At 70.1% G+C, this 54434-nt stretch carries 54 protein-coding genes (1 of these 54 cut by a window edge); 30 read left to right on the top strand and 24 right to left on the bottom strand.

The genetic code is table 11. From position 1 onward, the window contains the following. Positions 1 to 162 carry the end of a DUF2889 domain-containing protein gene (locus ACFQZY_RS00695; RefSeq protein WP_377411447.1) on the top strand. 459 nt of this gene lie to the left of the window's left edge, so only the last 162 of its 621 coding nucleotides appear in the window; its start codon lies beyond the left edge, outside the window; its stop codon occupies positions 160 to 162. Between the two features lie 10 nt (positions 163 to 172). On the opposite strand, the gene ACFQZY_RS00690 is transcribed toward ACFQZY_RS00695, so the two are convergent. Further along, positions 173 to 1516, bottom strand: coding sequence for a WD40/YVTN/BNR-like repeat-containing protein (locus ACFQZY_RS00690; RefSeq protein ID WP_377411445.1), 1344 nt, complete (start codon positions 1514 to 1516; stop codon positions 173 to 175). Positions 1517 to 1812: 296 nt separating this feature from the next. Here ACFQZY_RS00690 and ACFQZY_RS00685 point away from each other — a divergent pair, with 296 nt between their 5' ends. Then, the gene (locus ACFQZY_RS00685) at positions 1813 to 2409 is read left to right on the top strand and encodes a hypothetical protein (protein WP_377411443.1); all 597 of its coding nucleotides are present in this window, start codon (positions 1813 to 1815) and stop codon (positions 2407 to 2409) included. Next, positions 2409 to 3974 (top strand): alkaline phosphatase D family protein, encoded by a 1566-nt coding sequence (locus ACFQZY_RS00680; protein WP_377411441.1) that lies wholly within the window; start codon positions 2409 to 2411, stop codon positions 3972 to 3974. The genes ACFQZY_RS00685 and ACFQZY_RS00680 overlap by 1 nt, the downstream gene beginning before the upstream one ends. A gap of 71 nt (positions 3975 to 4045) precedes the next feature. Here the strand turns inward: ACFQZY_RS00680 and serB are convergent, their stop codons facing one another. From serB to mfd, 3 genes are read right to left on the bottom strand one after another with little or no spacing between them, the layout of a single operon-like run. Further along, entirely contained in the window at positions 4046 to 4768 is a 723-nt protein-coding gene (gene serB, locus ACFQZY_RS00675) for a phosphoserine phosphatase SerB (RefSeq protein ID WP_377411439.1), read from the bottom strand. Positions 4769 to 4798: 30 nt separating this feature from the next. Continuing rightward, complete coding sequence (locus ACFQZY_RS00670) at positions 4799 to 5419, bottom strand: hypothetical protein (protein ID WP_377411437.1); 621 nt, start codon at positions 5417 to 5419, stop codon at positions 4799 to 4801. 19 nt (positions 5420 to 5438) lie between these two features. Continuing rightward, on the bottom strand, positions 5439 to 8882 hold the full coding sequence (mfd, locus tag ACFQZY_RS00665; protein WP_377411435.1) for a transcription-repair coupling factor: 3444 nt from the start codon (positions 8880 to 8882) through the stop codon (positions 5439 to 5441). A 78-nt stretch (positions 8883 to 8960) separates the two neighbouring features. Between mfd and ispD the strand changes: the two genes are divergently transcribed. The 4 genes from ispD to rlmD are packed head-to-tail and all read left to right on the top strand — an operon-like array spanning position 8961 to position 12364. After that, complete coding sequence (gene ispD / locus ACFQZY_RS00660; protein ID WP_377411433.1) at positions 8961 to 9662, top strand: 2-C-methyl-D-erythritol 4-phosphate cytidylyltransferase; 702 nt, start codon at positions 8961 to 8963, stop codon at positions 9660 to 9662. After that, positions 9659 to 10138, top strand: coding sequence for a 2-C-methyl-D-erythritol 2,4-cyclodiphosphate synthase (gene ispF / locus ACFQZY_RS00655; RefSeq protein WP_377411431.1), 480 nt, complete (start codon positions 9659 to 9661; stop codon positions 10136 to 10138). The genes ispD and ispF overlap by 4 nt, the downstream gene beginning before the upstream one ends. Positions 10139 to 10146: 8 nt before the next feature. After that, entirely contained in the window at positions 10147 to 10932 is a 786-nt protein-coding gene (locus ACFQZY_RS00650) for a 3'-5' exonuclease (RefSeq protein ID WP_377411429.1), read from the top strand. 13 nt (positions 10933 to 10945) lie between these two features. After that, positions 10946 to 12364 carry a 23S rRNA (uracil(1939)-C(5))-methyltransferase RlmD gene (gene rlmD, locus ACFQZY_RS00645; RefSeq protein WP_377411427.1) on the top strand — a complete coding sequence of 473 codons (1419 nt, stop codon included), beginning with the start codon at positions 10946 to 10948 and terminating at the stop codon, positions 12362 to 12364. Between the two features lie 562 nt (positions 12365 to 12926). Here rlmD and ACFQZY_RS00640 read toward each other — a convergent pair. Further along, entirely contained in the window at positions 12927 to 13616 is a 690-nt protein-coding gene (locus ACFQZY_RS00640; RefSeq protein WP_377411425.1) for a Bax inhibitor-1 family protein, read from the bottom strand. 104 nt (positions 13617 to 13720) lie between these two features. Here ACFQZY_RS00640 and ACFQZY_RS00635 point away from each other — a divergent pair, with 104 nt between their 5' ends. After that, entirely contained in the window at positions 13721 to 14128 is a 408-nt protein-coding gene (locus ACFQZY_RS00635; RefSeq protein ID WP_377411424.1) for a heme-binding protein, read from the top strand. Between the two features lie 89 nt (positions 14129 to 14217). On the opposite strand, the gene hemP is transcribed toward ACFQZY_RS00635, so the two are convergent. The 12 genes from hemP to ACFQZY_RS00575 form a co-directional block, all read right to left on the bottom strand. Further along, the gene (gene hemP / locus ACFQZY_RS00630; RefSeq protein WP_377411422.1) at positions 14218 to 14418 is read right to left on the bottom strand and encodes a hemin uptake protein HemP; all 201 of its coding nucleotides are present in this window, start codon (positions 14416 to 14418) and stop codon (positions 14218 to 14220) included. Next, a complete protein-coding gene (locus ACFQZY_RS00625) occupies positions 14415 to 14831 on the bottom strand; it encodes an ExbD/TolR family protein (protein ID WP_377411420.1) in 417 nt (138 codons plus the stop codon). Before ACFQZY_RS00625 ends, hemP begins: the two co-directional genes overlap by 4 nt. A gap of 1 nt (position 14832) precedes the next feature. Beyond that, positions 14833 to 15549 (bottom strand): MotA/TolQ/ExbB proton channel family protein, encoded by a 717-nt coding sequence (locus ACFQZY_RS00620; protein ID WP_377411418.1) that lies wholly within the window; start codon positions 15547 to 15549, stop codon positions 14833 to 14835. An 8-nt stretch (positions 15550 to 15557) separates the two neighbouring features. Beyond that, on the bottom strand, positions 15558 to 16250 hold the full coding sequence (locus tag ACFQZY_RS00615; RefSeq protein ID WP_377411416.1) for an energy transducer TonB: 693 nt from the start codon (positions 16248 to 16250) through the stop codon (positions 15558 to 15560). A gap of 72 nt (positions 16251 to 16322) precedes the next feature. Beyond that, positions 16323 to 16568, bottom strand: coding sequence for a bacterioferritin-associated ferredoxin (locus ACFQZY_RS00610; protein ID WP_377411414.1), 246 nt, complete (start codon positions 16566 to 16568; stop codon positions 16323 to 16325). A gap of 66 nt (positions 16569 to 16634) precedes the next feature. Then, complete coding sequence (locus tag ACFQZY_RS00605; protein WP_377411412.1) at positions 16635 to 17702, bottom strand: alpha-hydroxy acid oxidase; 1068 nt, start codon at positions 17700 to 17702, stop codon at positions 16635 to 16637. Positions 17703 to 17729: 27 nt separating this feature from the next. After that, positions 17730 to 18422: a Fe2+-dependent dioxygenase gene (locus ACFQZY_RS00600; protein ID WP_377411410.1), complete on the bottom strand. Its 693-nt coding sequence runs from the start codon at positions 18420 to 18422 to the stop codon at positions 17730 to 17732. Between the two features lie 5 nt (positions 18423 to 18427). Then, positions 18428 to 20626, bottom strand: coding sequence for a TonB-dependent receptor (locus ACFQZY_RS00595; RefSeq protein WP_377411408.1), 2199 nt, complete (start codon positions 20624 to 20626; stop codon positions 18428 to 18430). Positions 20627 to 20764: 138 nt separating this feature from the next. Beyond that, the gene (gene bfr, locus ACFQZY_RS00590) at positions 20765 to 21241 is read right to left on the bottom strand and encodes a bacterioferritin (protein ID WP_377411406.1); all 477 of its coding nucleotides are present in this window, start codon (positions 21239 to 21241) and stop codon (positions 20765 to 20767) included. A 91-nt stretch (positions 21242 to 21332) separates the two neighbouring features. Next, on the bottom strand, positions 21333 to 22889 hold the full coding sequence (gene ahpF / locus ACFQZY_RS00585; protein ID WP_377411403.1) for an alkyl hydroperoxide reductase subunit F: 1557 nt from the start codon (positions 22887 to 22889) through the stop codon (positions 21333 to 21335). Positions 22890 to 23044: 155 nt separating this feature from the next. Then, a complete protein-coding gene (ahpC, locus tag ACFQZY_RS00580) occupies positions 23045 to 23608 on the bottom strand; it encodes an alkyl hydroperoxide reductase subunit C (RefSeq protein ID WP_377411401.1) in 564 nt (187 codons plus the stop codon). Between the two features lie 129 nt (positions 23609 to 23737). Further along, the gene (locus ACFQZY_RS00575) at positions 23738 to 24559 is read right to left on the bottom strand and encodes a pyruvate, water dikinase regulatory protein (protein WP_377411399.1); all 822 of its coding nucleotides are present in this window, start codon (positions 24557 to 24559) and stop codon (positions 23738 to 23740) included. A 178-nt stretch (positions 24560 to 24737) separates the two neighbouring features. On the opposite strand from ACFQZY_RS00575, the gene ppsA reads away from it, so the two are divergent. From ppsA to dnaB, 7 genes are all read left to right on the top strand, one after another. Further along, positions 24738 to 27131, top strand: a complete 2394-nt coding sequence (ppsA, locus tag ACFQZY_RS00570; RefSeq protein WP_377411397.1) for a phosphoenolpyruvate synthase — start codon at positions 24738 to 24740, stop codon at positions 27129 to 27131. Positions 27132 to 27133: 2 nt separating this feature from the next. Beyond that, a complete protein-coding gene (locus ACFQZY_RS00565) occupies positions 27134 to 29203 on the top strand; it encodes a VC_2705 family sodium/solute symporter (RefSeq protein WP_377411395.1) in 2070 nt (689 codons plus the stop codon). Positions 29204 to 29417: 214 nt separating this feature from the next. After that, positions 29418 to 29786, top strand: a complete 369-nt coding sequence (rpsF, locus tag ACFQZY_RS00560; protein ID WP_377411393.1) for a 30S ribosomal protein S6 — start codon at positions 29418 to 29420, stop codon at positions 29784 to 29786. Positions 29787 to 29802: 16 nt separating this feature from the next. Continuing rightward, positions 29803 to 30093, top strand: coding sequence for a primosomal replication protein N (gene priB, locus ACFQZY_RS00555; protein ID WP_377411391.1), 291 nt, complete (start codon positions 29803 to 29805; stop codon positions 30091 to 30093). A gap of 18 nt (positions 30094 to 30111) precedes the next feature. Then, positions 30112 to 30393 (top strand): 30S ribosomal protein S18, encoded by a 282-nt coding sequence (gene rpsR / locus ACFQZY_RS00550; protein ID WP_048438842.1) that lies wholly within the window; start codon positions 30112 to 30114, stop codon positions 30391 to 30393. Between the two features lie 12 nt (positions 30394 to 30405). Further along, positions 30406 to 30858 carry a 50S ribosomal protein L9 gene (rplI, locus tag ACFQZY_RS00545; RefSeq protein ID WP_377411389.1) on the top strand — a complete coding sequence of 151 codons (453 nt, stop codon included), beginning with the start codon at positions 30406 to 30408 and terminating at the stop codon, positions 30856 to 30858. Positions 30859 to 31015: 157 nt separating this feature from the next. Beyond that, positions 31016 to 32425, top strand: a complete 1410-nt coding sequence (dnaB, locus tag ACFQZY_RS00540; RefSeq protein ID WP_377411387.1) for a replicative DNA helicase — start codon at positions 31016 to 31018, stop codon at positions 32423 to 32425. Between the two features lie 57 nt (positions 32426 to 32482). Here the strand turns inward: dnaB and ACFQZY_RS00535 are convergent, their stop codons facing one another. The 3 genes from ACFQZY_RS00535 to ACFQZY_RS00525 all read right to left on the bottom strand — a co-directional run bounded on the left by ACFQZY_RS00535 (position 32483) and on the right by ACFQZY_RS00525 (position 35330). Continuing rightward, entirely contained in the window at positions 32483 to 34183 is a 1701-nt protein-coding gene (locus ACFQZY_RS00535; RefSeq protein WP_377411385.1) for a PhoH family protein, read from the bottom strand. Between the two features lie 181 nt (positions 34184 to 34364). Further along, a complete protein-coding gene (locus tag ACFQZY_RS00530) occupies positions 34365 to 34841 on the bottom strand; it encodes a peroxiredoxin (protein ID WP_377411383.1) in 477 nt (158 codons plus the stop codon). Positions 34842 to 34952: 111 nt separating this feature from the next. Further along, positions 34953 to 35330: an Mth938-like domain-containing protein gene (locus tag ACFQZY_RS00525; RefSeq protein ID WP_377411381.1), complete on the bottom strand. Its 378-nt coding sequence runs from the start codon at positions 35328 to 35330 to the stop codon at positions 34953 to 34955. Between the two features lie 61 nt (positions 35331 to 35391). Between ACFQZY_RS00525 and ACFQZY_RS00520 the strand changes: the two genes are divergently transcribed. From ACFQZY_RS00520 to moaE, 7 genes are read left to right on the top strand one after another with little or no spacing between them, the layout of a single operon-like run. Continuing rightward, the gene (locus ACFQZY_RS00520) at positions 35392 to 36621 is read left to right on the top strand and encodes a pyridoxal phosphate-dependent aminotransferase (protein ID WP_377411379.1); all 1230 of its coding nucleotides are present in this window, start codon (positions 35392 to 35394) and stop codon (positions 36619 to 36621) included. A gap of 60 nt (positions 36622 to 36681) precedes the next feature. Next, positions 36682 to 37992: a homoserine dehydrogenase gene (locus ACFQZY_RS00515; protein ID WP_377411377.1), complete on the top strand. Its 1311-nt coding sequence runs from the start codon at positions 36682 to 36684 to the stop codon at positions 37990 to 37992. After that, positions 37992 to 39401 (top strand): threonine synthase, encoded by a 1410-nt coding sequence (gene thrC, locus ACFQZY_RS00510; RefSeq protein WP_377411375.1) that lies wholly within the window; start codon positions 37992 to 37994, stop codon positions 39399 to 39401. Before ACFQZY_RS00515 ends, thrC begins: the two co-directional genes overlap by 1 nt. 13 nt (positions 39402 to 39414) lie before the next feature. Further along, entirely contained in the window at positions 39415 to 39948 is a 534-nt protein-coding gene (gene mobB, locus ACFQZY_RS00505) for a molybdopterin-guanine dinucleotide biosynthesis protein B (protein ID WP_377411373.1), read from the top strand. Beyond that, the gene (glp, locus tag ACFQZY_RS00500; protein WP_377411371.1) at positions 39945 to 41174 is read left to right on the top strand and encodes a gephyrin-like molybdotransferase Glp; all 1230 of its coding nucleotides are present in this window, start codon (positions 39945 to 39947) and stop codon (positions 41172 to 41174) included. The genes mobB and glp overlap by 4 nt, the downstream gene beginning before the upstream one ends. Continuing rightward, positions 41171 to 41422 carry a MoaD/ThiS family protein gene (locus ACFQZY_RS00495; RefSeq protein WP_377411369.1) on the top strand — a complete coding sequence of 84 codons (252 nt, stop codon included), beginning with the start codon at positions 41171 to 41173 and terminating at the stop codon, positions 41420 to 41422. The genes glp and ACFQZY_RS00495 overlap by 4 nt, the downstream gene beginning before the upstream one ends. Positions 41423 to 41424: 2 nt before the next feature. After that, entirely contained in the window at positions 41425 to 41898 is a 474-nt protein-coding gene (gene moaE, locus ACFQZY_RS00490; RefSeq protein ID WP_377411367.1) for a molybdopterin synthase catalytic subunit MoaE, read from the top strand. A 57-nt stretch (positions 41899 to 41955) separates the two neighbouring features. On the opposite strand, the gene ACFQZY_RS00485 is transcribed toward moaE, so the two are convergent. Both ACFQZY_RS00485 and ACFQZY_RS00480 read right to left on the bottom strand, forming a co-directional pair. Next, entirely contained in the window at positions 41956 to 42930 is a 975-nt protein-coding gene (locus ACFQZY_RS00485) for a Bug family tripartite tricarboxylate transporter substrate binding protein (protein WP_377411365.1), read from the bottom strand. A 50-nt stretch (positions 42931 to 42980) separates the two neighbouring features. Further along, entirely contained in the window at positions 42981 to 43931 is a 951-nt protein-coding gene (locus ACFQZY_RS00480; RefSeq protein ID WP_377411363.1) for a LysR family transcriptional regulator, read from the bottom strand. A 109-nt stretch (positions 43932 to 44040) separates the two neighbouring features. Here ACFQZY_RS00480 and ACFQZY_RS00475 point away from each other — a divergent pair, with 109 nt between their 5' ends. The 4 genes from ACFQZY_RS00475 to clpB all read left to right on the top strand — a co-directional run bounded on the left by ACFQZY_RS00475 (position 44041) and on the right by clpB (position 50102). After that, a complete protein-coding gene (locus ACFQZY_RS00475) occupies positions 44041 to 45117 on the top strand; it encodes an amidohydrolase family protein (RefSeq protein WP_377411361.1) in 1077 nt (358 codons plus the stop codon). A gap of 35 nt (positions 45118 to 45152) precedes the next feature. Further along, positions 45153 to 46139, top strand: a complete 987-nt coding sequence (locus ACFQZY_RS00470) for a Bug family tripartite tricarboxylate transporter substrate binding protein (protein WP_377411359.1) — start codon at positions 45153 to 45155, stop codon at positions 46137 to 46139. A 13-nt stretch (positions 46140 to 46152) separates the two neighbouring features. Further along, entirely contained in the window at positions 46153 to 47406 is a 1254-nt protein-coding gene (locus ACFQZY_RS00465; RefSeq protein ID WP_377411358.1) for a flavin-dependent oxidoreductase, read from the top strand. Between the two features lie 98 nt (positions 47407 to 47504). After that, entirely contained in the window at positions 47505 to 50102 is a 2598-nt protein-coding gene (clpB, locus tag ACFQZY_RS00460) for an ATP-dependent chaperone ClpB (protein ID WP_377411356.1), read from the top strand. Positions 50103 to 50157: 55 nt separating this feature from the next. Here the strand turns inward: clpB and ACFQZY_RS00455 are convergent, their stop codons facing one another. Together ACFQZY_RS00455 and ACFQZY_RS00450 are read right to left on the bottom strand one after the other, a co-directional pair. Then, positions 50158 to 50442 (bottom strand): hypothetical protein, encoded by a 285-nt coding sequence (locus tag ACFQZY_RS00455; RefSeq protein WP_377411353.1) that lies wholly within the window; start codon positions 50440 to 50442, stop codon positions 50158 to 50160. A 7-nt stretch (positions 50443 to 50449) separates the two neighbouring features. Continuing rightward, complete coding sequence (locus tag ACFQZY_RS00450) at positions 50450 to 51310, bottom strand: MBL fold metallo-hydrolase (RefSeq protein ID WP_377411351.1); 861 nt, start codon at positions 51308 to 51310, stop codon at positions 50450 to 50452. 83 nt (positions 51311 to 51393) lie between these two features. Between ACFQZY_RS00450 and ACFQZY_RS00445 the strand changes: the two genes are divergently transcribed. The 4 genes from ACFQZY_RS00445 to ACFQZY_RS00430 form a co-directional block, all read left to right on the top strand. Further along, entirely contained in the window at positions 51394 to 51825 is a 432-nt protein-coding gene (locus ACFQZY_RS00445; RefSeq protein ID WP_377411349.1) for a YeeE/YedE family protein, read from the top strand. Between the two features lie 12 nt (positions 51826 to 51837). Then, the gene (locus tag ACFQZY_RS00440; RefSeq protein WP_377411346.1) at positions 51838 to 52275 is read left to right on the top strand and encodes a DUF6691 family protein; all 438 of its coding nucleotides are present in this window, start codon (positions 51838 to 51840) and stop codon (positions 52273 to 52275) included. 53 nt (positions 52276 to 52328) lie between these two features. Further along, positions 52329 to 53555, top strand: a complete 1227-nt coding sequence (locus tag ACFQZY_RS00435) for an MFS transporter (RefSeq protein WP_377411344.1) — start codon at positions 52329 to 52331, stop codon at positions 53553 to 53555. A gap of 52 nt (positions 53556 to 53607) precedes the next feature. After that, a partial coding sequence (locus ACFQZY_RS00430) for an ExeA family protein (protein WP_377411341.1) occupies positions 53608 to 54434 on the top strand: 827 nt, incomplete at its 3' end.

Raw genomic sequence — 54434 nt, 5'->3', positions numbered from 1 at the left:
TCCGAGAGCCAGACGCCCCCGTTCCACCTCGGGCGCTGCGTCAGCTGGGACATCGACGGCGGCCCGGTGGCCCGCTACTACCCGCGCTGGGCCGGCTGGGCGCCGCTGCGCCGCGTCGACAAGCCGGCCCGGCCCGCCGAACCGGCCCAGCCGGCGGCCTGAGCGCCGCCCCTCACTGCGCCCGTACGCCCGGCCCGCGGATCGCGCGCAGCTCGAAGACGCCGTCGCCCAGGTAGACCAGCTCGATCGAGTCTGCGCTCCCGCCTTCGACCGCGGACACCGCCGCCCTCTCCGGGGAGGTGCCGCGCCACAGCCGGCCCGGGTTGTCGGCGGCCAGCAGGGTGCGCCCATCGCCGGTGAGGGCCACCGCGCGCCAGTTGGCGTCATGCAGCATCGGCGCCCAGGTCAGGCCGCCGTCCACCGAGAGGTGGACCCGCCCGTCCGGCAGGCTCGGGTGCCAGGGCACGGCCAGCACGATGCGCTGGCCGTCGGAGGACAGGGCCACCGCGTTCACCGGTCCCTCGCGGAAGCGCGGCGCCCAGGTCAGGCCGTAGTCGGACGAGACCCAGACATGCCCGCCCGCGGCCGCGGCCACCACCGTGGCGCCGTCGGCCGACATCGCCACGCGGTACCAGTCGTAGTCGCCTTCCAGGCGCCGCGTCCAGCTGAAGCCGATGTCGTCGCTGGTCCAGACGGTGCCGTCATGCGCCACCGCGGTCATGTTGCGGCCGTTGCCCGCCAGGGCCACCGCGCGCCAGCTGCGGGGCTGGTCGCCGCGGCGCGCCCAGGTGGCGCCGCCATCGCGCGAGACTTCCAGCCACCCGCTCTTTTCGGCCGCGAGCAGCACCAGGCCATCCGCCGAGGTGGCCAGGCCGACCCACTCGCGCGGCTCGGGGCCGGAGGCGGGGACCGTCTCGCGCCAGGTCTCGCCGGCGTCGGCCGAGACCCACAGGCCGCCGAGGTAGGCGGCCGCCGCCAGCCGGTTGCCCGCCGCGCTCACCGCCAGGGCGGACCAGTGGCGTGGGTCGGGCAGGGGGGTGGCCCAGGTGCGGCCGCCGTCGCGCGAGACATGCAGCGCCCCCTCGTTGGCCGCGGCCAGCACCGTGTTGCCGTCGGCCGAGGCCTGCAGGGCCCACCAGCGCTCGTCGACGCCGGGCACCGGGCCGGCCTCCACCCAGGTGGCGTCCGCCCGCACCGGCGCGGGCGCCACCACCGACGTGCCCGCCGCCATGTCCAGATGCCACTGGCCGCTGCCCAGGCCGACGACCTCGATGCGGTCCCCCGCGGCCAGCCCGCCGGCGGGCAGCACCAGGGCCACCCGGCCGGCCCGCGTCACCTCGTAGCGGGTGTTGGGCGCCAGCGCCTGCACCGGCACCGCCACGTCCTCGACCGGCAGGGCCCCGGCCGACTGCGGGCTGGCGGCCGGCGGTGCCGGGGCCGGGGCGGCGCCAGGTCCTGCGCTCCCGCCGCCGCCTCCGCCGCAGCCGGCCAGTGCCAGCGCGGCGGCGAGTGTCACGACCGCACACGCGGCCCCGTGTCTGCTTGCTCGGATCAACATCTTCTGCTCCCTGTTTCGTGATGGGCGACCCTGTCACGGCCGGACACGGATCCTGCGCGGCGCGCCGGGAGGGGGAGGCTGGCGAATCGGCCGAGGCGCTGTAGGAAGCCGCCGGGGCGCGCTGCGGGCGCGCGCCCGGCCGGGCGGCGCCACAGCCCCGGGGCCGCTGCTGCGCGCGGCCGGTGCAACGTGTATGGCGTGTAAAGAAGACCGCCTGTCTAGTCCGGAACTGCCGCGGATCGGATAATCCTGACATGAGCTTCTTGCGCAAGATGTTCGGGGAAAAGCCGGCGGCCTCCCGTCCCGCCCCCCTGGGCGAACCGTCGCTGCACGACGGCCACGACCCGGACGACGACGACCGCCAGGGCGCCAGCTCGCGCAGCGCCTCGCGCCGCGAGGTGGTCCACATGGTCCTGCGGGAGACCATGCGCCGGCACGGCATCCCGTCCGACTGGATCGAGTGCCGCACCCTGTCGATGGTGCGTTCCGACCGCAGCACCGGCACCTACGTCACCCTGATCGTGCGCGGCGGGCAGGACCGCCTGCTGGCTTACGTGCCTGCCTTCCAGACCAGCCTGCAGCAGGCGCTGGAGCGCTTCGACCCGCGCGTGGGCGACTGGCTGCGCGGCCTGGCCTGGCAGTTCGAGGGCGGCCACGAGTCGCCGGCCGCCATGCCCGACCCGGAGAGCTGGTCCCGCGCCGTGCCCGGGGTGGAGGTGCGCGAGGCCGACAGCAGCGCCAGCGACGCCGCCCTGCAGGAAGACCTGCGCGCGCTGTTCGCGATCCGCGACGCCGCCATCGCGCAGCGTCGCGACCACAACGCCGACTTCCAGCCCACCCAGCCCGGTTGATGCTGGCCGACCGCCGCGGCCTGCTGCGACTGGCCGCCGCCACCGCCGCCGGCGCCTGGCTGCCGCGCGGGTCCCGGGCCCAGCCCCGCTTGGGCTTCGATCCCTTCTCCCTGGGCGTGGCCAGCGGCTCGCCCACGCCCGATGGCCTGGTGCTGTGGACGCGCCTGCTGCCCCCCGGCCTGTTCGACCGCCTCGGCGACGCGCCGGTGCCGGTGCGCTGGGAGGTGGCGCATGACGAGGGCTTCTCGCGCATCGCCCGCCACGGCGAGGCCGTGGCCAGCGCCGAGCTCGCCCACAGCGTGCATGCCGAGGTCCAGGGGCTGGCGCCGGACCGCTGGTACTTCTACCGCTTCATCGCCGGCGGCGTGGCCAGCCCGGTCGGGCGCACCCGCACCCTGCCGGCGCCGGACGCGCCGGCGGCGCGCCTGCGCCTGGCCTACGCCTCCTGCCAGCGCTGGGAGCATGGCCACTACGCCGCGTGGCGCCACATGCAGGGGGAGGGGCTGGACTTCGTCCTGTTCCTGGGCGACTACATCTACGAGTACCCCAGCGCCGCCGCCGCGGTGCGCAACTTCCCGACGCTGGGCCTGGCCACCACCCTGGCCGACTACCGTGACCGCTACGCCCAGTACCGCAGCGACCCGGCGCTGCAGGCCATGCATGCCGCCTGCCCCTGGCTGCTGGCGTGGGACGACCACGAGGTGCAGAACGACTACGCCGGCGTGAATGCCGGCGACGCCCGCCCGGTGGGCCTGAACGCGGCGCGCGACTTCCTGGCCCGGCGCGCGGCGGCCTACCAGGCGTACTACGAGCACATGCCGGTGCGGGCGGCGGCCTTTTCCCGCGCGGTGGCCGGCGGGCAGCTGCGGCTGCACGAGCGACACCGCTTCGGCCGGCTGGCCGACCTGCTGCTGCTGGACACCCGCCAGTGGCGCGACCCGCAGGCCTGCGGCCGCCCGCAGCGCCCGGCCGGCCTGGTGGACCCGGCGGCTTGCCCGGCGCTGCAGGACCCGGCGCGCAGCCTGCTGGGGGCGGCGCAGGAGCGCTGGCTCGACGAGCGCCTGGCGGAGTCCGCCGCGGCGACCTGGACGGTGCTGGGGCAGCAGACCCTGTTCGGCCCGCGCGACAACCTGCCCGGCCCGGGCGAGCGCCTGTGGAACGACGGCTGGGACGGCTACCCCGCGGCGCGCCAGCGCCTGGTCGACGGCCTGCGCCGCCACCGCGTCGCCAACCCGGTGGTGCTGGGCGGGGACGTCCACGAGAACTGGGTGGGCCATGTGCTGGCCGACTACCGCCGGCCCGAGGGGCCGGCGCTGGGCGTGGAGTTCTGCGGCACCAGCATCACCTCGCACGCGAACGGCGCGGCGCTGGCGGCGCAGCGGCTGGCGGAGAACCCCCACTTCGTCTTCGCGGACGGCTGGAAGCGCGGCTACGGGGTGTGCGAGTTCACGCCGGGTGCGCTCACCACCACGCTGCGCGCGGTGGACGACCCGGCGCGCGCCGACTCGGGCATCGGCACGCTGGCACGCTTCGCGGTGCAGGCCGGCGGCCGGCGGGTGGAGTGAGGGTTTCCGGGGTCAGGTCTTGCAGCAACGCGACCGCGTGGACGGCCTCCCGTGGAGGCCGGTGCGAAGGCTCAGCCCCGCACGATCTCCAGCAGCCGGTCCAGGCCGCCTTCGTTGATGGCGACCATGGCCTGCTCGCGCACCTTGGGCTTGGCGTGGTAGGCCACCGACAGGCCGGCCTCGCCCATCATCGGCAGGTCGTTGGCGCCATCGCCCACGGCGATGGCCTGCTTCGGCGAGAGGCCCAGCAGGGCGCAGGTCTCGAGCATCATGCGGCGCTTCTCGGCGCCGTCGCAGATGTCGCCCCAGGGCTGGTCGACCATGCGGCCGGTGAGCACGCCGTCAACCACCTCCAGCACGTTGGAGCGGGTGTAGTCGATGCCCAGGCGGTCGCGCACGCGGTCGGTGAAGAAGGTGAAGCCGCCGGAGACCAGCAGCACCTTCAGGCCGGCGGCCTTGGCCGCGGCCACCAGCTCGCCGGCGCCGGGATTGAGCTGCAGGCGCTGGTCGTAGACATCCTGCATGTCCTGCACGCGCACGCCGCGCAGCAGGGCCACGCGCCGGCGCAGGCTCTCCTTGAAGTCGGCGATCTCGCCGCGCATGGTGGCCTCGGTGATGGCGGCGACCTCGGCCTTCTTGCCGGTGGCGTCGGCGATCTCGTCCACGCACTCGATGTTGATCAGCGTGGAGTCCATGTCGAAGGCGATCAGGCCGAAATCCTTCAGCGACAGGGGCGGGGTGACGCCGCGCAGCACCAGGCCGGGGGCGAATTCGTGGGGGGCGGGGGAGGTCATGGAGCCGGTGATTTTCGCATCACCGCCACCTCACCGCCCGAGGTACAGCCGGTCCGACCAGGTGGCCAGCCAGTGCGGGCGGAAAGCCACGAAGATCGCGGCCAGCATGCCGGTGGTGAAGGCGTCGCCCCAGGCCATGAGCCAGCGCGCCACCAGGGACAGGCCGCTGTCCACCGCCGGCAACGCATGGCCGGCCCATTGCGCCAGGGCGCCGGCGGCGAACACGCACAGGGCGGTGCCCAGGAAAGCCCGCCCCAGCACGTAGACGAACAGGTGCGGCCCGATCCAGCGGCGGATCGCCGCGCCCAGCGCCAGGGCCAGCGTGGCCGGCACCACGCCCAGCCACGCCGCCATGTCCGCTGCGGCCTGCCAGCCCTGGCCCGCCAGCAGCGCGGCGAGCGCGCCCACCGCCACCAGCACCGGCACCGCCAGCGGCCACCCGAGCATCAGCACCGCCAGGCAGGCCCCCGACAGCTGCAGCTGCAGCGGCATGGCGCGCAGCGAGGGCAGGGCCCACAGCCAGGGCAGGAGCACCAGCGTCCCCAGCATCGGCGCCAGCAGCGCGCCGCCGGCCAGCAGCCGCCAGGGCCGCAGGGCCAGGGCGACGGCCAGCGCCGGCAGCAGCAGGGCGAGGTCCAGGTGCGGGGTCATCGCCGGTGCGCCCGCGGGCTCAGGCCGCCGCCCCGGTGGGCTGGCCCAGGGAGCGCAGCACGTCGCGCACCATCTGCACGCGGTCCTTGGTCTCCTTGAGCTCGCGCTCGATGCGCAGCTTCTCGTTGCCGGCGAGCTTGATGTGCCGGTTCTTCTGCACCAGCTCGATGATGCGCATCGGGTCGACCGGCGGGTTGGGCTTGAAGGTGATGTGGATCACCCCGGGCGCGGCGTCCACCTTGACCACGCCGTAGGGCCGCGCCAGCACGCGCAGGCGGTGCACGTCCACCAGGTTCTGCGCCTGCGGCGGCAGCTTGCCGAAGCGGTCCATGATCTCCTCGAGCAGGCGGTCGACCTGGTCGGCGTTCTTCGCGGTGGCCAGCTTCTTGTAGAAGGACAGGCGCAGGTGCACGTCGCCGCAGTAGTCGTCGGGCAGCAGGGCGGGGGCGTGCAGGTTGATGTCGGTGGCGGCCGAGAGCGGCGCCAGCAGGTCCGGCTCCTTGCCCGCCTTGAGCGAGCGCACCGCCTCCGAGAGCATCTCGTTGTAAAGCTGGAAGCCCACCTCCAGCATGTTGCCGCTCTGGTTCTCGCCCAGCACCTCGCCGGCGCCGCGGATCTCCAGGTCGTGCATGGCCAGGTAGAAGCCCGAGCCCAGTTCCTCCATGGCCTGGATCGCGTCCAGGCGCTGGGCGGCCTGCTTGGTCAGGCCCTCGATCTCCGGCACCAGCAGGTAGGCATAGGCCTGGTGGTGGCTGCGTCCCACCCGCCCGCGCAGCTGGTGCAGCTGCGCCAGGCCGAACTTGTCGGCGCGCGAGATCACGATGGTGTTGGCCGAGGGCACGTCGATGCCGGTCTCGATGATCGTGGAGCAGAGCAGCAGGTTGAAGCGCTGGTTCACGAAGTCGCGCATCACCCGCTCCAGCTCGCGCTCGGGCATCTGGCCGTGGGCCACCGCAATGCGGGCCTCGGGCAGCAGCGCCTGCAGCCGCTCGCGGCGGTTCTCGATGGTCTCCACCTCGTTGTGCAGGAAGTAGACCTGGCCGCCGCGTTTGAGCTCGCGCAGCACCGCCTCGCGGATCACGCCCTGGCCCTCGTTGCGCACGAAGGTCTTGATCGCCAGCCGGCGCTGCGGCGCGGTGGCGATGACCGAGAGGTCCCGCAGGCCCTCCAGCGCCATGCCCAGGGTGCGGGGAATCGGCGTGGCGGTGAGCGTGAGCACGTCGACCTCGGCGCGCAGGGCCTTCATGGCCTCCTTGTGGCGCACGCCGAAGCGGTGCTCCTCGTCGATGATCAAGAGGCCCAGGTTCTTGAACTGCACGCTCTCGGACAGCAGCTTGTGCGTGCCGACGACGATGTCGACGCTGCCGTCGGCGATCCCCCTGGCGGCGGCGGTGATCTCCTTCTGCGAGCGGAAGCGGCTCATCTCGGCGATCTTCACCGGCCACTTGGAGAAGCGGTCCACCAGGGTCTGGTAATGCTGCTCGGCGAGCAGGGTGGTGGGCGCCAGGAAGGCCACCTGCTTGCCGCCGGTGACGGCGACGAAGGCCGCGCGCAGCGCCACCTCGGTCTTGCCGAAGCCCACGTCGCCGCAGACCAGGCGGTCCATCGGGCGGGGCGAGACCATGTCCTGGATCACCGCGTGGATGGCGGCGTTCTGGTCGGCGGTCTCCTCGAAGCCGAAGTCGTTGGCGAAGGTCTCGTAGTCCTGCGGCGAGTAGCGGAAGGCATGGCCCTGGCGCGCGGCGCGGCGGGCGTAGATGTTCAGGAGCTCGGCGGCGGAGTCGCGCACCTGCTCGGCGGCCTTGCGCTTGGCCTTCTCCCACTGGCCGGAGCCGAGCTTGTGCAGCGGCGCCTCGTCGGCCGAGACGCCGGTGTAGCGGCTGATCTGGTGCAGCTGGCTCACCGGCACGTAGAGCGTGGCCTTGTCGGCGTACTCGAGGTGCAGGAACTCGGTGCTGCCCTGGCCCAGGTCCATGTTGACCAGGCCCTTGTAGCGGCCGATGCCGTGCTGCGCGTGGACCACCGGGTCGCCCACGTTCAGCTCGGAGAGGTCCTTGATCAGGGCCTCGACGTCCGAGACCTGCTCCTGCTTGCGGCGGCGGCGCGCGGTCACGCCGGCGGCGAACAGCTCGGTCTCGGTGATGAACTCCAGGCCCTCGGCGACCCAGGCGAAGCCCTGGGCCAGCGGCGCGGTGGCGATGCCCAGCGCCTCGTCGCTGGCCTGGAACTCGGCCAGCGAGTCGAAGGCGGGCGGCGAGACATGGCTGGCGCGCAGGAAGTCCAGCAGGCTCTCGCGGCGGCCGTCGCTCTCGGCCAGCACCAGCACCCGCTGCTTCGTGCGGCGCAGGTGCTCCTTCAGGCGGGCCAGGGGCTCCTCGGCGCCGCGCACCACGGCGAGGTCGGGCAGCTTCTGCACGAAGGCGCTGTCGTCGACATCGGCGGCGCCGGGGCGCAGGGCGAGCTGGGCGTGGTCGTTGGCGCGGGCGTAGAACTGCTCGATGGTCAGGAACAGCGATTCGGGCGGCAGCACCGGCCGCTCGGGGTCGCCCTGCACCAGGCGGTGGCGGTCCTTCGTGTCCTGCCAGAAGCGCTGGAAGGCCGGCTCCAGGTCGCCGTGCAGCACCAGGGCGGCCTGGGTGCCCAGGTAGTCGAAGACGGTGGCCGTCTCCTCGAAGAACAGCGGCAGGTAGTACTCGATGCCGGCGGTGGCCACGCCGTTGCCCATGTCCTTGTAGATGCGGCTGCGGGTGGGGTCGCCCTCCAGCAGTTCGCGCCAGCGGCTGCGAAAGCGCGCGCGGGCGGCCTCGTCCATCGGGAATTCGCGCCCCGGCAGCAGGCGCACCTCGGGCACGGGGTAGAGGCTGCGCTGGCTGTCCGGATCGAAGGTGCGGATGGAGTCGATCTCGTCGTCGAACAGGTCGACCCGGTACGGCACCGGCGAGCCCATGGGGAACAGGTCGATCAGGCCGCCGCGCACCGCGTACTCGCCGGGGCTCACCACCTGCGTCACGTGGTTGTAGCCGGCCAGCGTGAGCTGCGACTTGAGCCGGGCCTCGTCCAGCTTCTGCCTGACCTTGAACTGGAAGGTGTAGCCCGCCAGGAAGGCCGGCGGGGCGACGCGGTACAGGGCGGTGGTGGCGGGGACGATGACCACGTCGGCCTCGCCCTGCGAGATGCGCCAGAGCGTCGCCAGGCGCTCGGAGATCAGGTCCTGGTGCGGCGAGAAGGTGTCGTAGGGCAGCGTCTCCCAGTCCGGGAACAGGCAGCAGCGCAGGCCGGGGGCGAAGAAGGCGAGCTCGTCGATCAGGCGCTGGGCGTCGGTGGCGTCGGCGGTGACGATCGCGGTGCGCTGGCCGGCGGCCTGTTCGCGCTGGGCCAGGCGGGCCAGCAGCAGGGCGTCGGCCGAGCCGACGGGACGGGGCAGGGCGAAGCGCTTGCCGGGGGTGAGCTTGGGCAGGTCCATGGGGGAAATGGCGAACACCCCGCGCCGGGCGGCGAGGGGTGTGCAGTGCGCCTGGATTTTAGAATGCGCGCTCATTCCATGACCGCTTCCCCACCCCCGCCCCGCGCCCCGCGCCTGCATGCCCTGGTCCCCTGCGCGGGCACGGGCAGCCGCGCCGGCACCGCGATTCCCAAGCAGTACCAGCCCGTGGCCGGCCGCCCGATGGTTCGCCACACGCTGGACGCCTTCGCCGCCGTGCCTCGCCTGGCCACGGTGCTGGTGGCGGTGGCCGCCGGCGACCGTACCCTGGCCGGCGTGCCCGGCATCACGCTGGCCGAGTGCGGCGGGCCGACCCGCGCCGCCACCGTGCTGGGCGGCCTGCGCGCGCTGCGCGAGGCCGGCGCGGCGGACGCGGACTGGGTGCTGGTGCACGACGCCGCGCGCTGCCTCGTCACCCCGGCCCTCATCGACCGCCTGATCGACGCCTGCCTCGACGACCCGGTGGGCGGCCTGCTGGCCCAGCCCCTGGCGGATACCCTCAAGCACGGCCCGGGCGGCCGCGTGCGGGCCACCGTGCCGCGCGAGGACCACTGGCTGGCCCAGACGCCGCAGATGTTCCGCCTGGGCGTGCTGGCCCGTGCCCTGGAGGCGGCCGGCGACGCGGTGACCGACGAAGCCAGCGCCGTCGAGGCCGCCGGCCTCCAGCCCCGGCTGGTGCCGGGCTCGTCCCGCAACTTCAAGGTGACCTGGCCGGAGGATTTCGCCCTGGCCGAGGCCCTGCTTACCCGGAACCCCTCATGAACATCCGCATCGGCGAAGGCTGGGACGTGCACGCCCTGGTCGAAGGCCGCCCCCTGATCCTCGGCGGCGTGCGCATCCCCCACGAGAAGGGCCTGCTGGGCCACTCGGATGCCGACGCCTTGCTGCACGCCATCACCGACGCCCTCCTGGGCGCGGCCGGCCTGGGCGACATCGGCCGCCACTTCCCCGACACCGACGCGCGCTTCAAGGGCGCCGATTCGGCCGTCCTCATCGCCGAGGCCTACCGGCGCGTGCAGGCCGAGGGCTGGAAGATCGTCAACCTGGACAGCACCATCGTCGCCCAGGCGCCGAAGCTGGCTCCGCACATCGAGGCGATCCGCGCCCGGATCGCCGAGGTCCTGGGGCTGTCGCCGCAACAAGTCAACGTGAAGGCCAAGACCGCCGAGAAGATGGGGCCGGTCGGCGAAGGCCGCTCCATCGAGGCGCGGGCCGTCGTCCTGCTCACCTCCGCCTAAGGAACCCCATGGCCTGGCCCGTCCTCGTCTTCGACATCGAATCCATTCCCGACATCGCCGGCCTGCGCCAGCTCGGCGACTACCCGCCGGACGCCACCGACGCCCAGGTCCACCAGGCCTGGGTGCAGGCCCGCGCCGAGAAGGGCCAGAACGACTTCATGCCGCTGCACCTGCAGCGCGTGCTGGTGATCAGCGCGGTGTACCGCGACGCCGCCGGCCTGAAGGTGCACTCCTTCGTCGACCGCGACGGCGAGAGCGAGGGCAAGGTGATCCAGGCCTTCTTCAACACCCTGGAGAAGAAGGTGCCGCAGCTCGTGAGCTGGAACGGCGGCGGCTTCGACCTGCCGGTGCTCAATTACCGCGGCCTGCGCCATGGCGTGGTGGCCTCCAAGTACTGGGACCAGGGCGAGGACGACCGCGAGTTCAAGTTCAACAACTACATCAACCGGTACCACAACCGGCACCTGGACCTGATGGACGTGCTCGCCATGTTCGGCGGGCGCGCCAACGCGCCGCTGGACGCCCTGGCCAAGCTGTGCGGCTTCCCCGGCAAGCTGGGCATGGACGGCTCGCTGGTGTACCAGGCCTACCAGGAGGGCAAGCTGGAGGACATCCGCCGCTACTGCGAGACGGACGTGATGAACACCTACCTGATGTACTGCCGCTTCCAGAAGATGCGCGCCGGCTTCACCGAGGCCGAGTACGACCAGGAGATCGCGATGATCAAGGAGACCCTGGCCGGCCTGGCGCCGCAGGAGTCGCACTGGCAGGAGTACCTGGCGGCCTGGGCCTGAGACAATCGGGCCCATGTCATCGGAGATTGAAAACAAGCCGGTCCGCCCCGCGGGCGTGCCGGAGGAAGCCCTGTACGTGGACGCCCTGGACATCGAGGCCCAGGGCGTGGCCCGCCGCGAGGACGGCAAGGTCGTCTTCATCGAGGGCGCGCTGCCCGGCGAATGGGTGGCGGCCAATGTGCACCGCAAGAAGAACAACTGGGAGGCGGCCTCGCTGAAGGCGGTGTACCGGGAGTCGTCGCAGCGCGTCACCCCCAAGTGCCCGCACTTCGGCCTGCATGCCGGCGCCTGCGGCGGCTGCAAGATGCAGCACCTGGACGCCGCCGCCCAGGTGGCGATCAAGCAGCGCGTGCTGGAGGACAACCTCTGGCACCTGGGCAAGGTCAAGGCCGAGTCCCTGCTGCGCCCGATCCAGGGGCCGTCCTGGGGCTACCGCTGGCGCGCCCGCTTCTCGGTGCGCCACGTGCGCAAGAAGGAGACGGTGCTGGTCGGCTTCCACGAGCGCAAGAGCCGCTACGTGGCGGACATCCAGGAATGCCATGTGGTGCCGAAGTACGTGAGCGACCTGCTGCTGCCGCTGCGCGGCCTCATCGGCAGCATGGACGCCATCGAGACCTGCCCGCAGATCGAGCTGGCCTGCGGCGTCGACGCCGCCGACCCCACGAAGCCGGTGATCGCCCTGGTGCTGCGCCACCTGGAGCCGCTGTCGGCAGGCGACCAGGCCAAGCTGCGCCAGTTTGCCGCCGAGCATGCCGGCGTGCAGTGGTGGCTGCAGCCCAAGGGCCCGGATACCGTGCACCTGATGGACCCGGGCCCGGAGCTGGCCTATGTGCTGCCGGAGTTCGGCATCACCATGCCGTTCAAGCCGACCGACTTCACCCAGGTGAATCCCTTCATCAACCAGGTGCTGGTGACCCGTGCGCTGGGCCTGCTGAAGGTGCAGCCGGGCGAGCGCGTGATCGACTGGTTCTGCGGCCTCGGCAATTTCACCCTGCCGCTGGCCACGCAGGCCGGGGAGGTGCTGGGCATCGAGGGCAGCGAGACCCTGGTGGCTCGTTCGCGGACCAACCTGGAGCGCAACCGCGCTCACGCGAGCGCACCGACGCAGTTCGTGGCGCGCAACCTGTTCGAGATGACGCCCTCGATGCTGGTGTCCGACGGGGTGGCGCAGAAGTGGCTGGTCGACCCGCCGCGCGAGGGCGCCTTCGCCCTGGCCAAGGCGCTGGCGGACATCCACCAGGACCCTGCCATCGCCCCGGGCTGGACGCCGCCCTCGCGCATCGTCTACGTCTCCTGCAACCCGGCCACGCTGGCGCGTGACGCCGGCCTGCTGGTGCACCAGGCGGGCTACCGCTGCACGGCGGCGGGGGTGGTGAACATGTTCCCGCACACGGCGCACGTGGAGTCGATCGCGGTGTTCGAGCGGGGCTGAGGGGCGGCCGAGGTCAGGTCTTGCATCGACGCGACGGTCCTTTTTCCGGTCGGATTGGCTCGTTGGTGCTTCCTGCTTTCCTCCGGCGAGGTGCGCGGCGCGGGGCCGGCGGGCAGGCTCCTCCCGGCGGCCTGGTGCACTCCCGTGCACGGGCCCACGGGTCCCTCCGCCCACCCGCCAGCCCCATGCCGCTCACGCTGCATCGCTGAGGGCTTCGCGCCGGAGAGATCACCTCCGTCTTCTGCGGGCGAGGTACTTCGGCGCGTATCGTTTCGAGCGCACGTCGGCGCGAGAAATGACCCATGTACTTTCCGGCGCGAAGCCCTCACGTGTTCGTGCGCGATGCGCGGGTGGGGGCGGCAGGCGGAGGGACCCGTGGGGCCGTGCGCGGGAGCGCACCAGCCCCCCGGGAGGAGCCTGCTGCCCCCGCCCGTGCAGCGCGCTTAGCCGGAGAAGCCAGCGGAGGCCGAGATAACCAGTCGCGTCGATGCAAGACCTGACCCCCGCTCCCCAAAAGAAAAAGGGGCCCGAAGGCCCCTGTCGTTCCTGCGGCTCGCCCGCGTCAGTCGCGCTCGCCGCCCAGCACGCCCAGCAGCGCCAGCAGGCTCTGGAAGACGTTGATGATGTCTAGGTACAGCGCCAGCGTGGCGGAGATGTAGTTGGTCTCGCCGCCGTCGATGATCTGCTTCAGGTCGTACAGCATGTAGGCGCTGAAGATGCCGATGCACATCACGCTGATCACCAGCATGCCGGTGGTGGAGCCCACGAAGACGTTGATGATGCCGCCGATCATGACCGCCAGGGCGCCCACGAACAGGAACTTGCCCATGCCGGAGAGGTCGCGCTTGATCACGCTCGCCAGGCTGGCCATCACCAGGAAGACGCCGGCGGTGCCGCCGAAGGCCGTCATCACCAGGCTGGCGCCGTTGGAAAAACCCAGCACCATGGCGATCAGGCGCGAGAGCATCAGGCCCATGAAGAAGGTGAACGCCAGCAGCACCGGCACGCCGGCCGCGGAGTTCTTGGTCTTCTCGATGGCGAAGATGAAGCCGAACGCGCCGGCCAGGAAGACCACCAGGCCGACCACGCCGCCCAGCATCTGGGTGATGCCCGTGGCCACGCCGACCCAGGCGCCCAGCACCGTGGGCACCAGGCTCAGCGCCAGCAGCCAGTAGGTGTTGCGAAGGACCTTGTTGCGATCCGCCGCCGGCAGCGCATAGCCGTAGGCAGTGGGTTGCAGTTGCTCGTTCATTGAGGAAGCTCCTTTCGTCGAGGTGCTGTTTGGATGGGGCGGATTCTAGGTTGGTTCCCCGTGTTTTCTCCGGGGGGCCGGGGAAACGCTATGCTTGCGCCCCTATGAAGACCACCCATTTCCTCGAACTGGCCGACGTCAAGGCCATCGCCGCCGCCGCCGAAGCCGAAGCCCTGAAGAACAACTGGGCCGTGACCATCGCCATCGTCGATGCCGGCGGCCACCTGCTGTGGCTGCAGCGCCTCGACGGCGCCCCGGCCATCTCCTCGCACATCGCCCCGTCCAAGGCCCACACGGCCGCCCTGGGCCGCCGCGAGAGCAAGGTGTACGAAGATGTGATCAATGGCGGCCGCACCTCCTTCCTGAGCGCGCCCACGGTCAGCGGCATGCTCGAGGGCGGCGTGCCCGTCATGAAGGACGGCCAGTGCATCGGCGCCGTCGGCGTGTCGGGCGTGAAGTCCACCGAGGACGCCCAGATCGCCAAGGCCGGCATCGCCGCCATCGGCCTGTAATCCTCCCTCACCCGAATGAAACAAGGGGGCCCTCGGGCCCCCTTGTCGTTGGTCGTTCGCCTGGCGGCGCCAGCGCCTCCAGGGCGCCGTCACTTGGTCAGGATCAGCTTGCCCAGGCGCGTGGCCTGCAGCCGGTAGACGACGCCGTTGTGGCTGATCTCCACCGCGCGGTGGCCCCGCAGCAGGTCATCGCTGGAGAAAAGGGGCGGGCGCTGCACCGCCGCCGCCTCCTGGCGCGCGGCCGGCACGGGCACGGCGTGCCGCGGGTCCTCGGCGGGTTCGGCCGTCATTGCAGCGGCTTGGGCTCGGTGATGAAGCCGATCTTGCGCAGGCCGGCCTGCTGCGCCGCCGCCATGGCCTGGGCCACGCGCTCGTAGCGCACCGCCTTGTCACCGCGAATGTGCAGCTCGGGCTGCGGCTCGCGCGCCGCCTCCTGCGCCAGCAGGCGGGGCAGGTCGGCGTCGTCCACCCGGGCCTGGTTCCAGTGGTAGCCGCCCTGCGCGTCCACCGACAGCTGGATGGTCTCGGGCTTGTCCTGCTGCCGCTGGTTGGAGGCCTGCGGCAGGTCGATGTTGACCGCGTGCTTCATCACCGGCACGGTGATGATGAAGATGATCAGCAGGACCAGCATGACGTCCACCAGGGGCGTCATGTTGATCTCGTTCATCACGTCGTCGGTGTCGTCCTGCGTGCCGAAGGCCATCTCAGTTGCCCTTCTTCATGGGAACCACGTTGGACGGCGCGCCGTTGCCGGACACGCGCGCGCCGGTGATGAAGTAGGCGTGCAGATCGTGGGCGAAGCGGTTCATCTTCAGGACCACTGCCTTGTTGCCACGCACCAGCGCGTTGTAGCCCAGCACCGCGGGGATGGCCACGGCCAGGCCCAGGGCGGTCATGATCAGCGCCTCGCCGATCGGGCCGGCCACCTTGTCGATCGAGGCCTGGCCCGCGGTGCCGATCGACAGCAGCGCGTGGTAGATGCCCCAGACCGTGCCGAACAGGCCCACGAAGGGCGCGGTCGAACCCACCGAGGCCAGCACCGCCAGGCCGGACTGCAGGCGGGCGGTGGCTTCGTCGATGGCGTTGCGCAGGCAGCGGGTGATCCAGTCGCTCACGTCCAGCGAGTCGTGCAACTGCGGCTGCGCGTGGTGGTGGACGGTGGCCTCGCGGCCGGCCAGGGCCAGCCCGCGGAAGGGGTTGCCGGGCTCGTTGCCCAGGGCCTCGAGCGCGCCGTTGAAATCAGGGGCGTGCCAGAAGGCTTCGGTGCGGCGGCCCTGGGCGCCGGCGCGGCGCAGGTCCAGCGCCTTGACGATCAGCACGATCCACGAGGACAGCGACATCACCAGCAACAGCACGGCGACCGCCTTGGTGACGAAATCTCCCTGGTTCCACAGGTGGGCGAGGCCGAATTGGGCTTCCATTGTCTTCTTTACTCCAGCACGAAATTGATCGGGACGTTGAACCACATCGCCTCGGCCACGCCGCCGCGCTTGCCGGGGACGTAGCGCCATTTGAGGACGGTGGCCAGGGCCGCCTGGTCCAGCCGCTCGAAGCCGCTGGACTGGCGCAGTTCCGCCTTCTGCGGCGTGCCGTCGGCGGCGATGAGGACGCGAACGATGACCTTGCCCTGCTCGCCCAGGCGCTTGCTCACCGGGGGGTAGGCGGGCTTGGGGTTCTGCAGGTAGTCGGCATCGCTCGAGGGCAGGTCGATGCGCGCGGGCGCGGGCGGCGCCGGCGTGGCCGGGCCGGTGGCCACCGCCGGCGCGGCAGGGGCGGCCGGGACCACCGGTGCGTTGGGGGCGGGGCTGGCCGACGGCGCCGCCGCCACCGGCAGGGGTGCGGGCTGCGGCACGGGTTGGGGCTGCGGCTTGTCCACCGCCGGGGCGGGGGCCGGGGTGCGCGGCGCCGGCTTGGGAGCGGGCGGCGGCGGGGCCGGCCGCGGCTGCGGCGCGGGCGAAAGCATCTCGGCGATGACCTCGGCGGGCACGAAGACCTCGGCCACGCGCCGCACCAGGCCGGTGTTGAGCGCCCACAGGGCAGCGACGTGGAAGGCCAGGACGCTGCCCACGATCAGGGCGTTGCGCCGGGAGCCGAACAGCGGGAAATCGGGCGAGGTGGACAAGTCGGGTACTGCAGGAAAGGTCGCGTCACGTACGCAGCGCCCACCAGGCGCCGGCGACGATCAGCACGAGGCTCAGGCCGAGGCCAGCGAGGAGAGCCATGCCGGCCGGTGCAGGACGACGGGGGCCGAGGGCGCCGCCATCGCGGCGTCGCTGCGGTTGCGGTTGCATTGTTCCACCAGTTCACGGGCGCAGCCCTCGCACTGGCCGCACTGCGTCGCCACACCCAGCTCCAGCTGGAGGTCGCTGAAATCCATGCCGGCATGGACATGCCGGGTGATCTCGCGGTCGGAGACTCGGTTGCAGACGCAGACGATCATGGCGGACCCCGCAGGGTGTCAGTGGAACTGGAGCTGATTATAAATGCGAATCGATCGCATTTGCAATCAGCATAGGAGGTCCGGCGTGATCTGGTCCGTCCGCTCGCAGCCGCACAGGGCCATGGCGACCTCGAATTCGTCGCGCAGCAGGCGCAGGACATGGGCCACCCCCAGGGCGCCGGCGTTGGCCAGTCCCCAGGCCACGGGGCGGCCGACCAGCACCGCGCGGGCGCCCAGGGCCAGGGCCTTGAGGACGTCGGTGCCGCGGCGGATGCCGCCGTCCACGAGCAGGGGCAGGGCGCCGCCGGCGGCCTCGGCCAGCGCGGGCAGCAGGCGGGCGGTGGCCGGCACCGTGTCGAGCGCCCGCCCGCCGTGGTTGGAGACGATGAGCGCATCCACCCCGTGGCGCAGCGCCTCGCGCGCGTCGTCGGGATGGACCAGGCCCTTGAGGACCACCGGCAGGCGGGTCTGCGCCCGCAGCCAGGCGATGTCGTCCCAGGTCGGGGCCTGCCGCAGCAGGTCGGCCAGGTCGGTGGCGGCCGGCGTGGCCGGCAGGTTCACCGCCAGCCCGGGAGGCACCTTGAAGCCGGCGCGCCATTGCGCGTCGCGCGGCGCCTGCACCGGCGCGTCGACCGTGACGACCAGCGCCTCGTAGCCGGCCGCCTCGGCGCGGCGCACCAGGTCGAGGGTGAGGCCGCGGTCGGCCTGCACGTACAGCTGGAACCACAGCGGGCCGCGGTCCGCGTCGCCGCGGACGGCGGCGGCGACGTCCTCCAGCCGCAGGCTGGCCTGGGTGCTGACCACCAGGCCGGCGCCCTGGGCGGCGGCGGCCTGCGCGGTGGCGAGTTCGCCGTCCGGGTGGGCCAGGCGCTGCAGCGCCAGGGGCGCGACCAGGACCGGGTGGGCCAGGGCGCGCCCGAGCAGGGTGGTGGCCGGCGTCAGGCCGGCCAGCGGTCGCAGCGCCCGCGGCAGCAGCCGCAGCGCCCGCCAGGCCTGCAGGTTCTCGGCCAGCGTGACCTCGTCGGCCGAGCCGCCATTGAAATAGGCCCAGGCCGCGGCATCGAGCACGCCGCGCGCATGGGCCTCGTGGTCGGCCAGGGTGTTCAGGCCGGGGGGCAGGGGGGACAGGCGCATGGACATTCCGGCTTCGTTCGCGGCGTCTCAGGTTTCGGACCACATCCGCAGGAGGTTGTGGTACGTGCCCGTCAGGGCGGTGGTTTCCGGCGTCTCGCCCTGCTGGCGGCGCAAGGACAGCAGCTGCATGTCCATCTCGTGCAGCAGCTGCCGCTGTTCGGCGCTGCGCACCAGGCTCTGCGCCCAGAAGAAGCACCCCAGGCGCTCGCCGCGGGTGACCGGGGTCACCTGGTGCAGCGTGGTGCCGGGGTAGAGGACCGCGTGGCCCGCGGGCAGCTTGACCCGCTGCTCGCCGGCACCGAAGGCGAAGGCCAGCTCACCGCCGTCGTACGCGGAGGGCTCGCTGAGGAACACCGTGCAGGAGACATCGGTGCGCACGTACAGCGGCTCGCCCTCGCGCACCGCCTTCAGGCGCAGCGCGTTGTCGACGTGCGCGCCGTAGGCGTTGGCGTCGCCGCGGTAGCGGTTCACGCGCGGGGTGAAGATCCGCAGGGGCAGGGCCGCGCTGAGGAACAGGGGCGAGGCCTCCACCGCCGCCAGCACCAGGGCGCGGACCGCGCGGGCGGCCTCGCAGTCGTGCGGCAGCTGGTGGTTGTTCTTCACCGTCCGGGCCTGCGGGCCGGCGCTTTCGCGGCCGTCCTCCCAGGGCGCATCGGCCAGCAGGCGGCGGGCCGTGGCGACCTGGTCCGGGGAGAGGAGGGCAGGCAGGACGGTGATCATGGCGCTCAGAACCTGAAGCTGGTCGTCACCTGCAGCAGGCGGCCGGCGCCCGGGATGTAATGGCCCGAGTACAGCTGGTCGGCATAGCGCTTGTTGGCCAGGTTGCTCAGGTTCGCCTTGACCGTGAGCTGGTCCTGCGTGACGACGTACTCGGCCATCAGGTCGGCGGTGATGAAGCTGGGGACGGTCCAGCCCGGGTTGCGGTTCGGCGTCTGCTCGCCGCGGAAGTTCAGGCCGCCGCCTGCGCGCAGCTTGGGCGTGAACTGGTAGGTGCTCCACAGCGTGCCGCTGTAGCGCGGCGTGAGCGAGGGGCGGCCGGTTTCACCGCCGGCGACCGCCGCGTCGATGGTGGCGATGGGCAGCCACATGTACGAGCCGAACACCTCCCACTTCGGGGTGATGCGGCCGCTGATGTCGACCTCGGCGCCGGCGACGTGGCGCTTGCCGGACAGGGTGGTCAGGTTGACCAGCGGGTCGGTGTTGCGCTCGTGCAGCTTGGTCGTGCGGAAGGCCGCCACGCGGGTGGTCCACTGCTTGCCGGGGGCGTCGAACTTGCCACCGACCTCGAAGTTGATCGACTGCTCGGGCGGGGTGTCCTGGTTGGCGGCGCTCAGCGAGTAGGCGTCGCCCGAGGTGTTGAACGAGGTGCCCAGCGAGACGTGGTACGACTGCAGCGCGTTCGGCTGGAACAGCGCGCCCAGGCGCTTGCTGAATTCCGAGACCTTCATGCGGTAGGGCGTGACCGTCTCGGGGCCGGCGGCGTTGGCGGGGATGGCGAACTGGCGGTACTTGCCCGAGAGGTGGTCCCAGCGCAGGCCGGCCACCACCTTCCAGTGCTCGGCCACCTGCACCATGTCCTGCACGTAGGCGCCGTAGCCGGTGGACTCGTAGTCGTTGTTGGTGCGCAGCACGCGGGTGGATTCGTCGATCGCGGCGCCGTCGTCGGGCGTGCCGAGCAGGGTGGTCGGCTTGGCGATCGTCACGCCGCCCTGGGCCGCGGCGCGCGCGGCGTGGACCGTCTTGCGCTCCAGCGCCAGGTCGACGCCGGCCAGCAGCTCGTGCTGCAGGCCCAGGGCCTGGAACTTGCCGCTGTAGTCGCTTTGCAGCTGCGTCACGTCCATCTCCTGGATCTTCAGCTGGGTGCTGCGGTTCAGGACGCTGGCGGCGGTCAGGTTGGACAGGTAGGTGCCGCCGGGCAGGCGGAGGGTGCTCGCGCGCAGGTCGCGGGTGAAGTGGCTCACGCGGGCCTGGGTGCGCAGCTCGCCGCCGCCGTCGAAGCGGTGCACATGGCCCAGGCTGGCGATGGCCGCGCCGCTGTGGTTGTAGTCGGTGGCCATGCCGTACCGGGCGGTCGGGTCGACCGGCAGCACGGTGGTCTGGGCCACGGTGGACGTGGCGCCCGGGCGGATCCACGGCATGCCGTAGTTCACCCCGTTGTTGTTGTTCAGGTAGTAGAGCGAGGCGAGGAATTCGTCGCGCTCGCCGATGCCGCGGCGGTAGGCGACGGCGGCGCCGTTCTTGTCGATGGCGCTGCCCGAGCCGTTGTTGTCGGCCCGGGTGGCCATCACGTTCACGCGCAGGGCGGCGTTCTCGCCGGTGACCCGGTTGAAGTCGCCGACCACGCGGTGGTGGCGGTGGCTGCCGATCGTGTAGTCGACCTGGTTCTCGTCCATCAGGCGCGGCAGCTTGGTGACCTGGTTGATCGCGCCGCCGGTGGAGCCGCGGCCGAAGAGCATGGAGGCGGAGCCGCGCAGCACCTCGAGGCGGTCCAGCGCGAAGGTGTCGCGGTCGTAGATGGCCGGGTCGCGCATGCCGTCGATGAACATGTCGCCCGCGCCCTGCACCGGGAAGCCGCGCAGGCGCACGTCCTCCTCGCCGCCCTCGGCTGCCATGAAGCTCACGCCGGCGGTGTTCCTCAGGGCGTCCTTCACCGTGTCGAGGTTGCGGTCGTCCATCAGGCGCTCGGTCACCACGGTGACCGATTGCGGGATGTCGCGCAGTTCCTGCGTGCCGCGGCCGATGCGCGACTGGGTGGCGCGCACCGAGTCCTTGCCTTCGGCGATCTCGGCCTTCTCCTTCACCTCGACGGTGGCCAGGGTGCGGGCGGGCGTGGTGGCGGGGGCGGACTGGGCGGCGGCGCCGGCGGACGCGGCCAGGAGGAGGGCGCCCAGCGGCAGGAGGGCGTGGTCGGACAGGGAATGCATGCAGCAGCCTCAGGTGGGTCCCCGGGGCCGGGGACGGTGGACGTTGGAGGCTGGCTGGGTGCGCGGACGGAGTCCCGCGCGGACTTGGCTGGCCGAATTGGATTCAGCTCAGCAGTTTACATCAAATGCGAATCATTCTCAATGCGATTCGTCCATCTGGGACTGCAGGTAGTTCGGCAGGCCGACCTTGTTGATCAGGTCCAGCTGGGTTTCGAGGAAGTCGATGTGCTCCTCGGTGTCATCCAGGATGTCCTGGAGGATGTCGCGGGAGACGTAGTCACGGGCCGCCTCGCAGGCCGCGATGCCTTCCTTGATGGTGAGCTGGGCGGCGCGCTCCAGGCGAAGGTCGCAGTCGAGCAGCTCGGGCACGTCCTCGCCGATCAGGAGCTTGCCCAGGTCCTGCAGGTTGGGCAGGCCGTCGAGCATGAGGATGCGGGCCATGAGCTTGTCCGCATGCTTCATCTCGCCGATGGACTCCTGGTACTCCTTCTTGGCCAGCTTGCCGAAGCCCCAGTGCTGCAGGATGCGGTAGTGGAGGAAGTACTGGTTGGTGGCCGTGAGCTCGTTGCGCAGCTGGGCCTGCAGGTGGTGGATGATCTTCGGGTCGCCTTGCATCACGGAGCTCCAGAAAGCAGGAAGGGTGGGTGCTGGCATTGTGCGCGAAACACCTGCCAGCGCCCACCCCTCACGAGGCGTCCCTCCCCTGTTACGCCGCGACGGGAGTGCGGATCAGGTGGTCGAAGGCGCTGAGTGCGGCCTTCGCGCCCTCGCCGGCGGCGATGATGATCTGCTTGTACGGCACCGTGGTGGCGTCACCCGCGGCGAACACGCCGGGCATCGAGGTCTGGCCCTTGGCATCGACCACGATCTCGCCATGCTTCGACAGCTCCAGCGTGCCCTTGAGCCACTCGGTGTTCGGCACCAGGCCGATCTGCACGAACACGCCCTCCAGCGGCACGTGGTGGTCGGCGCCGGTGGCGCGGTCCTTGTACGACAGGCCGTTGACCTTCTGGCCGTCGCCGGTGATCTCGGTGGTCTGGGCGTTCATGACCACGGTCACGTTCGGCAGGCTGTGCAGCTTCTTCTGCAGCACGGCGTCGGCGCGCAGCTCGGTGGCGAACTCGATCAGGGTCACATGCTGCACCAGGCCGGCCAGGTCGATGGCCGCCTCGACGCCGGAGTTGCCGCCGCCGATCACTGCCACGCGCTTGCCCTTGAAGAGGGGGCCGTCGCAGTGCGGGCAGTAGGCCACGCCCTTGTTCTTGTATTCCTTTTCGCCGGGCACGTTGACGTTGCGCCAGCGCGCGCCGGTGGTGAGGATCACGGTCTTCGCCTTCAGGGTCGCGCCGCTTTCCAGCTGCACCTGAACCAGGTCGCCCGGGATCAGGGCCTTGGCGCGCTGCAGGTTCATGATGTCCACGTCGTAGTGGCGAACGTGCTCCTCCAGGGCCAGGGCGAACTTCGGGCCCTCGGTTTCCTTGATGGAGACGAAGTTCTCGATGCCCAGGGTGTCCAGCACCTGGCCGCCGAAGCGCTCGGAGGCCACGCCGGTGCGGATGCCCTTGCGCGCGGCATACACCGCAGCCGCGGCGCCGGCCGGGCCGCCGCCGATGATCAGCACGTCGAACGGGTCCTTGGCATCGATCTTGGCGGCCTCGCGCTGGGCGCCGCCCTTGTCGACCTTGGCCAGGATCTCTTCCAGCGTCATGCGGCCGTTGCCGAACATGGTGCCGTTCAGGAAGACGGTGGGCACGCCCATGATCTGGCGCTCGTTGATCTCGTCCTGGAACAGGCTGCCCTCGATCATGGTCGCCTTGATGCGCGGGTTCTGCACCGCCATCAGGTTCAGGGCCTGGACCACGTCCGGGCAGTTGTGGCAGGTCAGGGAGACGTAGACCTCGAAGTCCAGGTCGGTGTCCAGGGCGCGGATCTGGTCCAGCAGCGCCTGTTCCACCTTGGGCGGGTAGCCGCCCACCTGCAGCAGCGCCAGCACGAGGGAGGTGAATTCATGCCCCATCGGCAGGCCGGCGAAGCGCGGGCCGTGGTTCTCGCCGGGGCGGTTGACCGCGAACGAGGGCGTGCGGTGCGGGCCGCCCTGCAGGGTGTTCACGGTGATCAGTTTCGAGGACTCCGCGATGTCGTTCAGCAGGGCCTGCATGTCGACCGAGGCCTGCGAATCATCGAGCTGGGCGGTGATCTCCACCGGCTGCGTGATGCGTTCGAGGTAGGCGGCGAGTTGGGCTTTGAGAGCAGCGTCGAGCATGGGAGCCTCCGTGGGGATTCGTTGGATTTCGGAAAAGCAAAGGCCCGGGGCGGGGTGCACCCCGGGCCTCTTTCATCAGGCGGCGCAGGCCGGTGGGCCTGCGCGCCGAATGGAGTACAGGCCTGGGGCCTGCGTGCCGTGCGTGGATTGGCGGCTTAGATCTTGCCGACCAGGTCCAGCGAGGGCTTGAGGGTGGCGGCGCCTTCTTCCCACTTGGCGGGGCAGACTTCACCCGGGTGCGAGGCGACGTACTGGGCGGCCTTGACCTTGCGCAGCAGGTCGGCGGCGTTGCGGCCGATGCCTTCGGCGGTGATTTCCACGGCCTGGATCACGCCCTGGGGGTCGACGATGAAGGTGCCGCGGTCGGCCAGGCCCTCGGCTTCGCGCATGCACTCGAAGTTGCGGGTCAGGGTTCCGGTCGGGTCGCCGATCATGGTGTACTGGATCTTGCGGATGGTGTCCGAAGCGTCCTGCCAGGCCTTGTGCACGAAGTGCGTGTCGGTCGACACGGAGTAGATCTCCACGCCCAGCTTCTGGAATTCGGCGTACTTGTCAGCCACGTCGCCCAGCTCGGTGGGGCAGACGAAGGTGAAGTCGGCGGGGTAGAAGAAGAACACCGACCACTTGCCCTTCACGGTTTCGTCGGAGACCTCGATGAACTTGCCTTGCTTGAGCGCGGCGTTCTTGAACGGCTTGATCTGGGTGTTGATGACGGACATCGTTGTTTCCTCTGGTTGGTTGCGGGTTAGTCGACGGGATGGATCTTAGGCCCGGGGAAGGGATGCATCAACTCAATTGAAGCAATCCTGTCGATTTATTTCATCTATTAACTGCCGCCTTGACCCGGCTCAATACTCCAGCCGCTCGGGCCGGACTTCCTGCAGGATGGTGGTGGCGATCTCCTCGATCGACTTGGTGGTGGTGGACAGCCACCGGATGCCGGCGCGCCGCATCATGGCCTCGGCCTCGGACACCTCCATGCGGCAGTTCTGCAGCGAGGCGTAGCGCGAGTCGGGCCGGCGCTCGTTGCGGATCTCGGACAGCCGTTCGGGCTGGATGGTCAGGCCGAAGATCTTCTTCTTGAACGGCACCAGGGCCGGCGGCAACTGGCGGCGCTCGAAGTCCTCGGGGATCAGGGGGTAGTTGGCGGCCTTCAGGCCGTACTGCATGGCCAGGTACAGGGAGGTGGGGGTCTTGCCGCTGCGGCTCACGCCGACGAGGATCACGTCGGCCGCCTCCAGGTCGCGGTTGCTCTGGCCGTCGTCGTGGGCCAGGCTGAAGTTGATGGCCTCGATCCGGTCGTGGTAGGCCTGGCTCTTGCTCACGTCCGAGAAACGGCCGACCCGGTGGTTGGACTTCATTCCCAGCTCGACTTCCAGCGGCCGCACGAAGGTGCCGAACATGTCCAGCAGCATCGCCTGGCAGCCTGCCTCGATCACCCGTAGCACCTCCATGTTCACCAGCGTGGTGAAGACGATGGGCCGGTTGCCCTCGACCTGGGCCGTGTGGTTGACCTGGCGGACGGCCTGGTGGGCCTTTTCCACCGTGTCCACGAACGGCAGGCGCACGTGGCGCGGCTTGAACTCGAACTGCGCCAGGATGGCGTTGCCAAAGGTTTCGGCCGTGATGCCGGTGCCGTCGGAGATGTAGAAAACGGTGCGTTGGGCCATGGAAAGTCGGCAGACGGGCTGCAATACGGCCGGGTTGGCCGCCTAGAATCGCCATTATCCGAATTCATGGCCCCATGACCCGCAGCCGCCCATTCGAACAAGCACAAAGCTGGCTGCCGCTTCAGGGGGCCGGGCCCGCCCGCCGGCCCGACAGGTTTTCAACTTCTGGAGCTTTCCCATGTCCACCCGGTTCGAGCCGACCGCCCTGGTCGTTCCCTTTGAAGACCTGAGAATGAGCGACGTCGAGGTCGTTGGCGGCAAGAACGCCAGCCTCGGCGAAATGATCTCGCAGCTGCCGCAGGGCGTGCGCGTGCCCACCGGCTTCGCCACCACCGCGCACGCCTTCCGCGAGTTCCTGGCCTTTGACGGGCTGGCCGCCCGCATCCAGGCCCGACTGGACGCCCTGGACACCGACGACGTGCGCGCCCTGGCCGCCGCCGGCGCGGAGATCCGCGGCTGGGTCGAAGCCCAGCCCTTCCCGGCCGACCTGGAGGCTGCCATCCGCGCCGCCTTCGACAAGCTCTCGGGCGGCAGCGCCAGCGCCAGCTTCGCGGTGCGCTCCTCCGCCACCGCCGAGGACCTGCCCGACGCCTCCTTCGCCGGCCAGCAGGAGACCTTCCTGAACGTGCAGGGCATCGAGCAGGTGCTGCACAAGATGAAGGAGGTCTTCGCCTCCCTCTACAACGACCGCGCCATCAGCTACCGCGTGCACAAGGGCTTCGCCCATGCCGACGTGGCCCTGTCCGCCGGCGTGCAGCGCATGGTGCGCTCCGACCTGGGCGCCGCCGGCGTGATGTTCACCATCGACACCGAGTCCGGCTTCGAGGACGTGGTCTTCATCACCGCCAGCTACGGCCTGGGCGAGACCGTGGTCCAGGGCGCCGTCAACCCCGACGAGTTCTACGTCCACAAGCCGATGCTGCAGGCCGGCAAGAAGGCCGTGATCCGCCGCAACCTCGGCTCCAAGCTGATCCAGATGGTCTTCGCCACCCCGGAGGAGAAGGCGGCCTCCGGCAAGCTGATCAAGACGGTCGACGTGCCGCTGGAGCAGCGCAACCGCTATTCCCTGTCCGACGCCGATGTCGAGCAGCTGGCCCGCTATGCCCAGGTCATCGAGAAGCACTACGGCCGACCGATGGACATCGAGTGGGGCAAGGACGGCCAGGACGGCCAGCTCTACATCCTGCAGGCCCGCCCCGAGACGGTGAAGAGCCAGGCCGCGGGCAAGGCGGAGCTTCGCTACAAGCTCAAGGGCAAGGGCAACGTGCTGTCCGAGGGTCGGGCCATCGGCCAGAAGATCGGCACCGGGCCGGTGCGCCTGGTGCACAACGTCTCCGAGATGGACAAGGTCCAGCCCGGCGACGTGCTGGTCGCCGACATGACCGACCCCAACTGGGAGCCGGTGATGAAGCGCGCCAGCGCCATCGTCACCAACCGCGGCGGGCGCACCTGCCACGCGGCCATCATTGCGCGCGAGCTGGGCATCCCGGCCGTGGTGGGCTGCGGCGACGCCATGGAGACCCTGAAGGACGGCACCCTGGTCACCGTCTCCTGCGCCGAGGGCGACACCGGCCGCATCTACGACGGCCTGCTCGAGACCGAGGTCACCGAGGTCAAGCGCGGCGCCATGCCCGAGATCTCCACCAAGATCATGATGAACGTGGGCAATCCGCAGCTGGCCTTCGACTTCGCGCAGCTGCCCAACCAGGGCGTGGGCCTGGCCCGCCTGGAATTCATCATCAACAACAACATCGGCGTCCACCCCAAGGCCATCCTGGACTACCCGAATGTCGATGCCGACCTGAAGAAGGCGGTCGAGTCCGTGGCCCGCGGCCATGCCTCGCCCCGCGCCTTCTACGTGGACAAGGTCGCCGAGGGCGTGGCCACCATCGCCGCGGCCTTCTGGCCCAAGCCCGTCATCGTGCGCCTGTCGGACTTCAAGTCCAACGAGTACCGCAAGCTGATCGGCGGCTCGCGTTACGAGCCCGAGGAGGAGAACCCCATGCTGGGCTTCCGCGGCGCGGCCCGCTACATCAGCGAGGACTTCGGCGAAGCGTTCGCCATGGAGTGCGAGGCGCTCAAGCGCGTGCGCGGCGAGATGGGCCTCACCAATGTGCAGGTCATGGTGCCGTTCGTTCGCACGGTGAGCCAGGCCGCGCGCGTCGTGGCCCTGCTGGCCAAGTTCGGCCTCAGGCGCGGCGAGGACGACCTCAAGCTGATCATGATGTGCGAAATCCCGAGCAACGCCATCCTGGCCGATGCCTTCCTCGAGCACTTCGACGGCTTCTCGATCGGCTCCAACGACCTGACGCAGCTGACCCTGGGCCTGGACCGCGACTCCGGCCTGGAGCTGCTGGCGCATGACTTCGACGAGCGCGACCCGGCCGTCAAGGCCATGCTGTCGCTGGCCATCGCGGCCTGCCGCAAGCAGGGCAAGTACGTCGGCATCTGCGGCCAGGGGCCCAGCGACCACCCCGACTTCGCCCAGTGGCTGGCGAAGGAGGGCATCTCCTCCATCTCGCTCAATCCGGACAGCGTCATCGAGACCTGGCAGGGGCTGGCCTCCGCTTGAGCATGAGCGCCGCGCCGGGCCGCCTGCACCGCAACATGGCCCTGTATGTGGCAGGGCTGGTGGCGGTACTGGCGGCGCTGCACGCGGCGGAGGAGGGCGGCCTGTCCCGGCGCTGGCTGGGGCCGGCCTTCCTCTTCGCGTCGGTGATGATGTACGCGGTGATCGGCATCTGGTGCCGCACCACCGACCCGCTCGAGTACTACGTCGCCGGCCGCCGCATCCCGGCCTTCTACAACGGCATGGCCACCGCGGCCGACTGGATGTCGGCCGCCTCCTTCATCAGCCTGGCCGGCGCCCTGTACCTGCAGGGCTTCTCGGGCGCGCCGGGCAGCGCCGGCGGGCTGGCCTACATCATGGGCTGGACCGGCGGCTTCTGCCTGCTGGCCCTGCTGGTCGCGCCCTACCTGCGCAGCCTGTCCCTCTACACCGTCCCCGACTACTTCCAGCTGCGCTACGGCGGCACCTGGCCCCGGCGCATCGCCGCCATCGCCACCGTGCTGTGCTCCTTCGTCTACGTGGTCGCGCAGATCTACGGCATCGGCCTGATCGCCTCGCGCCTGACCGGCGTGCAGTTCGAGATCGGCATCCTTCTGGGCCTGGGTGGCGTGCTGCTGTGCTCCTTCCTGGGCGGCATGCGTGCCATCACCTGGACCCAGGTTGCGCAGTACGTGGTGCTGCTGCTGGCCTTCCTCATCCCCGTCTCCTGGCTGGCCTACAAGCAGCTGGGCAGTCCTTTCGCGCCGGCGGTCTACGGCCAGCAGCTGGACAAGATCGCCATCCTGGAAAAGGAGCTGACCGACGCCCGCGCCGAGCGGCAGGTGCAGATGGCGTTCCAGCAGCGGGCCATCGAGTACAGCCTGAAGCTCCAGGACGTGGACCAGGCCCTGCGCGCGGAGCGCGAGCAGGCGCGCGGGCGGCTGCAGGCCCTGCGCGAGCAGGGTGCCGACGCGATGACGGTGGCCGCCGCCCATCGGGACCTGGCCGAGATCCCGCGCGACGCGGCGACCGCGCGCGAGCAGTGGCTGCGCACCGTCCAGGACAGCGAGGCGCGCTCGCAGCCGCTGGGTGGGCTGCCGCTGCACACCCAGCCCTTCGCCGGCGACCCGGCCGGCAGCCCGGAGGACCGGGCGGCCTTCCAGTCCTCCCGCCTCAACTTCCTGGCGCTGATGTTCTGCCTGATGGCGGGCACCCTGGGCCTGCCGCACCTGCTCACGCGCTTCTACACCACGTCCAGCGTCAGCCAGGCACGCTCCTCGGTGGGCTGGGCGCTGTTCTTCATCGGCCTGCTGTATGTCAGCGCGCCAGCCCTGGCGGCGCTCGTCAAGTACGAGGTGATGCAGGGCCTGACCGGCATCCGCTTCAGCGAGCTGCCCACCTGGATCGTCCAGTGGTCGCGGGTCGACCCGGCCCTGATCTCCGTGCGCGACATGAACGGCGACGGCCTGCTGCAGTTCAGCGAGCTGCGCCTGGGGGCCGACATCATCATGCTGGCCACGCCCGAGATCGGCGGGTTGCCCTACGTGGTCTCGGCCCTGGTGGCGGCGGGCGGCCTGGCCGCGGCCCTGTCCACCGCCGACGCGCTGCTGCTCACGATCAGCAGCGCCCTGGTCCGCGACCTGTACGTGCCCGACGTCTCCGGCAGCACCACGCCCGAGCAGCGGGTGATCCTGTCCAAGTTCGCGCTGCTGGCCGTGGCGGTGGTCGCCGCCACGGTGGCCATGTTCAAGCCCTCGGACATCCTGTCCCTGGTCACCGCCTCGTTCTCGCTGGCCGCCGCGGCCCTGGTGCCGGGGATGGTGCTGGGCATCTTCTGGCGCGGCGCCACCGGCCGGGGCGCCGCCTGGGGCATGCTCGCCGGCCTGGGGGTGACGGTGTTCTACATGCTGTCCAACGCCGCCTGGCTGCGGGGCCTGCTGCACCTGCACACGCCCCAATCCCTCTGGTGGAGCATCCAGCCGGTCTCCGGCGGGGTGTTCGGCGTGGCGGCCGGCGTGGCGGTGACGGTCGTGGCCAGCCTGGCCACCCGCGCCCGCCTGGCGCCGGCGACCCAGCCCGCTCCGGGAAACCCCTAGGGCGGTGGCCCGTTTCATCGACGATTTTGTAAGCTGCCGGCAAGAGGCGGCCGGGACCATGCTCCCCGACTGAGCAAGAGTCATTTCAGGATTGCCCCGGGCGTTCACGCGCCCGGGGTTCTTTTTTGCCCGGCTGCAAGCCTGCTACAATCTCGCGCTTTGCCTTGCCACACCGGCTCGCAACCGGGTGGCTTTCATCCACAAGGAGAAATCCATGCGACATTACGAGATCGTCTTGCTGATCCACCCGGATCAGAGCGAACAGGTTCCGGCCATGCTGGAGCGCTACAAGGGCATGATCACCGCCGGCGGCGGCAAGATCCACCGCGTTGAAGACTGGGGCCGCCGTCAACTGGCGTACCAGATCAACAAGCTGGCCAAGGCCCACTACCTGTGCGTGAACATCGAGGCCGACCAGGCCGTGATGAACGAGCTCGAGCATGCCTTCCGCTTCAACGACGCCGTCCTGCGCCACCTGACCGTGGTCAAGAAGAAGGCCGAGACCGGTGCGTCTTCCATGATGAAGACCGTCGAGCGCGAAGAGGCCCGCAAGGCCCAGCAGGCGGAGTTCCAGCAACAGTAAGGCGCCCGCTGCGCGCGTGACCAACCAGGTTGTCCTGAGCGCCTGCATCGCCGAGGCTTCGGCCCTGCGATACACCCCGGCCGGGCTGCCCGCCCTGGACCTTCGGCTCGAGCACGAGTCCGAGATGTCCGAGGCAGGCGGCAGGCGGCAGGTGAAGGCGGCCCTCAGGGCCGTGGCCTTCGGCCCGCTGGCCGAGACCCTGGCCAGGCAACCGGTGGGAAGTCCCTGGCGATTCGCCGGCTTCCTGGCCAACCCGCGCAACGGCAAGCACCCTGTGCTGCACATCCAAGAGTTTCAGCAAGATTAATTTTTCGAGAGGTCCCTCATGGCCACGTTCAAGAAATTCAACAAGGACAAGCGTCCGAAGCGCAACACCCAGTCGCTGCTGTTCAAGCGCAAGCGCTTCTGCCGCTTCACCGTCGCCGGCGTCGAGGAAATCGACTACAAGGACGTCGACACCCTGCGCGACTTCATCGCCGAGAACGGCAAGATCATCCCCGCGCGCCTGACCGGCACGCGCGCCATCTACCAGCGTCAGCTGAACACCGCCATCAAGCGCGCCCGCTTCCTGGCCCTGGTGCCGTACAGCGACCAGCACCGCATCTAAGGAGCCAAGAACATGGAAATCATCCTGCTCGAGAAGGTCATCAACCTTGGCAACCTGGGCGACATCGTCAAGGTCAAGGACGGTTACGGCCGCAATTTCCTGATCCCCACCGGCCAAGCCAAGCGTGCGACCGCCGCCAACAAGGCCGAGTTCGAAGCCAAGCGCGCCGAACTGGAAAAGCAAGCCGCTGCCAAGCTGGCTGAAGCCCAGGCCCAGGGCGAGAAGCTGTCCGGTACCACCGTCAAGCTGACCCAGAAGGCCGGCGTGGACGGCCGCCTGTTCGGCTCCGTGACCAACTTCGACATCGCCGAAGAGCTGAAGAAGTCCGGCTACGACGTGTCCAAGGCCCAGGTCCGCATGCCCAACGGCCCGATCAAGATGGTCGGCGACAGCAGCGTCTCCGTGTCCCTGCACACGGACGTGGTGGTCGACATCAACGTCACCGTCTACGGCGAAACCGCCTAAGCAGCCTGCGCTGCCCGAAAAGCCGCCCGCCCGGGCGGCTTTTTATTTGCCCACAGGAAAACCGGACTTGTTCCCGGGTTGGGCACGGTTTATCCACAGCCTTGTCCCGTGACCCGCGGGGCTCGTCGGCCTAACATGGCGGGTTCACGAGAACATCATGTCTGCAGTACTGACAACCCTCGAAGACGACTTCCCGCGTGACCGCGAAGTGGCCCAGCTGCGCGTGCCGCCGCACTCCATCGAGGCCGAGTCCAGCGTGCTCGGCGGCCTGTTGCTCGACAACGGCGCCTGGGACCGCATCGGCGACCTGCTCACCGAGGGCGACTTCTACCGCTACGAGCACCGCCTGGTCTTCAAGGCCATCGCCGACCTGATCAACGGCACCAAGCCGGCCGACGTGATCACGGTGTTCGAGGCGCTGCAGAGCCTGGGCAAGTCGGACGAGATCGGCGGCCTGGCCTACCTGAACTCGCTGGCGCAGTACGTGCCCAGCGCGGCCAACATCCGCCGCTACGCGGAAATCGTGCGCGAGCGCGCGATCCTGCGCAAGCTGGTCACCGCCTCCGACGAGATCGCCACCGCCGCCTTCAACCCGCAGGGCAAGCCGGTGGACCGCATCCTCGACGAGGCCGAGCAGAAGATCTTCCACATCGGCGAGGAGGGCACGCGCTCCAAGCAGGGCTTCCACGACCTGGGCTCGCTGGTGATCGACCTCATGGACCGGGTGCAGGAGATGGCCGACAACCCGGCCGACATCACCGGCATCCCCACCGGCTTCTACGACCTGGACCGCATGACCTCCGGCCTGCAGGCCGGTGACCTGATCATCCTGGCGGCGCGGCCCTCCATGGGCAAGACCTCGTTCGCGATCAACATCGCCGAGCACGTGGCCATCAACGAGGAGCTGCCGGTGGCGGTGTTCTCGATGGAAATGGGCGCTGCCCAGCTGGCCGTGCGTATCGTGGGTTCGATCGGCCGCATCGACCAGGGCCACCTGCGCACCGGCAAGCTGACCGACGATGAATGGCCGCGGCTGACCGAGGCCATCGAGAAGCTGCGTTCGGTGCAGCTGCACATCGACGAAACCCCGGGCCTGACGGTGAGCGAGCTGCGCGCCAACGCCCGCCGCCTGGCGCGCCAGTGCGGCGGCAAGCTGGGCCTGATCGTGATCGACTACCTGCAGCTGATGTCGGTGTCCGGCAGCAGCGCCGACGAGAACCGCGCCACCGCCGTGGGCGAGATCTCGCGCGGCCTGAAGATGCTGGCCAAGGAACTGGGCTGCCCGGTGATCGCGCTGTCGCAGCTGTCGCGGGGCGTGGAGTCGCGCACCGACAAGCGCCCGATGATGTCGGACCTGCGCGAATCCGGCGCCATCGAGCAGGACGCGGACGTGATCATGTTCATCTACCGCGACGACTACTACAACAAGGACTCCAAGGAGCCCGGCGTCGCCGAGATCATCATCAGCAAGCAGCGTAACGGCCCCACCGGCACGGCCAAGCTGGCGTTCATGAAGCAGCTGACGAAGTTCGAGTCGCTGGCCTCCGGCGCGTACGACGACTTCTGAGCGGCCAGAAAAAAGGGCCTGCGCGAGGCAGGCCCAATTCGTTGGGTGTGCCGCCCTTTACAGCACTTCCGACGCGAAATCCGCCAGGCGCGAACGCTCGCCGCGCGCCAGGGTGATGTGGCCGCTGTGCGGCCAGCCCTTGAACTTGTCGACCGCGAAGGTCAGGCCCGACGAGCCCTCGGTGAGGTAGGGCGTGTCGATCTGCGCCAGGTTGCCCATGCAGATGATCTTGGTGCCCGGGCCCGCGCGGGTGATCAGGGTCTTCATCTGCTTGGGCGTGAGGTTCTGCGCCTCGTCGATGATCAGGTACTTGTTCAGGAAGGTGCGGCCGCGCATGAAGTTCATGCTCTTGATCTTGATGCGGCTGCGGATCAACTCGTTGGTGGCTGCGCGGCCCCATTCGCCGGCGCTGGTCTCGGTCTTGGCCAGCACCTCGAGGTTGTCGTCCAGCGCGCCCATCCAGGGGCCCATCTTCTCTTCCTCGGTGCCGGGCAGGAAGCCGATGTCCTCGCCCACGCTCACCGTGGCGCGGGTCATGATGATCTCGGTGTAGCGGCGGTCGTCCAGCACCTGGGTCAGCCCGGCGGCCAGGGCCATCAGCGTCTTGCCGGTACCCGCGGTGCCGGTGAGGGTGACGAAGTCGACCTCGGGGTCCATCAGCAGGTTCATCGCGAAGTTCTGCTCGCGGTTGCGGGTGGTCACGCCCCAGACCGCGTTCTTCAGGTGGCCGTAGTCCTTGAGCGTGCGCAGCACCGCGGTCTTGCCGCGGATCTCGGTCACGCGGGCGTACAGGCTCGGCTCGCCCGGCGCCTCGAAGTACACGAACTGGTTGATCAGCAGGCTCGGCACGATCGGGCCGGTGATGCGGTAGTAGGTGTGCTGGCCGTTCTGCCAGCTCTCCACCGTCTTGCCGTGCTTGGCCCAGAAGTCCGGGGGCAGGGCGAGGCTGCCGGCGTACAGCAGGTCCAGGTCGTCGATGGTCTTGTCGTTGCGGTAGTCCTCGGTGGCCAGGCCCAGGGCCCGGGCCTTGACCCGCATGTTGATGTCCTTGGAGACCAGCACCACGTCGCGGCCGGGATGCTGCTCGCGCAGGGCCTGCACCACGCCCAGGATCTGGTTGTCCGCCTTGCCCTGGGGCAGGGTGCTGGGCAGGGGGTTGGCCAGCGCCTGGGTCTGGAAGAACAGGCATCCGCCGGCCTCCACGTGGCCGGAGGTGTCCAGCTTCAGGCCCTTGCCGATGTCGGCGCCCTGGGCGTCGGCGAGGGCGTCGAGCGAGCGGCTGGCCTGGCGGGCGTTGCGGGCGACCTCGGTCATGCCCTTCTTGTGGCCGTCGAGCTCCTCCAGCACGATCATCGGCAGGAAGATGTCGTGCTCCTCGAAGCGGAACAGGCACATCGGGTCGTGCATCAGCACGTTGGTGTCCAGCACGAACAGCTTGGTGGGGCCGGAGGCCTTCGGCTTGGTCTTGCGCGTACGAGCTTCCGGGGCGCTGGCCTCGGCGGGGGCGGCCTTGCGGCGGCCGGCGGGTTTGGCGGCCGGCGGCGCGGCGGGCGTCTCGAACAGCGCCATCACCTCGGACTCGCCGCCGCCGCTGCGCGGGTCCAGGTCCTCGATCTGGGCGCGCTCAGGCAACGGGCTGCCGGTGGGGGATGCCGCCTCCGATTTCCGGGCTGCCTTGTGCGGGGAACGGGCCGGGGCGTCAAACGCCTGCGGCGGCAGGAGGGCGGCACGCTTGGTGGGGGCGGGGGGCAGCGGCATACGACGAGGAATTCCCGGTTGGAAGTGGCGAAGAAAAACAAAAAAGCCGCCGGGCGAGCCGGGCGGCTTTGTCGGGGCTGGCGGTGTTGACGCAGGGCGTCAGGGACAACGGCATGAACCCATTATGCACGGGCCGATTGACACGACAACCGACAGGGTCGGTGCCTGTTGCGGCCCGGCGTCAGGCCGCCTTCTTCAGCAGCTTGACGGCCTTCAGGACCTCGTCCACGTGGCCCGGGACCTTCAGGCCGCGCCACTCCTGCTTGAGGATGCCGTCGGCGCCGATCAGGAAGGTGCTGCGCTCGATGCCCTTGACCTTCTTGCCGTACATGATCTTGTTCTTGACCACGCCGAACATGTGGCACATCTTTTCCTCGGTGTCGGCGATCAGCTCGAAGGGCAGTTCCAGCTTGGCCTTGAAGTCGTCATGGGACTTCATGTTGTCGCGGGAGACGCCGAAGACGGTGGCACCGGCCTTCACAAAGTCCTTGTACTTGTCGCGGAACTGCATGGCCTCGGTGGTGCAGCCCGGCGTGTTGTCCTTGGGGTAGAAGTACAGAACGAGCACCTGGCCCAGGTGGGTGGTGTTGGTCACCTTGATGCCGCCCGTGGCGTTCGCCTCGAATTCGGGGATGAGTTTGTTGACAACGATCGCCATGGATTTGTACTCGTGTGACAGTAATTTGGTCGTTGTTGCGCGGTGTGGGGCTGCGCTGAACCCGCGATTTTACCCGAAACGTTCAACCCGGCCGGCGGGTGTGTCGCGCCATCAGGCGGCCGGTTCCAGCAGCAGCGCCGCGGCGACGGTGCGGCCTTCCTGGGCCAGGATGTTGTAGGTGCGGCAGGCCGCCGCGGTGTCCATGGTCTCCAGGCCGATGCGCCGGGCGATCAGGGGGGCCAGCCAGGCGGGGCGGGGGAAGCGGATGCGGCTGCCGCTGCCGAAGATCACCACCTCCACGTCGAGCCTGGCGAGCGCCTCGAAATGGCTGGCGTCGAGTTGCTCGAATGTCCCGCCGGCCCAGGCGATGCGCTCGCCGCCGGAGCCCACGATGAGGCTGTGGTCGATGCGTTCGCCATTGATGGCGACCCACCCCGGGCCGTGGCCGGTGATGGTCTGGGCGGTGGAGCGGTCGGGTTGCAGCTTCATGGCACGTCAACTATGGTCAAATTATAGGTTTTCACCCGAGCGACGCTTTGCCGGAGGGGCCTTGAAGACCATCCAGAAATCCAACAAGCTGGCCAATGTGCTGTACGACATCCGTGGACCGATCATGGATGCCGCCCGCCGCATGGAGGACGAGGGCCACAAGATCATCAAGCTCAACATCGGCAACCTCGCCGTGTTCGGCTTCGATGCGCCCGAGGAGATCCAGCAGGACATGATCCGCAACCTGCCGAACTCGGCGGGCTACTCCGACAGCAAGGGCATCTTCTCCGCGCGCAAGGCGGTGATGCACCGCACCCAGGAGCAGGGCATCCAGGGCGTCACGCTCGACGACATCTACCTGGGCAACGGCGCCAGCGAGTTGATCCACATGGCGACCAACGCGCTGCTCAATGACGGCGACGAGCTGCTGCTGCCCGCGCCCGACTACCCGCTGTGGACTGCGGCCACCACGCTGTCCGGCGGCAAGCCGGTGCACTACCTGTGCGACGAGGCCAATGGCTGGATGCCTGACCTCGACGACATCCGCGCCAAGATCACGCCGCGCACCAAGGGCATCGTCGTCATCAACCCGAACAACCCCACCGGCGCGCTGTACTCGCCCGAGCTGCTGAAGCAGATCGTGGCGATCGCCCGTGAGCACGGCCTGGTGATCCTGGCCGACGAGGTCTACGACAAGGTGCTGTACGACGGGGTGGTCCACACCGCCATCGGCAGCCTGTCGACCGACGTGGTCACGCTGACCTTCAACTCGCTCTCCAAGAGCTACCGCTCTTGCGGCTACCGTGCCGGCTGGCTGGTGATCTCGGGAGACAAGAAGGCCGCGGCCGACTACATCGAGGGCCTGAACATGCTCTCGAACATGCGCCTGTGCGCCAACGTGCCGGGCCAGTACGCGATCCAGACCGCGCTGGGCGGCTACCAGAGCATCGATGACCTGGTCAAGGAAGGCGGGCGCCTGCGCCGCCAGCGTGACCTGGCCTACGAGCTGATCACCGCCATTCCCGGCGTGACCTGCGTCAAGCCGCAGGCGGCCCTGTACATGTTCCCGCGCCTGGACCCGGCGGTCTACCCGATCAAGGACGACCGCCAGTTCTTCCTGGAGCTGCTGCAGGAGACCCGCGTGATGCTGGTGCAAGGTACCGGCTTCAACTGGCCCAGCCCCGACCATTTCCGCATCGTGTTCCTGCCCCATGAGGACGACCTGCGCGAGGCGATCAGCCGCATCGCGAAGTTCCTGGCGCAGTACCGCCGCCGCATGGGCACCGACTGAGCCCGCAGCGAGCGCGCCCCATTTCCCTTCCACCGTCCAGAGACAGATAAGAGCTTCGTGATGAAACCCATTCAAGTCGGCCTGCTTGGCATCGGCACCGTCGGCAGCGGCGTGTTCAACGTCCTCCAGCGCAACCAGACGGAGATCATGCGCCGCGCCGGCCGCGGTATCGAGATCGCCATGGTGGCGGACCTCGACACCGCCCGTGCCCAGGCCGTGGTGGGCGACGCCGCCCGCGTGGTGAATGACGCCCGCGCCGTCATCGCCAATCCGGACATCGACATCGTCGTCGAGCTCATTGGTGGCTACGGCATCGCCCGCCAGCTGGTGATGGAGGCCATCGAGGCCGGCAAGCACGTGGTCACCGCCAACAAGGCGCTGCTGGCCGTGCACGGCACCGAGATCTTCGCCGCCGCGCACCGCCGCGGCGTGATGGTGGCCTTCGAGGCTGCGGTGGCCGGCGGCATCCCGATCATCAAGGCGCTGCGCGAGGGCCTGACCGCCAACCGCATCCAGTGGCTGGCCGGCATCATCAACGGCACCACCAACTTCATCCTGTCCGAGATGCGAGACAAGGGCCTCGACTTCGACGTGGTCCTGAAGGAGGCCCAGCGCCTGGGCTACGCCGAGGCCGACCCGACCTTCGACATCGAGGGCGTGGACGCCGCGCACAAGGCGACCATCCTGTCGGCCATCGCCTTCGGCATCCCGGTGCAGTTCGACAAGGCCTATGTCGAGGGCATCACCAAGCTCGCCGCGCAGGACATCCGCTACGCCGAGCAACTGGGCTACCGCATCAAGCTCCTGGGCATCACCAAGCGCACGGACAAGGGCATCGAGCTGCGCGTCCACCCGAGCCTGGTGCCCACCAAGCGCCTGCTGGCCAACGTGGAAGGCGCGATGAACGCGGTGGTGGTGCAGGGCGACGCCGTCGGCACCACGCTGTACTACGGCAAGGGCGCGGGCAGCGAGCCCACCGCCAGCGCCGTGATCGCCGACCTGGTCGACATCACCCGCCTGCACACCTCCGACCCGGCCCACCGCGTGCCGCACCTGGCCTTCCAGCCGGACCAGATGACCGACCTGCCGGTGCTGCCGATGTCCGAGGTCGTCACCAGCTACTACCTGCGCCTGCGCGTGGCCGACGAGCCGGGCGTGCTGGCCCAGGTCACCAGCCTGCTGGCCGGCGCCGGCATCTCCATCGACGCGGTGCTCCAGCGTGAGGCCGGCGAGGGCGAGAAGCAGACCGACCTGATCATCCTCACGCACAACACCCGCGAGGGCACCATGAACGACGTGCTCGCCAAGCTGCAGGGCCTGCCGTCGGTGCTGTCGCCCGTCACCCGCATCCGCAAGGAAGAACTCGCCTGATGCTGTACCTGTCGACCCGCGGCCACCCGGACCGCAAGCATTTCTGCGAGATCCTCCTCGAGGGCCTGGCCCCCGATGGCGGCCTCTACCTGCCCGAGCGCTATCCCCAGGTCGATGGTGCCACGCTCGCGCGCTGGCGCGGCCTGGCCTATGCGGACCTCGCGTTCGAGATCCTCTCGCTGTACATCGACGACATCCCCGCCGAGGACCTGCGCGCCATCTGCCGCAAGACCTACACCGAGGAAGTCTTCGGCACGCGCGAGATCGTGCCCCTGAAGAAGCTCGAGGACGGCCTGTACCTCGAGGCCCTGTCCAACGGCCCCACGCTGGCCTTCAAGGACATGGCCATGCAGCTGCTGGGCAACCTGTTCGAGTACGAGCTGGGCCGCCGCGGCGAGCAGCTGAACATCCTGGGCGCCACCTCCGGCGACACCGGCAGCGCCGCCGAGTACGCCATGCGGGGCAAGCAGGGCGTGCGCGTGTTCATGACGTCGCCGCATGGCCGCATGAGCCCCTTCCAGCAGGCCCAGATGTTCAGCCTGCAGGACGCCAACATCCACAACCTCGCCGTCGAGGGCGTGTTCGACGACTGCCAGGACATCGTCAAGGCCGTCTCCAACGACCTCGAGTTCAAGCGCAAGTGGCGCATCGGCACGGTGAACTCCATCAACTGGGCCCGCCTCGTGGCCCAGGTGGTGTATTACTTCGCCGGCTACTTCCAGGCCACGACGTCCAACGACCAGAAGGTCAGCTTCACCGTGCCCTCGGGCAATTTCGGCAACATCTGCGCCGGCCACGTGGCCCGCATGATGGGCCTGCCGGTTGCCAAACTGGTCGCCGCCACCAACGAGAACGACGTCCTCGACGAGTTCTTCCGCACCGGCACCTACCGCGTGCGTGGCAGCGCCGACACCTTCGAGACCTCCAGCCCCTCGATGGACATCTCCAAGGCCAGCAACTTCGAGCGCTTCGTGTTCGACCTGCTCGGTCGTGACGGCGCCAAGGTCAAGGGCCTGTTCGGCGACGCGCTGTCTTCGGCCGGCCGCTTCGACCTGCCGGCCGAGGTGAAGGCCGCGCGCGAGACCTACGGCTTCGCCAGCGGCAGGAGCACGCATGCGAACCGCCTCGCCACCATCCGCGACACCTTCGAGCGCTTCGGCGTGATGATCGACACCCACACTGCCGACGGCGTGAAGGTGGCGCGCGAGCAGATGGAGCCGGGCGTCCCGATGATCGTGCTGGAGACGGCGCTGCCGATCAAGTTCGCCGCCACCATCGTCGAGGCCCTGGGCCGCGAGCCGGACCGCCCGGCCAAGTTCGCCGGCATCGAGGACCTGCCCAAGCGGGTCACCGTGCTGCCGGCCGACGTGGACCGCGTCAAGCAGTACATCACCACGCATTGCCAGTAAGGGCAGGTCCCGCATGAAGGTGGTTGGCTTCGCCGGGTACTCCGGCTCGGGCAAGACGACGCTGGTCGAACGCCTGATCCCCGCGCTGAAGGCGCGGGGCCTGCGCGTGTCGGTGGTCAAGCATGCCCACCACGCCTTCGATGTCGACCACCCCGGCAAGGACAGCCACCGCCACCGCGCGGCCGGCGCCTTCGAGGTGGTGGTCGCCTCCAGCCGCCGGCTGGCGCTGATGCGCGAGTTCGAGCGGGAGGCCAAACTCACGGTGCACCAGCTGATCGCCGAGCTGTACGACGGCGTCGACTGGGTGCTCGTCGAGGGCTTCAAGGACAGCAACCTGAAGAAGGTCGAGGTCTGGCGCGCCGAGGCCGGCCAGCCCGTGCGCTACCCCGAGGACGCCTTCGTCGCCGCCATCGCCACCGACGATGCGGCCCGCCTGCCGCAGGAGACCCTGCGCCCCGTCCTGGACCTGAACGACCCGCAGGCGGTGGCCGCTTGGCTGGTCGAGAACGGCGACCGCTTCGACTACGACCCGGAGCATTACGCATGAACGCCCCCCGCGCCCCGCTGCGCCCGCTGGATGAGGCGCTGGCCCAGCTCCTGGAACACGCGCGTTCCCTGGGCCGCACCGAGTCCGTGGCCACCTTCGAGGCTGACGGCCGCGTGCTGGCGCAGGACCTGGTGTCCGCGCTGCAGGTGCCGCCGCAGGACAACAGCTCCATGGACGGCTATGCCGTGCGGTCCGCCGACTGCGCCCAGCCCGGCGTGGTGCTGCCCGTGAGCCAGCGCATCCCGGCCGGCAGCTTCGGCGCGCCCCTGGCCGCCGGCAGCGCGGCCCGCATCTTCACCGGCGCGCCGGTGCCCGAGGGCGCCGACGCCATCGTGATGCAGGAGGACACCGAGCCGGCGGGGGAGGGCTCGGTGCGCGTGCTCCAGCCTCCCAAGGTCGGCCAGTGGATCCGCCGCAGCGGCGAGGACGTGACCCGCGGCGCCGTGGTGCTGCGGGCCGGCGAGCGCCTCTCGCCCGCGTCGCTGGGCCTGGCCGCCAGCATCGGGCTGGCGAGCCTGCGCGTCGCGGCCCGGCCGCGCGTTGCGCTGTTCTCCACCGGCGACGAGCTGGTGATGCCCGGCGAGGTGCCGCCCGAGGCGATGAAGCCCGGCGCCATCTACAACTCCAACCGCTTCTTCCTGCGCGCCCTGCTGCAGCGACTGGGCTGCGAGGTCCGCGACCTGGGCATCGTGCCGGACAACCGCGAGGCCACCCTGGCAGCCCTGCGCGAGGCGGCGCAGGCCAACGACCTGATCCTCACCAGCGGCGGCGTGTCCGTCGGCGAGGAGGACCACATCAAGCCCGCGGTGCAGCAGCTCGGTGCGCTGGACCTGTGGCAGATCTCCATGAAGCCCGGCAAGCCGTTTGCGTACGGGCGGGTGGGCGAGGCCCACTTCATCGGCCTGCCCGGCAACCCGGTGTCCAGCTTCATCACCTTCCTGCTGCTGGTGCGTCCCTTCCTGCTGAAGCTGCAGGGCGTGGCCGCCACCTGGCCGCCGGTGACGCGCCTGCCGGCCCACTTCGACTGGCCCCGCGCCGACAAGCGCCGCGAGTTCGCGCGGGTGCGCCGCAACGCCCAGGGCGGGCTGGACCTGTTCCCGAACCAGAGCTCCGGCGTGCTGACCTCGGCCGCCTGGGGCGACGGCGTCGTGGACATTCCCGCCGGCACCACGATCGCGCGCGGCGAGGCCGTATCCTTCATCGCCTTCGCCGACCTGCTGCAATGACCACGCTGCGAATCCGCTACTTCGCCTCGATCCGCGAGGCCCTGGGACCGGGCGAGACCCTGTCCACCGCCGCCGCCACCCTCGGTGCGCTGCGTGACGAGCTGATCGCCCGCGGCGGCGCCCATGCCGAGGCCCTGGCCCGCGGCAAGGCCGTGCGCCTGGCGCTGGACCAGGTGATGGCCGACGAGTCCGCCTCCCTGCGCGAGGGCGCCGAGGTGGCGTTCTTCCCGCCGGTGACCGGGGGCTGACCATGGCGGCGCGCGTCGTCATCCAGGCTGCCGACTTCGACCTGTCCGCCGAGGTCGCCGCGCTGCGCGCGCAGGACGGCGGCGTGGGCGCGGTCTGCGCCTTCGTCGGCACCGTGCGTGACCGCAATGACGGCCAGGACGTCAGCGCGATGGAGCTGGAGCACTACCCCGGCATGACCGAGAAGGCCATCGAGGCCATGATCGACGAGGCGCACCGCCGCTTCGACATCCGCGGCGTCAAGGTGATCCACCGCGTCGGCCCGCTGGCGCTGAAGGACCAGATCGTGCTGGTGGCCGTGACCTCGGCGCACCGCGGCGAAAGCTTCCAGGCCTGCGAGTTCCTGATGGACTACCTCAAGACGCAGGCGCCGTTCTGGAAGAAGGAACAGACGCCCGAGGGCGCCCGCTGGGTCGATGCCCGCGTGGCGGACGACGCGGCGCTGGCCCGCTGGGGCATCGCGTCCGCCAACGGGTGACGGCGCGGGCCTGCAGGGCCCCCGCCCCACGCCGGCCCGGGCGGGCGCGCGCGAGGGTCACTTCGGCTGGAAGCCGGAGGCCTTGATGATGCGCTCCCAGGTCTGGGTGTACCGGCGCACCACGGTCGCGAACTGCGCCTGCGGCTGGTAGGCCACCGTCAGTCCCATGCCGGCCAGGCGCTCGCGCACCTCGGGCAGGGCCACGACCCGGGCCAGCGCCTGGTTCATGCGCTCGACCACCGCCGCGGGCGTGCCGGCCGGGGCGAACAGGCCGTAGTACGGCAGGTCCTCGAGGTTGGCGAAGCCCAGCTCGGTGAAGGTGGGCACGTCGGGCAGCAGGGCCTGGCGCTTGTCGCCGATCACGGCCACCACGCGCAGCTTGCCGGCCTTGTGGGCCTCGATGAAGTCGGGGATGGAGCCCACACCGGCCTTGATCTGGTTGCCCATCATGTCGGCCAGCATCGGCGCGCTGCCGCGGTAGGGGGCGGCCTGCACGTCGAGCTGGTAGCGGGCGCCCACCAGGCCCACCAGGAACTCGGGGATCGAGGCAGGGGCCGGCACGCCGATGGTGTCCTTGCCGCCGTGGCTGCGGACCCAGGCGACGTACTCGGCCATCGTCTTGGCGGGTGTGCCGCCGGAGACGGCCAGGGCGTTGGCGAAGGTGGCGAAGCCGGCCACCGGCACGAAGTCCTTCGCCGGGTCGAAGCCGGGCTCCTTGATCGTCAGCGGCAGGATCGAGATGCTGTGGTCGTGGCTCAGGAAAAAGGTGTGGCCGTCGGGTGCGGCGGCCTTGAGCGCCTGGCCCGCGAGCTGGCCGCCGGCGCCGGCCCGGTTCTCCACCACCACCGGCACGCCGAGCTGGTCCTTCAGCTTGTCGGCCAGGGTGCGGGCGATGGCGTCGGTGCCGCCGCCGGGCGGGAAGCCCACGAGGATGCGCACCGGGGTGGTGGATTGGGCGAAGGCGGGCAGGGCGCCGCAGGCGGCGGCCGCCACGGCGGCCATCAGGCCGCGGCGCAGGAGGGAGGTCTTCATCGTCATGGGGTGTCGGGCTGGGGGCGCGCCAAGAATAACGGAAGCGGCGTTCAGGCGGCCGCGCAGCCGGCCGCTTCCGCCGCCGCCGGGCGCGACTCGAACACGAAGCCCTCGCCCAGCGCCATCTGCGCCATGCGCTGCGACAGCCACTGCAGCAGCGCGCGGATGCGGGGCAGCTCGCCGCGGCTGGCGGGCACCATGGCCTTGAGCCAGAGGTCGGGCAGTTGCAGGTCCGGCAGCACCTCGAGCAGCTCGCCGCGGCCCAGGCCGGGGGCGACCAGGTAGTCCGCCAGCAGGGCGATGCCCAGGCCGTCGTGCGCGGCGTTGCGCAGGGCGATGCCGTCGTTGGTGCGCAGGCGCGCGCGCACGTCCACCCCCACCAGGCCCTGCGGCCCGTGCAGCTCCCAGCGCGTGCCGGTGGTGGAGAGCACCAGGCAGTCGTGCCCGGCCAGGTCGGTGGCCACCTGCGGCGTGCCGGCTCGCGCGAGGTAGGCGGGCGAGGCCACCAGGCGCCGGCGCACCGGGCACAGCGGGTGGTCCACCACGCCGCCGTACGACTCGGGCCGCGCCCCCAGGGCCAGGTCGAAGCCTTCCTCCACCGGGTTGACCGAGCGGTCCGCGAGAACCACCTCCAGGCTCACCAGGGGCTGGGCCGCGAGGAACTCATTGAGCAGGCCGCACAGGAACAGCACGCCCAGGGTGCTGGGCACCTTGATGCGGATGTGGCCCTCCAGCGCGCCGTCGGCCTGGGCCATGCCGTCCAGGGTGCTGTCCATCTGGCGCACCAGGTGGCGCAGCACCGGCAGGTAGCGCTCGCCCACGTCGGTCAGCGTGAGCTTGCGGGTCGAGCGGGTGAACAGCGGCGCGCGGATGCGCCATTCGAGCTGGTCGACGCGCTTGGCGATCACCGAGGGCGCGAGCCCCGTGCGCCGCGCCACCTCGGAAAAGCTGCCGGTCTCGGCGGCGGCGATGAAGGCTCGCAGGTTGGCCAGGGTGTCCATGATTTGTCTCGATCTGGAAAAGCTGAGCGCACGAATCGGCGTATTGTTATTGATTTCATGCCTAATTAAAGTCGCTTGATCCAAATCAAGGAAAAAACAGGAGACCGCATTGATCGACATCCGGATGCCCGACACCGGCACGACCCGCCGCCCCGGCCCCGCCCCCTACAAGCGCATCGCCACCGAGGAGGCCTTCGCGCCGCCGGAGATGCTGGATATCTACCGCCGCATCTTCGAGCGCGGTGACTGCGACGCCGGCTTCAAGGGCCTCATGGGCTTCTACATGTCCAGCCCCAGCGAGCGCGCCCAGCACATCATGCGCTGCCTGGTCGACATGGACGACCTGCGCCTGAAGCACATGGACGACGCCGGCATCGACGTCGCCGTGCTGGCCCTGACCTCGCCGGGCGTGCAGGTGATGGACACCGCCACCGCGGTGTCCTTCGCGCGCACCGCCAACGACTTCCTGGCCGACGCGATCCGGCGCCACCCGACCCGCTACGCCGGCATGCTCGCCGTGGCGCCGCAGGACCCGGCCGCCGCCGCCAAGGAGATCGAGCGCGGCGTGACGAAGCTGGGCATCAACGCGGTGGTGATCAATTCCCACACCCAGGGCGAGTACCTCTCGGACACGAAGTTCTGGGACATCTTCGCCGCCGCCGAGGCGCACGACGCGCCGATCTACCTGCACCCCAACTCGCTGCCGCCCGGCATGTACGAGCGTTTCGCCGAGGCGGGCCTGGACGGCGCGATCTACGGCTTCGGCGTGGAGACCGGCCTGCACGCCATGCGCATCATCGCCGCCGGCGTATTCGACCGCTTCCCCAAGCTGCGCATGATCCTGGGCCACATGGGCGAGGCGCTGCCGTACTGGGCCTACCGCCTGGACTACATGCACGCCGCCACCGTGCGCTCCCAGCGCTACGAGAGCATGAAGCCGATCCAGCGCCGGCCCAGCGAGTACCTGCGCGAGAACTTCTACGTCACCAACAGCGGCGTGGCCTGGCCGCATGCCATCAAGTTCGCGCAGGACTTCATGGGCGCCGACCGCGTGCTGTACGCGATGGACTACCCCTACCAGTACGCGCCCGACGAGGTGAACATCCTCGACGACATGGCCATGTCGCCCGAGGCGAAGAAGCAGTTCTTCCAGACCAACGCGGAAACCGTGTTCAAGCTGCGTTGAGACCGCCGCAGAACGACCCCAAGGAGACTCCCGCCATGACTTTCGGCATCACCCGCCGCGGCGCACTGATCGCCGCCTGCGCTGCTTCGGCCGGCCTGGCCGCCACCGGTGCGCTGGCCCAGGCCCCGGCCTGGCCCACGCAGACCGTCAAGATCATCGTGCCGTTCACCGCCGGCACCGGCATGGACACCATCGCCCGCGCCGTCGCGCCGCGGCTGGCCGAGCGCCTCGGCCAGCCGGTGGTGGTCCAGAACCAGCCCGGCGCCAGCGGCAACATCGGCGCCGACGCGGTGGCCAAGTCCACCGACGGCCACACCGTCCTCATGGGCGCCAACACCATGCTGATGGCGTCGCAGATGTACAAGAACGTGCCGTTCCACCCGATCAACGACTTCCAGCCGGTCTCCATGGCCGCCTGGGGCACGCTGATGCTGGTGGCCAACCCGAAGACGAACCTGAAGTCCATGCAGGACCTGATCGCCGCGGTCAAGGCCAGGCCGGGCAGCATCAGCTTCGGCTCGCCGGGCGTGGGCACGCCGCACCACATGGCGATGGAGCTGTTCAAGGCCCGCACCGGCTCTTTCATGCTGCACGTGCCGTACCGCGGCACCGCCGGCTACCAGCAGGACCTGCTGGCCGGCGAGGTCAACGTCGGCTTCCTGCCGGTGCACATCGCCGCCGGCATGGTCAAGGCCGGCCGCCTCAACGCGCTGGCCGTGGGCAGCCCCAAGCGCCACCCGGTGGCGCCCGAGGTGGCCACCTTCGAGGAGCTGGGCGTCAAGGGCGTGGACGTGGACCTGTGGTACGCCTTCTTCGTGCCGGCAAAGGCCCCGCAGGCCGTCACCAGCCGCCTGAACAACGAGATCGTGGCGATCATGAAGACGCCCGAGGTCAAGGAGATCCTGGGCAAGGGCGGCATGGACGCCGCCTTCTCCACCCCGCAGGAGCTCGGCGCCATCGCCGCCAAGGACTACCCGCGCTGGGGCGAGGTGATCAAGCGCAACGGGATCGCCGCGGAGTAACGGGGAGAACGCCATGGGATTCACGCACCAAGGCAAGCGCATCGCGGTCGTGGGCGGCGGCATCGCCGGCCTGGGCCTCGCCCTGTCGCTGCACCAGCGCGGCATCGCCTGCGACGTCTACGAGGCCGTGCCCGAGGTCAAGGAGCTGGGCGTGGGCATCACGCTGCTGCCGCATGCCATGCGGGAGCTGGCGGCCCTGGGCGTGCAGCCGCAGCTGGAGGCCGCCGGCATCGAGAACCTGGAGAGCGTGTTCTTCAACCGCTGGGGCCAGTTCATCTACCGCGAGCCGCGCGGGCGGCATGCGGGCTACCCGGTGCCGGAGGTGGGCATCCACCGCGGCCGGCTGCACCGCATCCTCTACGACCACGCGCAGTCCGTGATCGGCGAGGGCCGCATCCACACCGACCACCGCTGCGTCGGGGTGGACCAGGACGCCTCGGGTGCGACGATCCGCTTCACCGACGCCCAGGGCAACGCCCGCCCGCCGGTGCGGGCCGACGTGGTCATCGCCTGCGACGGCGTGAACTCGGCGATCCGCCGCCAGTTCTACCCGAACGAGAAGATGGCCTTCGCCGGCATCAACACCTGGCGCGGGGTCACGGTGCACAAGCCGATCCTCACCGGCAAGAGCTACCTGCGCGTGGGCTCGATCCACACCGGCAAGATGGTGATCTACCCGATCGTCGACAACGTGGACGGGCAGGGCAACCAGTTGATCAACTGGATGGCCGAGATCCAGCGCGAGGGCGAGGCCATGAACGACTGGAACCGCCCCGGCGACGTGGCCGACTTCGAGGCCATCTTCGCCGACTGGCGCTTCGACTGGCTGGACGTGCCGGCCCTGATCCGCGGGGCCCAGCAGATCCTGGAGTACCCGATGGTCGACAAGGACCCGGTGCCGCAGTGGACCTTCGGCCGGGTCACCTTCATGGGCGACGCCGCGCACCCGATGTACCCGCGCGGCTCCAACGGCTCGGCCCAGGGCCTGATCGACGCCCGCACGCTGGCCGACATCCTGTCCATGACGCCGGACCCGGTCGATGCCCTGGCCGCCTATGAAAAGGCGCGGCTGGAGCCCACCGCCCGGGTGGTGCAGACCAACCGCAGCGTCCCGCCCGACTTCATCAACATCAAGGTCGACGAGTTGAGCGGCGGCAAGCCGTTCCGCCACATCGACGACCTGATCAGCCAGGCCGAGCTGCGCGAGATCTCCGAGAACTACAAGCGCATCGCCGGGTTCTCGAAGGAGGCGGTCAAGGCCGGCTGACACCGGCCGGATTGACGCGGGTCAAGCCCGCCCTGGCGTTCCTCCCTTGAAATCCGCGGCACGGGCCCAAAGCTGCGGTTCAATTCACCGGATACGCCATGCGACTCGACAAACTCACCACCAAGTTCCAGGAAGCCCTGAACGAGGCCCAGAGCCTCGCGCTGGGCAACGACCACGCCTACATCGAGCCGGAGCACCTGCTCGTGGCCATGCTGCGCCAGGAGGACGGCCCGCGCGCGCTGCTGCAGCGCGCCGGGGTGAACGTGCCCGGCCTGCTGGCCGCCGCCGAGGGCGCGATGCACCGCCGCCCGCAGGTGCAGGGCCAGGAGCAGGTCCAGGTCGGCCGCGACCTGGTGAGCCTGCTGCAGGCCGCCGAGAAGGAGGGCATCAAGCGCGGCGACCAGTACATCGCCAGCGAGCTGTTCCTGCTGGCGCTGACCGACTCCAAGGCCGACATCGGCCGCATCGCCCGCGAGAACGGGCTGTCCCGCAAGTCCTTCGAGTCCGCCATCGACGCGGTGCGCGGCGGCGAGAAGGTGGACAACCCCGAGGCCGAGGGCCAGCGCGAGGCGCTGAAGAAGTACTGCCTGGACCTCACCGAGCGCGCCCGCCAGGGCAAGCTGGACCCGGTGATCGGCCGCGACGACGAGATCCGCCGCGCCATCCAGGTGCTGCAGCGGCGCACCAAGAACAACCCCGTCCTCATTGGCGAGCCCGGCGTGGGCAAGACCGCCATCGTCGAGGGCCTGGCCCAGCGCATCGTGGCCGGCGAGGTGCCCGAGAGCCTCAAGGGCAAGCGGGTGCTGTCCCTGGACATGGCGGCCCTGCTGGCGGGCGCCAAGTTTCGCGGCGAGTTCGAGGAGCGCCTGAAGAACGTGCTCAACGAACTGGCCAAGGACGAGGGCCAGACCATCGTCTTCATCGACGAGCTGCACACCATGGTGGGCGCCGGCAAGGCCGAGGGCGCGATGGACGCCGGCAACATGCTCAAGCCGGCCCTGGCGCGCGGCGAGCTGCACTGTGTCGGCGCCACCACCCTGGACGAATACCGCAAGTACATCGAGAAGGACGCCGCGCTGGAGCGCCGCTTCCAGAAGATCCTGGTCGGCGAGCCCAGCGTCGAGGCCACCATCGCCATCCTGCGCGGGCTGCAGGAGAAGTACGAGGTGCACCACGGCGTGGAGATCACCGACCCGGCCATCGTGGCCGCCGCCGAGCTCTCGCACCGCTACATCACCGACCGCTTCCTGCCGGACAAGGCGATCGACCTGATCGACGAAGCCGCCTCGAAGATCAAGATCGAGATCGACTCCAAGCCCGAGGTGATGGACAAGCTCGATCGCCGCCTGATCCAGCTGCAGATCGAGCGCGAGGCCGTGCGCAAGGAGACCGATGAGGCCTCGCGCAAGCGGCTCGACCTGATCGAGGAGGAGATCGGCAAGCTGCGCAAGGAGCAGGCCGACCTCGAGGAGATCTGGAAGGCCGAGAAGGCCCAGGCCCAGGGCTCCGCCCAGGTGAAGGAGGAGATCGACCGCCTGCGCCAGCAGATCGAGGGCCTGACCCGCAAGGGCGACTTCAACAAGGTCGCCGAGCTGCAGTACGGCAAGCTGCCCGAGCTGGAGAAGAAGCTCAAGGAGGCGCAGGACAAGGAAAGCGGCAAGGCCGGCAGCGGCAAGCCGCAGCTGCTTCGCACCCAGGTCGGCGCCGAGGAGATCGCCGAGGTGGTGGCGCGCGCCACCGGTATCCCGGTGTCCAAGCTGATGCAGGGCGAGCGCGAGAAGCTGCTGCAGATGGAGGACCGCCTGCACCAGCGCGTGGTCGGCCAGGACGAGGCGATCAGCGCGGTGGCCAACGCCATCCGCCGCAGCCGCTCGGGCCTGTCGGACCCGAACCGGCCCACCGGCTCCTTCCTGTTCCTGGGCCCCACGGGCGTGGGCAAGACCGAGCTGTGCAAGGCGCTGGCGACCTTCCTGTTCGACAGCGAGGAGCACCTCATTCGCATCGACATGAGCGAGTTCATGGAGAAGCACTCGGTGGCCCGCCTGATCGGCGCGCCTCCGGGCTACGTCGGCTACGAGGAGGGCGGCTACCTGACCGAGGCGGTGCGCCGCAAGCCGTACAGCGTGATCCTGCTCGACGAGGTCGAGAAGGCCCACCACGACGTCTTCAACGTGCTGCTGCAGGTCCTCGACGATGGTCGCCTCACCGACGGCCAGGGCCGCACCGTGGACTTCAAGAACGCGGTGATCGTGATGACCAGCAACATCGGCTCGCACATGATCCAGGCCATGGTCGGCAGGCCCTACGAGGACGTGAAGGAGGCGGTGTGGGATGAACTCAAGAACCACTTCCGCCCCGAGTTCCTGAACCGCATCGACGAGACCGTGGTGTTCCACGGCCTGGGCGCGGACCACATCGCGCGCATCGCCGCCATCCAGCTCAAGGTGCTGGAGCAGCGCCTGGCGAAGATGGACCTCACGCTGCAGGTGTCGCCGCACGCGCTGGAGGAACTGGCCAAGGTGGGCTTCGACCCGGTGTTCGGCGCGCGGCCCCTGAAGCGCGCGATCCAGCAGCGGATCGAGAACCCGCTGTCCCGCCTGATCCTCGAGGGGCGCTTCCCGCCCAAGAGCGTGATCCCGGTGGAGGTCGACCCGGTGCGCGAGCCCGGGGTATTCCACTTCGGCGAGCCTGCCTGACCCGGGTGGGGCCAGGCCCGCAGGGCCCGCCGTCGATGTGACGGCGGGCCCTGTTTCATTCCGGGCCGCGCGGTGGCCCGTGGTCGGTCAGGGGCTGCCGGCCGCTGGGGCAGTAGGCGTTGCGGGGCAGGTCGCCGCGCACGTAGGCCTGGTCCTCCGCGGGCGTGGCCCGGCGCACGGTGATCGCCGTGGCACGCGCGCCGTACAGGTCCTGCAGCTGCGCCTGCAGCGTCTGCGGCCCGTCGGTGCCGGCGGGCAGCGCCTTGAGCCAGCGGCGCGGGCGGCCGTCGTGGCGGAAGTCCACCACCCAGACCTCGCTGTGCCGGAAGACGGTCACCATGGCCGGTTCACAGCGCGTTCAGCGGGATCTTCAGGTAGCTCACGCCGTTGGCCTCGGGCTCGGGCAGGCGGCCGGCGCGGATGTTCACCTGGATCGCGGGGATGATCAGCAGCGGCTTGTCCAGTCCCGCGTCGCGCTTCGTGCGCATGGCGACGAAGTCGGCCTCGTCGACGCCGTCGCGGATGTGGATGTTGCCGGCGCGCTGCTCGGCCACCGTGGTCTCGCAACGGGGGGCGCGGCCCTCGGGCGGGTAGTCATGGCACATGAACAGGCGCGTCGTGCCCGGCATCGCCAGCAGGCGGCGCACCGACCGATAGAGCTGCTGCGCGCTGCCGCCCGGGAAGTCGCAGCGCGCGGTGCCCACGTCGGGCGGGAACAGGGTGTCCCCGGCGAACACCGCATCCCCCACCTCGAAGGCCACGCAGGCCGGCGTGTGGCCCGGCACCGCCAGCACCCGGGCCTGCAGCGCGCCGATGGCGAAGGTCTCGCCGTCCTCGAACAGGTGGTCGAATTGCGAACCATCGGCCGCGAAGTCCGACTCCAGGTGGAACAGCGCCTTGAAGACTCGCTGCACCTGCGGAATCAGCGCGCCGATGCCGATGCGCCCGCCCAGCTGCCCGCGCAGCCAGGCCGCCGCGCTGAGGTGGTCGGCATGGGCGTGCGTCTCCAGGATCCACTCCACGCGCAGGCCGCGTGCCTGCACGAAGTCGACGACCCGCTGCGCCGAGCGGGTGGCGGTGCGGCCGGCCTTCGCGTCGTAGTCCAGCACCGGGTCGATCACCGCGCAGGCCGTGCCCTGGCCCGCGTGGACCACATGGGTCCAGGTGCAGGTGGCCGGGTCGAAAAAGGATTCGATCTCGGGGGTCATCGCGGCTCCTTCGCGGGTGAACCGATCAATAATCAACCAATGATATAGAGGCGGGAGCGCACGCGCGCCCCTGGAGACACGCCATGACCATCGACGGGTCGCATTTCACCCCCTGGACCTCCCTGGCCGGCGGCATTGCCCTGGGCGTGGCGGCGGCGGCCTTCATCCTGTGCTGCGGCCGCATCCTGGGCATCAGCGGGATCCTCGGCGGGCTGCTGCGGCCCCGCGCCGGGGACGTGGCCTGGCGCCTGTCCTTCCTCGCCGGCCTGCTCGCGGCCCCGGCGGTGTGGGCGCTGTTCGCAGCCCCGCCCGCGCCGCGCATCGAGGCCGGCACGCCGGTGCTGGTGGCCGCCGGGCTGCTGGTGGGGTGGGGCACGCGCCTGGGGTCGGGCTGCACCAGCGGCCACGGCGTGTGCGGCCTGTCGCGGCTGTCGCCGCGCTCGCTGGTGGCCACGCTGGCCTTCATGGCGGCGGGCTTCGCCACCGTCTTCGTCGTCCGCCACCTGCTGGCCTGAGGGGGCCCTGCCATGCAACGCATCGTCGAATTCCTCACCGGCCTGGTTTTCGGCCTCGGCCTGATCCTCGCCGGCATGACCGATCCCGGCAAGGTCCTCGGCTTCCTGGACCTCGCGGGCGCCTGGGACCCGTCGCTGGCTTTCGTCATGGGCGGGGCCGTCGGCGTGGGCCTGGTCGCCTTCCGCTTGGCGCAGCGGCGCGGCGTGTCCCTGCTGGGGGGCGCGCTGCACCTGCCCGGCACCGCCGGCATCGACCGGCGGCTGGTGGTGGGCAACCTCGCCTTCGGCGTGGGCTGGGGCCTGGCCGGGTTCTGCCCGGGGCCGGCGGTGGTGTCGGCTGGCGCCGGCCACTGGCAGGCCTGGGTGTTCTGCGCCGCGATGCTGGCCGGCATGGCGCTGCACGAACTCTCGCTGCGCCCCCTGCGCCGGATCGGCCCGGTGCACGAGTAGGACAGTCGCGCGGGTGTCCGCGCCCGCGGCACGCAGCCGTTAGCATCGGGCGCATGAGCAGCACCCTCGCGCACGTGCCCTTGCGGCAGGATGGGGCCGTCATCGGCCTCGTCGGCATCGCCCACCTGATCAGCCACTACAGCCAGCTCCTGCTGGCGCCGCTGTTCCCCTGGCTCAAGGACGATTTCGGCGTCGGCTACATCGAGCTGGGCTTCCTCATGACGGTGTTCTTCGTCGTCTCCTGCGGCGTGCAGACGCTCTCGGGCTTCCTGGTGGACCGCTACGGGCCGCGCCCCATCCTGTTTGCCGGCCTGGCCCTGATCGGCCTGGCCGCCTTCGGTTTCGCCGCCTCCACCAGCTACGCGATGCTGGCGCTGTTCGCCGTGGTCGCGGGCACCGGCAACGGCGTCTTCCACCCGGTGGACTTCACCATCCTCAATCGCAAGGTCAGCGGCCCGCGCCTGGGCCATGCCTACAGCATCCACGGCATCACCGGCACCCTGGGGTGGGCCCTGGCGCCGGCGATGCTGGTGCCGCTGGCCGTGGCCTTCTCCTGGCGCGTGGCCCTGGTGGGGGCCGGCGTGCTGGCCTTCGGCGTGCTGGCCGTGCTGCTCGTCTACCGTGATCGCCTGGCCTTCACCGAGGCCGCGCCCGCCGCCGGCCCGGCCAGGGCGCCAGCCGCCCCGCCTGCCTGGAAGGGAACCTTCGGCTTCCTGCGCATCCCGGCCGTGTGGATGTGCTTCCTGTTCTTCTTCTTCTACGCCTTCGTGATCAGCGTGGTCCAGGCCTTCGCGCCCGAGGCTGCGCGTCACCTGCACGACGTGCCGCTGGCCCTGGTGGCCGCCTGCCTCACCGCTTACATGCTGGGCAGCGCTTCGGGCATGGTGCTGGGCGGCTTCCTGGCGGCGCAGCCGGAGCGCTGCGAGCGGATCGTGGGTGCGGGCATGGGCGTGGCCGCCTGCATCGCGCTGGTGATCGGCTTCGCGCCGGTGCCGGCGCTGGCGGTGCCGGCGCTGTTCGCTGCCATGGGCTTCGCCGCGGGCATCTCCGGGCCCTCGCGCGACCTGATCGTCAAGCGCGCCACCCCCGAGGGGTCGACCGGGCGCGTCTACGGCGTCGTCTACTCCGGGCTGGACATCGGCCAGGCCACCGCGCCCCTGGTCTTCGGCCTGATGATGGACCGCCAGATGTACCAGGGCGTGTGGCTGGGCCTGGTGCTCGTGCAGGCCATGCTGATCACCAGCGCCTTCAACGTGCGCCGCGTACGGCGGACCGCGTAACGCCGGTTGCAGTGACCCCCGCGCGCCGCGGCGCGGGGCTAATCTGGCGCGCATGTACGCGCCTTTCTTCGGATTGCGGCAGGAGCCGTTCTCCATCGCCCCGGACCCCCGCTACCTGCTCATGACCGGGCGGCACCGCGAGGCGCTGGCGCACCTGGTGCACGGGCTGTCCTGCGGCGGCGGCATCGTCATGCTGACCGGCGAGGTCGGCACCGGCAAGACCACGGTGTGCCGCTGCTTCCTCTCGCAGGTGCCGGCGCGCTGCCAGGTGGCCTATGTCTTCAATCCCAAGCTGTCGGCGGTGGAGCTGCTGCAGTCGGTGTGCGAGGAATTCCGCATCCCGCTGCCGCCGCCGCGCGGCGTGGCTCGCACGGTGAAGGAGTGCCTGGACCCGCTCAATGCCTTCCTGCTCGCCGCCCATGCCGAGGGCCGCGACAGCCTGCTGGTGATCGACGAGGCCCAGGCCCTGGCGCCGGAGGTGCTCGAGCAGCTGCGCCTGCTCACGAACCTCGAGACGCCCTCGCGCAAGCTGCTGCAGGTGGTGCTGATCGGCCAGCCCGAGCTGCGGGCCATCGTCGCCCGGCCCGAGCTGGAGCAGGTGGCGCAGCGCGTCGTCGCGCGCTTCCACCTGACCCCGCTGTCGCGCCAGGAGACCGCGCAGTACGTGCAGCACCGCCTCGAGGTGGCGGGCCTGGCGCGCACGCTGCCCTTCGACCGGGCTGCCCTGCGGCGCGTCTGGCGCTGTTCGCGCGGCGTGCCCCGGCGCATCAACCTGCTGTGCGACCGGGCGCTGCTCGGCGCCTACGCCCGGGCCCGGGGCAACGTGTCCGCGGCGATGGTCGATGCGGCGGCCGCCGAGGTCTTCGGCGCGCCGCCGCG

This window comes from Ramlibacter sp. GCM10027632 (assembly GCF_042675325.1).
Classification (GTDB): domain Bacteria; phylum Pseudomonadota; class Gammaproteobacteria; order Burkholderiales; family Burkholderiaceae_C; genus Ramlibacter.
This window is presented reverse-complemented; position numbering and strand designations above follow the sequence as displayed.

What these genes read in the sequence shown, in the direction of transcription:
- ACFQZY_RS00455 (WP_377411353.1), bottom strand. Translation starts at nt 50,442, where the DNA reads ATGGTGACCGTCTTCCGGCACAGCGAGGTCTGGGTGGTGGACTTCCGC.
- mfd (WP_377411435.1), bottom strand. Translation starts at nt 8,882, where the DNA reads ATGGACCTGCCCAAGCTCACCCCCGGCAAGCGCTTCGCCCTGCCCCGT.
- hemP (WP_377411422.1), bottom strand. Translation starts at nt 14,418, where the DNA reads ATGACGGCCGAACCCGCCGAGGACCCGCGGCACGCCGTGCCCGTGCCG.
- ACFQZY_RS00480 (WP_377411363.1), bottom strand. Translation starts at nt 43,931, where the DNA reads ATGGACACCCTGGCCAACCTGCGAGCCTTCATCGCCGCCGCCGAGACC.
- ahpF (WP_377411403.1), bottom strand. Translation starts at nt 22,889, where the DNA reads ATGCTCGACGCTGCTCTCAAAGCCCAACTCGCCGCCTACCTCGAACGC.
- glp (WP_377411371.1), top strand. Translation starts at nt 39,945, where the DNA reads ATGAACGCCCCCCGCGCCCCGCTGCGCCCGCTGGATGAGGCGCTGGCC.
- ispF (WP_377411431.1), top strand. Translation starts at nt 9,659, where the DNA reads ATGAACATCCGCATCGGCGAAGGCTGGGACGTGCACGCCCTGGTCGAA.
- moaE (WP_377411367.1), top strand. Translation starts at nt 41,425, where the DNA reads ATGGCGGCGCGCGTCGTCATCCAGGCTGCCGACTTCGACCTGTCCGCC.
- ACFQZY_RS00565 (WP_377411395.1), top strand. Translation starts at nt 27,134, where the DNA reads ATGAGCGCCGCGCCGGGCCGCCTGCACCGCAACATGGCCCTGTATGTG.
- clpB (WP_377411356.1), top strand. Translation starts at nt 47,505, where the DNA reads ATGCGACTCGACAAACTCACCACCAAGTTCCAGGAAGCCCTGAACGAG.
- ahpC (WP_377411401.1), bottom strand. Translation starts at nt 23,608, where the DNA reads ATGTCCGTCATCAACACCCAGATCAAGCCGTTCAAGAACGCCGCGCTC.
- ACFQZY_RS00620 (WP_377411418.1), bottom strand. Translation starts at nt 15,549, where the DNA reads ATGGAAGCCCAATTCGGCCTCGCCCACCTGTGGAACCAGGGAGATTTC.
- dnaB (WP_377411387.1), top strand. Translation starts at nt 31,016, where the DNA reads ATGTCTGCAGTACTGACAACCCTCGAAGACGACTTCCCGCGTGACCGC.
- ACFQZY_RS00495 (WP_377411369.1), top strand. Translation starts at nt 41,171, where the DNA reads ATGACCACGCTGCGAATCCGCTACTTCGCCTCGATCCGCGAGGCCCTG.
- ACFQZY_RS00670 (WP_377411437.1), bottom strand. Translation starts at nt 5,419, where the DNA reads ATGACCCCGCACCTGGACCTCGCCCTGCTGCTGCCGGCGCTGGCCGTC.
- ACFQZY_RS00625 (WP_377411420.1), bottom strand. Translation starts at nt 14,831, where the DNA reads ATGGCCTTCGGCACGCAGGACGACACCGACGACGTGATGAACGAGATC.
- ACFQZY_RS00600 (WP_377411410.1), bottom strand. Translation starts at nt 18,422, where the DNA reads ATGATCACCGTCCTGCCTGCCCTCCTCTCCCCGGACCAGGTCGCCACG.
- rplI (WP_377411389.1), top strand. Translation starts at nt 30,406, where the DNA reads ATGGAAATCATCCTGCTCGAGAAGGTCATCAACCTTGGCAACCTGGGC.
- rpsF (WP_377411393.1), top strand. Translation starts at nt 29,418, where the DNA reads ATGCGACATTACGAGATCGTCTTGCTGATCCACCCGGATCAGAGCGAA.
- ACFQZY_RS00450 (WP_377411351.1), bottom strand. Translation starts at nt 51,310, where the DNA reads ATGACCCCCGAGATCGAATCCTTTTTCGACCCGGCCACCTGCACCTGG.
- ppsA (WP_377411397.1), top strand. Translation starts at nt 24,738, where the DNA reads ATGTCCACCCGGTTCGAGCCGACCGCCCTGGTCGTTCCCTTTGAAGAC.
- ACFQZY_RS00635 (WP_377411424.1), top strand. Translation starts at nt 13,721, where the DNA reads ATGAAGACCACCCATTTCCTCGAACTGGCCGACGTCAAGGCCATCGCC.
- thrC (WP_377411375.1), top strand. Translation starts at nt 37,992, where the DNA reads ATGCTGTACCTGTCGACCCGCGGCCACCCGGACCGCAAGCATTTCTGC.
- ACFQZY_RS00640 (WP_377411425.1), bottom strand. Translation starts at nt 13,616, where the DNA reads ATGAACGAGCAACTGCAACCCACTGCCTACGGCTATGCGCTGCCGGCG.
- rpsR (WP_048438842.1), top strand. Translation starts at nt 30,112, where the DNA reads ATGGCCACGTTCAAGAAATTCAACAAGGACAAGCGTCCGAAGCGCAAC.
- ACFQZY_RS00650 (WP_377411429.1), top strand. Translation starts at nt 10,147, where the DNA reads ATGGCCTGGCCCGTCCTCGTCTTCGACATCGAATCCATTCCCGACATC.
- ACFQZY_RS00535 (WP_377411385.1), bottom strand. Translation starts at nt 34,183, where the DNA reads ATGCCGCTGCCCCCCGCCCCCACCAAGCGTGCCGCCCTCCTGCCGCCG.
- serB (WP_377411439.1), bottom strand. Translation starts at nt 4,768, where the DNA reads ATGACCTCCCCCGCCCCCCACGAATTCGCCCCCGGCCTGGTGCTGCGC.
- ACFQZY_RS00515 (WP_377411377.1), top strand. Translation starts at nt 36,682, where the DNA reads ATGAAACCCATTCAAGTCGGCCTGCTTGGCATCGGCACCGTCGGCAGC.
- ispD (WP_377411433.1), top strand. Translation starts at nt 8,961, where the DNA reads ATGACCGCTTCCCCACCCCCGCCCCGCGCCCCGCGCCTGCATGCCCTG.
- ACFQZY_RS00685 (WP_377411443.1), top strand. Translation starts at nt 1,813, where the DNA reads ATGAGCTTCTTGCGCAAGATGTTCGGGGAAAAGCCGGCGGCCTCCCGT.
- ACFQZY_RS00465 (WP_377411358.1), top strand. Translation starts at nt 46,153, where the DNA reads ATGGGATTCACGCACCAAGGCAAGCGCATCGCGGTCGTGGGCGGCGGC.
- rlmD (WP_377411427.1), top strand. Translation starts at nt 10,946, where the DNA reads ATGTCATCGGAGATTGAAAACAAGCCGGTCCGCCCCGCGGGCGTGCCG.
- ACFQZY_RS00445 (WP_377411349.1), top strand. Translation starts at nt 51,394, where the DNA reads ATGACCATCGACGGGTCGCATTTCACCCCCTGGACCTCCCTGGCCGGC.
- ACFQZY_RS00530 (WP_377411383.1), bottom strand. Translation starts at nt 34,841, where the DNA reads ATGGCGATCGTTGTCAACAAACTCATCCCCGAATTCGAGGCGAACGCC.
- ACFQZY_RS00610 (WP_377411414.1), bottom strand. Translation starts at nt 16,568, where the DNA reads ATGATCGTCTGCGTCTGCAACCGAGTCTCCGACCGCGAGATCACCCGG.
- ACFQZY_RS00435 (WP_377411344.1), top strand. Translation starts at nt 52,329, where the DNA reads ATGAGCAGCACCCTCGCGCACGTGCCCTTGCGGCAGGATGGGGCCGTC.
- ACFQZY_RS00680 (WP_377411441.1), top strand. Translation starts at nt 2,409, where the DNA reads ATGCTGGCCGACCGCCGCGGCCTGCTGCGACTGGCCGCCGCCACCGCC.
- ACFQZY_RS00575 (WP_377411399.1), bottom strand. Translation starts at nt 24,559, where the DNA reads ATGGCCCAACGCACCGTTTTCTACATCTCCGACGGCACCGGCATCACG.
- ACFQZY_RS00595 (WP_377411408.1), bottom strand. Translation starts at nt 20,626, where the DNA reads ATGCATTCCCTGTCCGACCACGCCCTCCTGCCGCTGGGCGCCCTCCTC.
- ACFQZY_RS00440 (WP_377411346.1), top strand. Translation starts at nt 51,838, where the DNA reads ATGCAACGCATCGTCGAATTCCTCACCGGCCTGGTTTTCGGCCTCGGC.
- ACFQZY_RS00485 (WP_377411365.1), bottom strand. Translation starts at nt 42,930, where the DNA reads ATGAAGACCTCCCTCCTGCGCCGCGGCCTGATGGCCGCCGTGGCGGCC.
- ACFQZY_RS00470 (WP_377411359.1), top strand. Translation starts at nt 45,153, where the DNA reads ATGACTTTCGGCATCACCCGCCGCGGCGCACTGATCGCCGCCTGCGCT.
- ACFQZY_RS00525 (WP_377411381.1), bottom strand. Translation starts at nt 35,330, where the DNA reads ATGAAGCTGCAACCCGACCGCTCCACCGCCCAGACCATCACCGGCCAC.
- ACFQZY_RS00605 (WP_377411412.1), bottom strand. Translation starts at nt 17,702, where the DNA reads ATGCGCCTGTCCCCCCTGCCCCCCGGCCTGAACACCCTGGCCGACCAC.
- bfr (WP_377411406.1), bottom strand. Translation starts at nt 21,241, where the DNA reads ATGCAAGGCGACCCGAAGATCATCCACCACCTGCAGGCCCAGCTGCGC.
- mobB (WP_377411373.1), top strand. Translation starts at nt 39,415, where the DNA reads ATGAAGGTGGTTGGCTTCGCCGGGTACTCCGGCTCGGGCAAGACGACG.